This is a genomic window from Streptomyces sp. NPDC005438, from assembly GCF_040606315.1.
Classification (GTDB): Bacteria; Actinomycetota; Actinomycetes; order Streptomycetales; family Streptomycetaceae; genus Streptomyces.
Window position 1 is genome coordinate 411,489 of sequence record NZ_JBEXEP010000003.1, and the last position, 55,006, is coordinate 466,494.

Here is a 55,006-nt window from a genome sequence, read left to right on the forward strand (position 1 = left end):
CGGGGCTCTCGCGGTGGCGGCGGAGTCGTCCGTCGCCACCCGGATGAGTGCCCCGCCCTCCTTCGAGGTGACCGACTTCCCGGTGCCGCACGGCCGCGAGGAGGAGTGGCGGTTCACCCCCCTGGAGCGACTGCGCGGACTGCACGACGGCACCGCCGAGGCCACCAGCGGCGCGGTGAAGCTGGACATCGAGGCGCCGGAGCGGGTCACCGTGGAGACGGTGGACCGCACCGACTCCCGCCTGGGCCGGTCCGGCAAGCCGGTGGACCGCATCGCCGCGCAGGCGTTCAGCTCCTTCGAGCGCGCCACCGTGGTCACGGTGCCCCGCGAGGTCGCCCTCGACGAGCCGATCCGGGTCAACCTGCACGGCCAGGGCGGGGTGTCCTACGGGCACACCGTCTTCGAGCTGGAGGCCTTCGCGGAGGCGGTGGTGGTCATCAACCACACCGGCGACGCGGTGCGTGCCGCCAACGTGGAGTTCGTCCTCGGTGACGGTGCCCGGCTGACCGTGGTGTCGGTGCAGGACTGGGAGAGCGAGGCGGTGTACTGCTCCCAGCACAACGCGCTGGTGGGCCGGGACGCCAGCTTCAAGTCCGTGGTCGTCACCTTCGGCGGCGACGTGGTGCGGTTGCACCCCCGGGTCGAGTACGCGGACCAGGGTGGTGAGGCGGAGCTGTACGGGCTGTTCTTCACCGACAACGGCCAGCACCACGAGCACCGGCTGCTGGTGGACCACAACACCGCCAACTGCCGCAGCAACGTGGCGTACAAGGGCGCCCTCCAGGGCGAGAACGCCCACGCGGTGTGGATCGGTGACGTGGTGATCCGCGCCGCCGCCACCGGTACGGACACCTACGAACTCAACCGCAACCTGGTGCTCACCGACGGGGCCCGGGTGGACTCGGTGCCCAACCTGGAGATCGAGACCGGCGAGATCGTCGGCGCCGGGCACGCCTCGGCCACCGGCCGTTTCGACGACGAGCAGCTGTTCTACCTGATGGCGCGCGGCATCACCGCCGAGGAGGCGCGACGCCTGGTGGTGCGCGGCTTCTTCGCCGAACTGGTGCAGCAGATCGGCCTGCCCGACGTGCAGGAGCGGCTGCTGGCCAAGATCGACGAGGAGCTGGAGGCGTCGGTCGGATGAGCGCGTTCGTGAGGGTCGCCGCCCTGGGGGACCTGGAGGAGGACACCCCCACCCTGGTGGAGGTCGACGGTGTGCCGATCTCCCTGGTCCACACCGAGGGCGAGGTGTTCGCGATCTACGACATCTGCTCGCACGCCAACGTCTCGCTCTCCGAGGGCGAGGTGGAGGACTGCTCCATCGAGTGCTGGCTGCACGGCTCCAGCTTCGACCTGCGCACCGGAAAGCCCTCGGGACTGCCCGCGACACGTCCTGTCCCCGTATACCCCGTAAAGATCGAAGGAGACGGCCCCGGCGCGGCTGTGCTCGTCTCCGTCACCCAGGAGTCCTGAGTCCCATGGCAACGCTTGAGATCCACGACCTGCACGTCTCCGTCGAGGCCGAGGGCGGCCCCCGGGAGATCCTGCGCGGGGTCGACCTGACCGTGAAGCAGGGCGAGACCCACGCCATCATGGGCCCCAACGGCTCTGGCAAGTCGACCCTGGCCTACTCCCTGGCCGGCCACCCCAAGTATCAGGTCACCAGCGGCACGGTGACCCTGGACGGGGAGGACGTGCTGGAGATGTCCGTCGACGAGCGGGCCCGGGCCGGCGTCTTCCTCGCCATGCAGTACCCGGTGGAGGTCCCCGGCGTCTCCGTCTCCAACTTCCTGCGCACCTCGGCCACCGCGATCCGGGGCGAGGCCCCCAAGCTGCGGACCTGGGTGAAGGAGGTCAAGGAGGCCATGGAGCGCCTCAGCATCGACCCCTCCTTCGCCGAGCGGAACGTCAACGAGGGCTTCTCCGGCGGTGAGAAGAAGCGCCACGAGATCCTCCAACTGGAGCTGCTGCGGCCCAAGATCGCGGTCCTCGACGAGACCGACTCCGGTCTGGACGTGGACGCCCTGCGGGTGGTCTCCGAGGGCGTCAACCGGGTGCGGGAGAACGGTGACGTCGGCACCCTGCTGATCACCCACTACACCCGCATCCTGCGGTACATCAAGCCCGACCACGTCCACGTGTTCGCCAAGGGCCGGATCGCCGAGTCCGGCGGCCCGGAGCTGGCGGACAAGCTGGAGGAGGAGGGCTACGAGGCGTATGTGAAGGGTGGCGCTAGCGCGTGACTTCCCCCCTGGCCGACCCGTCCCGGCTGCTGGACACCGAGTCGATCCGCAAGGACTTCCCGGCCCTGGACCGGCTGGTGCACGACGACAAGAAGCTGGTGTACCTGGACAACGCGGCGACCTCGCAGAAGCCGCGCCAGGTCCTGGACGCCCTGAGCGACTACTACGAGCGCCACAACGCCAACGTGCACCGAGGGGTGCACGTACTGGCCGAGGAGGCCACCGCGCTGTACGAGGGGGCCCGTGACAAGGTCGCCGCCTTCGTCAACGCCCCCAGCCGGGACGAGGTGGTGTTCACCAAGAACGCCTCGGAGTCCCTCAACACGGTGGCCAACCTCCTCGGGCTGGCCGACGAGCCGTACCGGGTGGACGCCGGCACCGAGATCGTCATCTCGGAGATGGAGCACCACTCCAACATCGTCCCCTGGCAGCTGCTCGCCCAGCGCAGCGGAGCCACCCTCAAGTGGTTCGGTCTCACCGAGGACGGGCGGCTGGACCTGGAGCGGATCGAGGAGGTCATCACCGAGCGCACCAAGGTGGTCTCCTTCACCCTGGTCTCCAACATCCTGGGCACCGTCAACCCGGTGGAGACCATCGTCCGCCGGGCCCAGGAGGTCGGGGCCCTGGTGGTGATCGACGCCTCCCAGGCGGCGCCGCACATGGCCCTGGACGTACAGGAGTTGCAGGCCGACTTCGTGGCGTTCACCGGGCACAAGATGTGCGGGCCCACCGGCATCGGCGTGCTGTGGGGCCGGCTGGAGCTGCTGGAGGACCTGCCCCCCTTCCTGGGTGGCGGGGAGATGATCGAGACCGTCTCCATGCACTCCTCGACCTACGCCCCGGCGCCGCACAAGTTCGAGGCGGGCACCCCGCCGATCGCCCAGGCGGTCGGACTGGGGGCGGCCGTGGACTACCTGTCCGCGATCGGCATGGACCGGATCCAGGAGCACGAGCACGCCCTGACCGAGTACGCGGTGGCCCGTCTGCGCGACGTGCCCGACCTGCGGTTCATCGGCCCGACCACGGCCGAGGAGCGGGGCGCCACCATCTCGTTCACCCTCGGCGACATCCACCCCCACGACGTGGGGCAGGTGCTGGACGAACAGGGCATCGCGGTACGGGTGGGCCACCACTGCGCCCGCCCGGTGTGCCTGCGGTACGGAATTCCGGCGACCACCCGGGCGTCGTTCTACCTGTACTCCACACCGGCCGAGGTGGACGCCCTGGTGGACGGTCTGGAGCACGTTCGGAACTTCTTCGGCTAGGGGCGGTTGTGAAGCTCGACTCGATGTACCAGGAAGTGATCCTGGACCACTACAAGCACCCCCACGGTCGTGGGCTGCGCCAGGGTGACGCGGAGGTGCATCACGTCAACCCCACCTGCGGTGACGAGATCACCCTGCGGGTGCGCTACGAGGGTGAGAGGGTGGCGGACGTCAGCTACGAGGGGCAGGGCTGTTCCATCAGCCAGGCCAGCGCCTCGGTGCTGAACGAACTGCTGGTGGGCAAGACCCTCCAGGAGGCCCTCCGGGTCCAGGACGCCTTTCTGGAACTGATGCAGTCCAAGGGCAAGTTGGAGCCCGACGACGCCATGGAGGACGTCCTGGAGGACGCGGTCGCCTTCGCCGGGGTATCGAAGTACCCGGCACGGGTGAAGTGCGCGTTGCTCAGCTGGATGGCATGGAAGGACGCCACTGCCCAGGCACTGGGCGAGAGCGCGGTGAAGGAGACGGCATGAGCGAGACCACCACACAGCCCGCGAGTGAGGAAGAGGTCCGCGAGGCCCTCTACGACGTCGTGGACCCGGAGTTGGGCATCGACGTGGTCAACCTGGGCCTGATCTACGGGGTGACCATCGACGAGGACAACGTCGCCACCCTGGACATGACGCTCACCTCGGCGGCCTGCCCGCTGACCGACGTGATCGAGGACCAGGCCAGGACGGCGACCGACGGACTGGTCAACGACCTCAAGATCAACTGGGTCTGGATGCCCCCGTGGGGCCCGGAGAAGATCACCGACGAGGGACGCGAGCAGCTGCGTGCCCTCGGCTTCAACGTCTGACCCGAGCGTCTGGCCGGGGCTTCCGCCCCCGGCGTCCGACCTCCCGGCGCCGCCATCGGCGGCGACCGTCCGGGCCCGTACGGCACCGGGGCGCGAGCCCCGTCGTACGGGCCCTCGGTCTGTGTCGCCGGCCCTTGGGTACGGCCCGTGGACGACCGTTGTGTACGCCCGTACGCATCGGTCATAGGCTGGACGCCATGACCTACGCGACGCTCGCCGGAGCCATCCTGGCCGAGGTGCTCGGCACCTCCTCGATGAAGTACAGCGAGGGCTTCACGCGACTGTGGCCCACCCTCGGCGCGGTCGCCGGGTACCTCGTCGCCTTCGCGCTGCTCGCCCAGACCCTCAAGACCATGTCCGTCGGCACCGCCTACGCGATATGGGCCGGACTGGGCACCGCCGCCATCGCCGCCATCGGCATGGCCTTCATGGGCGAGGCCGCCAACGCGGCGAAGATCACCGGACTGGCACTGGTCATCGCCGGTGTGGTGGTCCTCAACCTGGGCGGCGCGCACTGATGGCCCGCCGCCACGACCCCCGGCGCCGGGAACGCATCATCGACGCCGCGATGCGGCTGATCGCCTCCGAGGGCCTCGCCGGACTCAGCCACCGCACCGTGGCCGCCGAGGCCGACGTCCCCCTCGGCTCCACCACGTACCACTTCGCCAGCCTGGACGAACTGCTGGTCGCCGCACTGCGCAGGGTGGCCGAGGAACAGCGCGGCGACTCCGCCTGGACACGCCACCTGGACCCCGGAGTCCCCCTGGAGGACGGGCTGTTGGCGTTGCTGGAGGAGTGGTGCGAGGACCCCGCGCGGCTGCGCCTGGAGTACGACCTGTACCTGGCCGCCCTGCGCAGGCCGGCGCTGCGCCCCGTCGCCGCGAGCTGGCTGGACGACATGGTGGAGCTGCTCAGCGCCCGTACCGGCGACCCGGCTCTGGCCCGCGCGCTGGTGGCCCTGACGGACGGACTGATGCTCCAACACCTGCTCACCGGACGGCCGTTGGACCGTGAGGTGACCCGCGAGACCCTGGGCCGGCTGGTGGGGGCGCGCACCGTCGGCTGAGACGGGTTCGCCAGTCCCACGCGCCGACGGATACCGTGCTGCCATGAGCGATGCTTCCACCGCAGCCCCCGCCACCGGCGCCGTCGCCGCCGGTCTCGCCACCGTCACCGACGACGGGGTCGTCCTCGACACCTGGTTCCCCGCCCCCGAGCTGACCGACACCCCCGGGCCGGCCGGCACCGAACGGCTGGACGCCGAACGGGCCGCCCAACTGCTGGGAGCACGGGCCCCGAAGGCCCTGCGCCGGGACGACCGACGCGGTGTGGAGACCGTCGCCGTGCGGACGGTGATCGCCTCGCTGGACGACAAGCCCCTGGACACCCACGACGTCTACCTGCGCCTGCACCTGCTCAGCCACCGCCTGGTGCGCCCGCACGGCCAGAACCTGGAGGGCATCTTCGCCCTGCTGGCCAACGTCGCCTGGACCACTCTCGGCCCGGTCCCGGTGGACCGGCTGGCCGACGCCCGGCTCGCCGCCCGCGCGGAGGGCCTGCACCTGGCGGTCACCAGTGTCGACAAGTTCCCGAGGATGACCGACTACGTCGCGCCCACCGGGGTGCGGATCGGGGACGCGGACCGGGTACGCCTGGGCGCCCACCTGGCCGAGGGCACCACGGTGATGCACGAGGGCTTCGTCAACTTCAACGCCGGCACCCTGGGCACCTCCATGGTCGAGGGCCGGATCAGCGCGGGTGTGGTGGTCGGCGACGGCTCCGACGTCGGCGGGGGCGCCTCGATCATGGGCACCCTCTCCGGGGGCGGCAAGCAGACCATCTCCCTGGGCGAGCGCTGCCTGTTGGGCGCCGAGGCGGGGCTGGGCATCTCCCTGGGCGACGACTGCGTGGTGGAGGCCGGCCTCTACGTCACGGCCGGCACCCGGATCACCCTGCCCGACGGCGACGTGGTCAAGGCGTTGGAGCTGTCCGGGGCCACCAACCTGCTGTTCCGCCGCAACTCCACCACCGGCGTTGTCGAGGCCCTGCCGCGCAGCGGCTCCTGGGGCGGGCTCAACGAGGCTCTGCACAGCCACAACTAGGGCACGTCGACCGGGATCCGCTCAGGGGCGCGCGTGCGGTGACACCGCACGCGCCGCACCTCGCCGCGTTGCCCCGTCGTCGCGGGCGGAGGAGTCCGATACGCCGTATCGGACTCCTCCGCCGTGCTCCGTCCCCTCGCGCACCACACCAGAACGCGCTCACCGGTCTCCCGGCACCCGCACGACACACCCAGGGCGGCACCGTCCGGGCCCTGAGGGGGCGGTGACCGCTTCCGCGACGTCACGCCCCGTGCGCCCTCCCATGGTGCGAACGGCGCCGGCCACCGCCCGCCGCGCGGGTCCGGGGCCGTACACCCTCGCGGCGTACCGCCCCGGACCGGGGAGCGGGGGCTGGGGCCAGGGGGCCCACCGCGCCCCGGATAGGCTGCTGACATGCGTGAACTGGCGTCGGGAGTGCGGTACTTGGGGCGGGGCCACCGATGGGTGGCGGAGAACCGCAGATCCTACGGATTCGCCCTGCTGCCCGGGGTGATCTCCCTGGTGCTGTACGGGATGGCGTTGGTGGCCCTGGTGCTCTGGGTGGACGACCTGGCCGTCTGGGCCACCCCCTTCGCCGACGACTGGGGTCCCGGCACCCGGATGGGACTGCGCGGCCTGGTGATCGCGCTGACGGTGGTGCTGGCCCTGACCCTGACCGTCCTCACCTTCACCGCCGTCACCCTGCTGATCGGCGACCCCTTCTACGAGGCGCTCTCGGAACGGGTGGAGGAGTCGGAGGGCGACTGCCCCGAGGGGCCGGACCGCCCCCTGTGGCGGGAGTTGTGGATCTCGCTGCGCGACAGCGTCCACGTACTGCTGCGGGCCCTGGTGTTCACGGTGCCGCTGTTCTTCCTCGGCTTCGTGCCGGTCATCGGCCAGACCGTGGTACCGGTGCTCACCGTCTGCGTCTCCGGCTACTTCCTCACCGTGGAACTGACCTCGGTCGCCATGCAGCGCCGTGACATCCCGGTACGGGAACGGCTCGCCCTGGTGCGCCGGCACCGCAGTGTGGCCGTGTCCTTCGGGGTGCCGCTGGTGCTCGGGTTCCTGGTGCCCCTGCTGGCGGTGTTCCTGATGCCCGGGGCCGTCGCGGGAGCCACCCTGCTGGTGCGGGACCTGACGGCCGAGGAGGAGCCGGAGCCCGAACCGGCCGCGGAGCCGGACCTGTTCCGCAAGCGGTAGCCGCACGGGTCACCGAACGGTTCTGGGGCACCCCCGACGGGGGTGCCCCAGAACCGTGTGTACGCCTCGGCCAGAGGGCCGGCCCGGCGTCCGGGTCAGCGGAGCCGGAGCCGTACGACCTGCGGGTCGTGGTCGCTGATCTGGTCGTGGAACTCGGCGTTGATGTGCACGATGTCGTAGTCCGGGCGGCCGACCCCGGGGCTGGTGAGGATGTGGTCCAGCGCCTGGGAGTTGCCGTTGAAGACGTAGCCGTAGCGCTCGGAGCGGTCCAGGCGCAGCATCGGGTTCTTCAGCGCCTTGTGGGTCAGCGCCTTCAGGGACGGGGAGAACGGGAAGTCGTTGAAGTCACCGGCCGCGATCACCGCCGCGTTCCGGTCGACCTTCCGCAGGTCCTTCACGAAGGAGTTGACCAGCTTCGCCTGCTCCACCCGCTGGGGCTCGGAGTTGCGGGCCGGAGGCTGGAAGACGCCCTCCAGGGGCTGGTCCCCGTCCAGGTCGCCGCCGCCCTTGGAACTGAAGTGGTTGGCGATGACGAACACCGGCTTGCCCCGGAAGGAGAACTCGCCGGCCAGCGGCTTGCGGGCGGCCTCCCAGGCCTCGTCGGTGGGGGAGATCCGGCCGGGCGAGGCGGACAGGGCGGGCTGGCCGTCCTCGTCGACCACCGTGGTCGGGGTGGTGGCGTCGCCGCCCTCGCGGTCGGTGAAGGAGACCCGCTCGGGGTTGTAGAGGAACGCCACCCGGATGTTGCCGCCGGGCTGGCCGCCGTCCGCCTTGTCCTCGGGGTCGATCTGACGCCACTCGTAGGCGGGTCCACCGGCCTTCTTGATGGCGTCGGTCAGCAGCTTGAGCGTCTTGTCGGCGGTCACCACCCCGTCGTCCTCGGGGCCGGTGTCGTCCTGGACCTCCTCCAGGTTGACGATGTCGGGGGAGGCGAGGTTCTTCACCAGGGCCTGGGCCAGTTCCTCGAACTTCTCCGGCTCGCTGGCGGGGGAGAGGTTCTCGACGTTGTAGGTGGCCACCGCCAGTTCGTCGTCCTTCTGCGGACGGGTGTGCTCCCGCTCCAGGCCACCGGAGCGCACCTCGCCCAGCTCGGTGGCCCGCAGGGTGTAGCCGCCGAACTGGTCGTAGTCCAGGGGGCCGACGGTGCGCCCGCGCACCTTGTCACCCACGTTGGCCTTGGGGAAGGGGTTCTCCTTCAACGGCAGCAGCGAGGTCACCTTGATCCGGGCGCCGTTCTGCTGCTCGTAGGAGCCGTAGAGGGTGCCGCCCCGCTCGGTGCGGTTCTGTCGGCGGTCGGCGGTGACCCACAACTCGTCGTACTGGGTGGTGGGGCCGACCACCGGGGCGTCGCTGACCTGGGTGCGCATTCCCTCCAGGGACTCGTAGAGGTCCAGGGCGTAGCGGTGGGGGCGCAGGGTCCGGTCCTCGATGCTCTTGCCGCCGGCGGTCGGGGCGTAGGACCGGGGAACGGTGTGGGAGTTGAGGCGCTTGGCCCGGGGCAGCTTGTTGTCCTGGGAGGTCACCGTCCACTCGGCCTTGGACAGTTGGGTCGCGGACTGGCCGCCGCCCTCCTTCCCGCCGGGGTAGTACTCGCTGACCTCGCCGGACACCCGCAGCGCGTCCCCGACCTTCACCGACGGGGACTCCTTGCCGGTGAAGACGAAGATGCCCTCGCTGGTGGCGGGGTTGTCGTCGGGCTTGGTGTCCTGGAACCAGAAGCCGCGGGCCTCTCCGAAGTCCCGTACGGCGGTGACCACTCCGGGCACCTCGCTGACGGTCTTGCCGGCGTACGGGGAGACCCGGGTCTCGCCCTGGATGTCGTGGATGCGCACCTGGGGGCTGTCACTCGCGAAGGAGGAGGGCAACGCGATCAGCGAGGTGCAGCACAGTGCCGCGGTGGTGAGCGCGCAGCGCCGTATCAGGCGGGCGGACGGGTGTCGTGCGGTCAAGGGGATCTCCTCCAGGGGGTGGCGTGAAGAGGATGGCGAGACGTGTTCGTCGTCTACGCGCGTAAGGTAGCGCAATCCAGCCAGGCTGGCTGCGGCCCGTCCCACTCTCGGAAGGGTGAGTGGTTCTGTCGGGGCGGCGGGGCCCAGCCCGCGCGTCTACGCTGAGGCCCTGACCCGGCACCACCCTTTCCCAAGGAGATGAACAGCGTGATGACTGGCGACGACCGCTTCGTCATGCCCCCGGTACGGTTGCCTGACGCGGCGGTTCTCGCGGAGGAGGCCCGTGCCACGCCGCTGCTCTCCCGTGCGGTACGGCTGACCCGTTGGGCCAAGGCGGGCGTACGGGTGGGCGCCGGCGGGGAGTTGTCGGACTCCCGCCTGGCGGAGGCGGTCACCGAACTGTCCCTGGAGGGGGAACCGCACGCGGAGGCGCTGGTCAGCGACGCCTGGAACTTCGCGGTGGACGTCGGGCTGCTGGAGGTCGAGGAGGACCCCGGCGCCGAGGGGACCGAGGCGGCCGGGGTCGGGGACGACGAGGAGAGCGGCACCGCCACACCCGTGCCGAACCTGGACGAACTGATCGCGTCCCCGGAGGAGTTGCTGGAGGCCTGGGGCCGTGGCACCGAGGCGGTGGTCGCGGAGGCGACCCTGCCCAGCCTGGAGGAACTCATCGGCGACGTGGACCAACTGGTCGCCGAGAACGGGGAGATCGACCCCTCCTCGCTGGACCTGGACCGGTTCGACTGGGACGAGGAGGAGGCGGCCAACACCCTCACCAGCGCGCTGGGCAACCTCTACCTGATGGTCGCCACCGAGGCCGTAGCCACCGACAGCATGGTGCCGCTGCCGGTGGTCGCCGCCAGCCTGGTCATCCCCGAGGACATGGACGAGCCCACCGACGAGGTGCTGGGCGAGGTCTCCGAAACCATGATCATGCTCGATGGCTGGTTCCGGTCCATCGAGCCCACCGGACTCATCGCCTACCGCCCGGTGGACGACGCCCTGACCGAGGACGCCGACGGAGGAGCCGTCCCCCTCGACGAGGAGGAGGACGTCAGCCAGTACGGCATGGTCCGGCTGACCCCGCTGGGCGTCTACCTGGTGCGCGAGCGGCTACGCGAGGAGGGCGCCGACGCCCCGCTGGTCGGGGAGTTGGCCGAGGTGGACGCCCGCCGGCTGCTGGCGACACTGCCCTGGCACGGTGACCTGGCGGCGCGGGAGGAGATCGCGGGCTGGCTGTCCGGGCGGGAGCCGGTGGCCGCCGCCCGGGAGTTGTTGGAGGCGGCCCGGGGCGCGGATCCCGAGGCGCCGGCCCGACGGCTGGCCTGTCAGCAGACCCTGTCGCTGATGGACGCGGAGGCGGAGCCGGCGCTGCGGGCGGTGCTGGACGACCGCGAACTGGGTGGACTGGCCCGGGTGTGGCTGACCGAGGTCGGGGTGGGCCAGGTGCCGCCGCCGGACGAGGAGATGGTGTTCTGGCTGACCGTGGACACCCTGGCCGCCCAGCTGCGGATCAACAGCGACCCCTCCGAACTCCAGGAGCTGGTGGGCGGGTTGCTGGAGCAGCACACCGGGTTCTTCGACGCGGTGTGGCGCACCGGCCACCCGGCCACCGCCGACGTGCTGGAGGGGGTCGCGGAGCTGCTGCCCGACAAGGAGGCGGCCAAGGAGGCCCGGCGGGCCGCCTACCGGGCGCGCTCCCAGTGACCGACCGTTCCGGGCCCGGTCACGGTGACCGGGCCCGGAACGGGGGCCGTGCTCACAGGCTGGCGGACGCCGGCTTGACCATGCCGCGTACGGTGCGGGCGTCGACGTACTCGCCCATGGCGGTCATCTGCCACTCCCCGGCCGGCTGACGCACCAGCCGGCACATCAGCACCCCGGTGCGGGGCTCGGCGTCGGAGAGGTCGAAGCGGACCAGTTCCGCGCCGCTGCCGGCGTCCAGCAGCCGGCAGTACGCCTTGGCCACGTCGGTGAACTTCTGCCCGGAGAAGGAGTTGACGGTGAACACCAGGGCGACCACCTCGGGGGGCACCTGGCCCAGCCGTACGGTGATGCTCTCGTCGTCGCCGGCACCCTCCCCGGTGAGGTTGTCCCCGGAGTGCTCCACGGCGCCGTCGAGCACCTTGAGCCGGCCGAAGTAGCAGTTGACGACCTTCTTGCCGCGACTGTCGAAGGCGATCACCGAGGCGTCCAGGTCGACGCTGCGCCCCCGGTACGCCGGCTCCCAGCCCAGGCCCATCCGTACCGCGCTGAGCAGCGGCTGGCCGCCCTTGACCAGGGACACCGACTGGTTCTTCCGCAGGTCGACCCGTCCCTTGTCCAGGTTGACCGGGCCGGAGCCGGTCGGCGCGGGCGGGGGAGCGGCCGGAGCCTGGGGCGCTGGTGGCGCCGTCGGAGGCGGAGGCGCCTGGGGTGCCGTGGGGGCCGGCCCCGGCGATGGGGTGGGCTGGGGTGCCTGGGCGGCGTCCGGCTCGGAGACGTCCACCCCGAAGTCGGTGGCGATGCCGGCGAGCCCCTGGGCGTACCCCTGCCCGACGGCCCGCAGCTTCCAGTCACCGCCACGGCGGTAGACCTCCATCACCACCAGGGCGGTCTCCGGGCCGAGCCCCGGCGGGGTGAACCGGGCCAGTTCGGTGCCGCTGCCGGCGTCCCGGGCGACCGCGGTTGGCTCCAGCCCCTGGAAGCTGCGCCCACCGTCCAGGCTCGCGGTGACCACCACCCGGTCCACTCCGGCCGGGACCGCCGAGGTGTCCACGGTGATGCTGTCGGCGCCGCCCGGGCCGCCCGCCCGGTGGGCGACCCCCGGGGCGGAGGGCTGGTTGTAGAACACGAAGTCCTGGTCGGACCGCACCTTGCCGTCGGGGCCCAACAGCAGGCCGGACACGTCCAGTTGGGTCGGAGCGGTCACCTCGACGGCGACATGGGTGGCGGCGAGGGGCACGTTGGCGCCCGGGGTCAGTGCGGTCATACCGCTAGGAACGTCCTCCCGGGCTTTGCGGTTCCTTTGCCCCGCCGTCCGGTCGTCCCCGGTCGGTCCGCCGCCACCTCGGGCGCCACTGGGGGCGCCACTCGGGGCGCTGTCCCGGTGCCGGTTCAGCGCTTCCGACGGGAGTGGCCGAACAGGATGCGGTAGATCACCAGCAGGACCAGGGCGCCGGCGACCGCCGCCACCCACAGCTGGGGCGCCGCGAGGTTGTGGCGTACCGGCTTGTCCAGGAAGGTCGACGACAGCCAGGTCCCGATGAAGGCGCCGGCGATGCCGATGAAGGTGGTGCCCACCAGCCCGCCGGGGTCCCTGCCGGGAAGCAGCACCTTGGCGACCACTCCGGCGATCAGCCCCAACAACAGCCAGCTGAGCAGGCCGGAGTCGGCGAGCTGGTGGAGTTCGAGATCTTCGGCGAGGTGGGTCACGGGGCTCACATCCACGATCGGGGGACACGGGTACACCCACTGCTGCCCCCTCCTGACCGGGCCATGCCAGGTAGTAGGGCCAACCCGCCCCGTATGCCCGGAGGTTGGTGTATCGGGTGGGGGGATGTCACATCCACGGCGGCCACCCCGTCACCTTGGTGAGACGCCCCGGGGCACCGGGGCGCGACCGAGGAGGAAGACATGGCCTATCTGTCCCTGGACCCCCCGCGCGGACCGCTTCTCCGGTTCACCGACTGGTACGCGCGCCGCCGGTTCGGCAGGAGCCTCGGGCCGATGCGGGCGACCGGCCACCACACCGGGGTGACCTGGGCGCTGGCCCGGCTGGAGATGTCCGTGGAGCGCTGGAAGGCCCTGGACCCGCAGCTGAAGACCCTGGCGGTGATGGCCAGCGCGGCCCGGACCAACTGCTCCTGGTGCCTGGACTTCGGCCACTGGAAGGCCGAGGGCGACGGGATGCCCATGGAGAAGCTGCGCCTGGTACCGGTCTGGCGCGACCACCCGGAGTCCTTCACCGAACGGGAACGCCGGGTCATGGCGTACGCGGAGGCCATGACCGACACCGAGCCCACCGTCACCGAGGAGGACGCCCGCTGGCTGGTGGAACACCTGGGGGAGAAGGCCTTCGAGGAACTGGTGGTGATCGTCGGGGTGGAGAACCTCCGCTCCCGGGTCAACCTCGGCAACGGCCTGGTCAGCGAGGGCTTCTCGGACCAGTGCGAGGTACGGCCGCTGCCCCGCCCCTGACCGGCCGCCCGGCCGGACCCCCGTTCCGGCCGGGCGACACCCGGGCCCCGCCCCCACCTCACCCGGGGGTGACGAAGCCCTGCTCGTAGGCGGCGATCACCGCCTGGGTACGGTCCCGGGCGCCCAACTTGCCCAGCAGCGCCCCCACATGGGACTTCACGGTGGCCGGCCCCACCGACAGCTCCCGGGCGATCTCCCCGTTGGTCAGCCCCCGGGCCATCAGCCGCAGCACCTCCGCCTCCCGGGCCGTCAGCCGCTCCCGCAACGCCCGCCCCCGGTCACGGCGCGCGTGCCGGGCGGCCAACTCCCGTACCGCGGAGGGGAACAGCAGCGAGTCACCGCGCGCCACCACCCGTACCGCCCGCAGCAGTTCCTCGGGGGTGGCCCGCTTCAGGACGAACCCCTGGGCGCCGGCCCGCAGCGCCTCGTACACGAAGGAGTCGTTCTCGAAGGTGGTGACCACCAGGACCCGGGGCGCCCGCTCACCCATGGTGGCCAGCAGCTGGCGGGTGGCCTGGATGCCGTCCACCCCGGGCATCCGTACGTCCATCAACACCACGTCCGGGCACAGCGACCGCGCCAACCCCAGCGCCTCCGCCCCGGTGGTGGCCTCGCCCACCACCTCCAGGTCCTCCTCGGCCCCCAGCAGCGCCCGCAGCGCGGTACGCACCAGCCGCTCGTCGTCGGCCACCAGCAGCCGCAGCCGCTCCCCGTCCCCGGACTGGTCCCGCTCCCCGTTCACCGGTCGACTCCTCCGCTCGCTCCGTCCCACGGCAACCGCACCCGCAGCCACCAGTCGCCCCCGTCGGGGCCGGCCTCCGCCGTGCCGCCCAGCGCGGCGGCCCGCTCCAGCACACCCCGCACGCCCCGGCCGCCCGAGGTGCCGTGCGGCGGGGGAGCGGCGGCCATCGGGTTGCGTAGCGACAGCCCCAACTCCCGCTGTTCCACGGTCAGTCGGAGCCGTACCGAGGGGGAGGCGGCGTGCCGCAGCACATTGGTCAGCCCCTCCTGGACCATCCGGTACACCTCGGCCGACAGCCGGCCCGGCAGCGCCCCCAGGTCCCCGCTGAACTCGGTCTCCACCCGCAGGCCGGCAGCCTCCACCCGGGAGAGCAGCCCGGGCAGCTCCTCCGCCAGGGTGGGGCCCAGCGGCCGGCCGGCGTCCGGCGTGCCGGTCCCCTCCTCCCGCAACACCCCCAGTACGGCGTCCAGTTCACCCACCGAACGGCGGCTGGTCTCCTCGATGGCCTCCAGCGCCTCCCGTACGAACTCCGGGTCCGCCTCCAGCACCCGCCGGGCCGCCGACGCCTGGAGGGCCACCGCGCTCAGCGCGTGCCCCACCGAGTCGTGCAACTCCCTGGCCAGCCGGTTGCGGGAGGCCAGCACCGCCGCCCGCCGTTCGGCGGCGGCCAGCCGCTCCGCCGGAGTGGGCCCCAGCAGGGCCACCGCCGACCGGGCCAGCAGGGCACCGCAGGCCCACACCAGCACCACCACCAGGGCCAGCAGGCCCAGCCCGAGTACCGGGGCCAGCACCAGCCACGACCCGTCCAGCGCCTGACCCCAGCGAGAGTCGCGCAACGTGGCGGAGAAGGGCGTCAGGACCAGCACCACCCCCAGCGGGGGTACCGCCAGGGTGACGCCGCTGACCACCCCGCCCAGCCCCAGGTGGAGGGTGTACCAGGCGGCCGTACGCCGTCGGGCCGCCCCACCGGCCGCCTCGCCGGACAGCTCCTCGCCCGGTACCCCGCACAGGGCGCGCACCGCCTGCACCTCCAGGCTCCGGGCCAGGGGGAACAGCCCGGTCACGGCCACCACCGGCAGCGCCACCGCGAAGGTCACCAGCTGCCAGCCCAGGTGCTGCAAGGGCTGGGCCTGCCGCCACACCGCCTGCACCGGTACCGAGACCAGCAGGAAGTAGGGCATCAACAGGGCGCCCCCGAGCAGCAGGTGCAGCCACCGCAGCCGGGTCCGCCGCCACCACGGGGCCACTTTCCGTCGCGGGGCCGCCGTCCGCCGCCACGACGCGGCTACCGACGCCCTCATCCGACGGCCACCGGCCCGGTCCCGGCCGAGTCCCGGGAACGTTCCCGCAGTACGGCGGCGAGCAGGGCGCCCACCAGCAGGCCGACGATCATCTGCCCAGCGTAGGTGAGGTCCATCATCGCGGTGTGCCGCTCGGTGACCGGGGAGTCAGGGGCCACCACCGAGGTCAACAGCACCCAGCCGCCCCAGGAGAACGGCACCGCCGACCCCAGCCACCCCAGGGCCAGCGCCCCGGTCGGTGCCAGCCACCGCCAGCCGCCCAGGCCCAGTACGAGCGCGGCCAGCAGGGCGGCCAGACAGTAGCCGGCGAACACCGCCTCGGTGATCCGGCTGTCGACGCTGAGGTGCTCGATCCGCTGCCGGTTCAGCCCGACGGTGGCGCCGGTCGCCCACAGCAGGTGCGCGGTCAGAGGCGGCAGGGCCGCCACCCCGGCGATGACTCCGGCTGTCCCGGCGACCCTTCGCCGGCCCGGTACGCTCCCGCTCCACGGCGCGTCCGACCGGCCCTGCGGCAGGTGCCCCCAGCGGTGGTGGGCGTAGCGGACGAAGAGCCAGCCCAGGGTCACGGCCTGGACCACGAAGCCGCCGTACACCAGGGACCACACCCACGCGTCCAGCATCCCTCCGGCACCGCTGCCGTGGGTGAGTGAACCGCCGCCCCCGGTCAGTACGGAGTGCAGGGTCTGCGCGGGCATCGCCACCACGACCGGCCCCAGCAGTCCGCTGGCGATCCACAGGGGGACCAGCAGCACCCAGCCCGGCAGCCTCCGCCCCCAGGGCTGGGTCAGCAGCAGTGCCAGCACCACCACGGCCAGGTCCATGCACACGGTCAGCAGGTTGAGGGCCATCAGCTGGTTGCCGCTCTCCCGCAGGGGGCTGCCCGGCGGGATGCCGATCCTCCCGCCGGAGAGCCAGACGACCTTCAGGGTGAGGTACGGCAGGCAGGAGGCGATGGCGAGGACACGCAGCGGCTGACTTCTCATGCCGTCCACGGTGTCGTCCCCCGGGAGGCTGCACCTCCTGCCGGAAGACGAACCGTCCCCACCGCGCGGGGGAGAACGCGCCCCGGTTGTCCTCCTCACGGAGCCCACCGCCACGGGACCGTGTGCGGAGCCGGGGGCCGTACCGACCGGGGCGCCGGGACCCCGCCCGGCCGGTACGGCTCTCGCCACGGAACCGTTCCCGTCCGCCGAGGTGACCCGGCACAGGCCCGTGACCTGCGGACATAAGCCCGGGCCGGGGGCGCCAGAAGGAGAACTGTGATGGACAGCGCCCCCGGCCGGGGCCACAGTGGCGACATGGAGACAGCCCAGGACACCCCAACACCCCGCCACAGCCTCGCCGGTGAGGACTTCGCCCCCCGGGACGGGGTCTACCTCAACACCGCCTCGGCCGGCATCGCCCCCCTCGCCTCCGCCTCCGCCGTCAGTCGCGCCGCCGAGGACTACGCCCGGGGGCGACTGGACCTGGACCAGATGTTCGTACGGTTCCAGCAGGTGCGGGAGACCTTCGCCCGCATCGCCCGGGTGCCCTCGGAACGGGTCGCCCTGGGGGCGTCGGTCGCCGTCCACGCCGCGCTGGTCGCCGCCTCGCTGCCCGAGGACACCGAAGTGCTCGTCCCCGAGGGGGACTTCAGCTCCCTGGTCACCCCCTTCGACCTCAGCCCCCGGGTCACCCTGCGCGCCGTCCCCCTGGAGCGGCTGGCCGAGGAGGTGGGGCCGCGCACCTCGATGGTGGTGACCAGCGCCGCCCAGTCCCGCGACGGCCGGGTGGCCGACCTGCCGGCGGTGCGGACGGCCGCCCACGCCCACGGCGCCCGGGTGCTGGTGGACGGCACCCAGGCGGTCGGCTGGATGGACCTCGACCCCGACCACTACGACTACCTGCTGTGCGGCGCCTACAAGTGGCTGATGTGCCCCCACGGGGTGTCGTTCCTGGTGGTGCCGCCCGAGGTGCTGGAGAACCCCGGGTCGCTGGTGCCCTACCGGGCGGGCTGGGTGGCCGGCGCCGTTCCCTGGGACAGCACCTACGGTCCGGTACGGGAGTTCGCCGACACGGCCCGCCGCTACGACGAGCGGCCGGCGTTCCTGTCCTACCTCGGGGCCCTGCCGTCCCTGGAACTGGTCGAACGGCACGGCACCCGGACCATCGGCGCCTGGGACCTGGCGCTGGCCGAACGCTTCCGGGCCGGGGCCCGTGACCTGGGCCTGGAGCCGGTGGACGCGCCCTCACCGATCGTCGCGGTGCCGGGTCTGGGGGAGCGGGCCGAGGCCCTGGGACAGCAGGGGGTCAGGGTGTCGGTACGGGCCGGCAACCTACGGGCCGCCTTCCACCTCTACAACAGCGAGGCGGACGTGGACCGGCTCCTGGAGGTGCTGGCCCCCCGGGGCTGAGCGGGGCCCGCCCGGTGCGGTGGTACGGGCGGTGCCACGGCCGACCGGGACAGCGGGAACGCGACGCGCAGGAGGGGGAGGGCACCAGGCCCTCCCCCTCCCGTACACCGGTGACCGTGCGGTCGGATGCGGTGTGGCGCCGGCTACCTCACCGGGGTGAAGTCACGGGCGCCGATGAACTCCGGCCGGCGGACGGGAGCCGCGAAGGGCTCGACCGCGGCGTTCTCGACACTGTTGAAAACGATGAAGACGTTGCTCCGAGGGTACGGAGTGATGTTGTCTCCCGAACCGTGCATGCAGTTGCAGTCGAACATGGTGGCCGAACCGGGCGCACCCGTGAACAGCTTGATCCCATGCGAGTCCGCGAAGCGCGTGAGTGCCTCGTCGGAGGGCGTACCGGCGTCCTGCATCTGAAGGGACTTCTTGTAGTTGTCCTTCGGAGTCGAGCCCGCGCAGCCCAGGAAGGTCTTGTGCGAGCCCGGCATGATCATCAAGCCGCCGTTGGTGTCGTGGTTCCGCGTCAACGCGATCGAGATCGAGACGGTCCGCATACGGGGCAGACCGTCCTCGGCGTGCCACGTCTCGAAGTCCGAGTGCCAGTAGAACCCCGTGGCGCCGAACCCCGGCTTGACGTTGATCCGGCTCTGGTGGACGTACACGTCCGAGCCGAGTATCTGCCGGGCACGCTCGACCACACGGGGGTCACGCACCAGTTCCGCGAAGACCTTGCTGATCTTGTGCACCTCGAACACGGACCGGACGTCCTGCGACTTCGGCTCGACGATCGAGCGTTCGTCCGCGCGGATCTCCGGGTCCGAGATGAGCCTTTCCAGTTCCTGCGAGTAGACCGACACCTCGTCCGGGGTGATCAGTTGGTCCACCACATGGAACCCGTCCCGCTCGAAGTCCGACAGGTCCGAGGCCGCCAGCGGCCCAGGAGTCCCCGGTTCGGACCACACCACCGGATCGACCCGGGGGGTGGCCACCTCGGTGGTTCCGCGAGTCGGGTACAGGTCGGCGATGGTGCGCTCGGGTGCGGTGGTCATGGTGTTGCCTTCCTCTCCTCTCGTACGGCCCTGTGGGCGGTCAGGCGAGGTTGAACGGAGGAACTCAGCCCTCGTCCGGCTCGGTGAGCAACGGGTAGACGCCGTTCTCGTCGTGGTCCTCCCGGCCGGTGACCGGGGGGTTGAAGACACACACGACGCGGAAGTCGCTCTTCGGTCGAACCGTGTGCTTCTCGTGCCCGTCGAGCAGGTACATCGTTCCCGGCGAGATCCAGTGCTTCTCGCCGGTCTCGTCGTTGGTGAGTTCGGCCTCGCCCTCTACGCAGAGTACGGCTTCGATGTGGTTGGCGTACCACATGGATGTTTCCGTCCCCGCGTAAAGCGTGGTCTCGTGCAGGGAGAAGCCCACTCGCTCCTTCGCCAGCACGATGCGCTTACTACGCCAGGTACCCGAAGCGGACCTGACATCACGGTCGGTTCCCTCGATGTCCTTGAAGGATCGAACGATCACGGTGGTGGCTGCCTTTCTGTATCACTGGCGCGGCCCGCCCCGGTGAGACGGGGCGGGCCGCGCTCAGGCGGAGCTAGGAGGTCTCACGTACGGACCGCGCCAGGATACGCAGCCCTTCGTCCAGTTCGTCCGGGGTGATGGTCAGCGCCGGGAGCAACTTCACGACCTCGCTCTGGGGACCCGAGGTCTCCAGGAGCAGGCCCAGGTCGAAGGCGCGCTTGCAGACGGCGCCGGCCCGGTCCTTGTCCTGGAACTCCAGGCCCCACACCAGACCGCGACCGCGGTACTCGGCGTTGGCCTCGGGGTTCTCCTCCACGATGGCGCGCAGGGACTGCTCGACCTGCTCGCCCCGGGCCAGGGTCTGCTTCTCCATCTGGCCGTCGGTCCAGTAGGTGTCCAGCGCGGCGGCGGCGGTCACGAACGCGGGGTTGTTGCCGCGGAAGGTGCCGTTGTGCTCGCCCGGCTCCCAGATGTCCAGCTCCGGCCGGAACAGGGTGAGCGCCAGGGGCATCCCGTAGCCGCCGATGGACTTGGACAGGGTGATGATGTCCGGGACGATGCCGGCCTCCTCGAAGGAGAAGAAGGCGCCGGTACGGCCGCAGCCCATCTGGATGTCGTCCACGATCAGCAGCATGTCGTGCCGCTTGCACAGCTCGGACAGCTGACGCAGCCACTCGGGACGGGCCACGTTGATGCCGCCCTCGCCCTGGACCGTCTCCACGATCACCGCGGCCGGCTTGTTGAGGCCGGACCCCTGGTCCTCCAGCAGGCGCTCGAACCAGATGAAGTCCTGGACCGAGCCGTCGAGGTAGTCGTCGAACGGCATCGGGGTGCCGTGCACCAGCGGGATACCGGCGCCGGCGCGCTTGAAGGCGTTGCCGGTGACGGCCAGGGAGCCCAGCGACATCCCGTGGAAGGCGTTGGTGAAGGAGACGATGGCCTCCCGCCCCTTCACCTTGCGGGCCAGCTTGAGCGCCGCCTCCACGGAGTTGGTGCCGGTCGGGCCGGGGAACATGACCTTGTGGTCCAGTTCGCGGGGCCGCAGGATGGTGTCGCGGAACGACTCCAGGAAGGCCCGCTTGGCCGTGGTGGACATGTCCAGGCCGTGGGTGACGCCGTCCCGCTCCAGATAGTCGAGCAGGGCGCGTTTGAGTACCGGGTTGTTGTGGCCGTAGTTGAGAGTGCCCGCGCCGGCGAAGAAGTCGAGGTAGGTGTGGCCGTCCTCGTCGTACATGTGGCTGCCCTGGGCGCGGTCGAAGATGGTGGGCCAGCCACGGCAGTAGCTGCGCACCTCCGACTCCAGGGTCTCGAAGACACTCAGGTCGGGTTGGGTGATGGTCACAGCAGTCTCCTGGGGTGAGTCTGGGAAGTCGTCTCGACGTTCTGGGTCTCGCGCCGCGCTGTTCACTCGGACTGACGGGGCCTGGGCTCCGTCCCGGGGCGCACGATCAGGTGCGTCGGCGGTCAGTCCTGCCGTCCGCCGGGAAACGTGATCGGGCCGATCCGGTACAGCACCTCGGGTTCGTGGCCCTCACCGGGGAAGGCCTCCGCCTCGAACAGCACCTCCCGTTCCACCGGGGCGCCGTGTCGTTCGGCGAACGAGGTGAACAGCCGGTTCGAGGGGGTGTTGTCCGGGGTCACCGTCGTCTCGATGCCGTTCACGCCCAACTCCCGGGCGGTGCGGAAGGTGAGGCCGTCCAGCATCGCGGCGGCCAGCCCCCGACCTCGCTGCGAGTCGTCCACGGCCACCTGCCAGATCAGCAGGGTTCCGGGGCTCCGGGGTCGGACGTAGCCGGTGATGAAGCCGACCGCTTCGCCGTCCTGGTCCTTCGCCACCACCGAGGTCTCCGCGAAGTCGCGGCACCACAGCAGGTAGCTGTACGAGGAGTTGAGGTCGAGCGTCTTGGAGTCGCGGGCGATACGCCACAACGCGGCTCCGTCCTCCAGCGTGGGAGTGTCGAGCTTCAGGCCCTCCGGTATTTCACGCAAATCACTGTGGGCACCTGCAAGGTCTGCTTGTGCGGCGGTCATGCGTATTGAATTTACCGAGGAGAATCAGAAATCGCATCGTGGCGAGGGGTTACGTCGGCCTCGTCGATGTGTTATCGCGCGAGTGCGCGCAGGCGTACGAAAGGCCCTCGTTACCGGGGGCTTTGTCCTGGTATTACGGGGCGAAACGGGCACCCTGTGGAGTCGGTCACATTGTGGTCACGAGATGGAGAACCAGAGTGAACGTGTGCCCGATGTTAACGAAGTCTTAGCGTTTGGAGTCCGGGATGCGGGGCAGTAGAAGGCGGGAAGCTGCACTCTCCGATAATTCCCGGGTGAGTCATCTTCGCATTCCATCACGTTGAGTCAAGGTCCCTACCAAGATTCTTTTGGCGAGGAATTTGGCGTCCCGTCAGATCGCCATCCGGGGCGCTCCCGCGCATTCCGCGAATTGCCCCTCGTCACAGGCGGTCCGGCTCCCCGCCCCCACTTCCCGGCGGGGTCGGGACCGTCTCCTCGGAGGCCCTGGGGATCGCCGGGCCGCACTCGTAGAGTGCCGTCATGAGCGATGCCGCAGTGCTCCACGTCAGCGGACGGATCCTGGTCAGCCCCGAGGAGGTGCGCGACCAGTTGTGGGTGGTGGACGGCAGGATCACCTACCAGCCGCCACCGCCGACCACCGAGGTCACCGCCCTGTCCGGCTGGGTGCTGCCCGGGCTGGTGGACGCCCACTGCCATGTCGGTCTGGACGCCCACGGCCCGGTGGACGCCGAGACCAGCGAGAAGCAGGCGCTGACCGAGCGCGAGGCCGGGACCCTGCTGTTGCGGGACGCCGGCTCGCCCTCCGACACCCGCTGGATCGACGAGCGTGAGGACCTGCCGAAGATCATCCGGGCCGGACGCCACATCGCGCGGACCCGGCGCTACATCCGCAACTACGCCCACGAGATCGAACCGGGCGACCTCACCGCCTACGTACGCCGGGAGGCCCGGCGCGGAGACGGCTGGGTGAAGCTGGTCGGCGACTGGATCGACCGCGAGGAGGGCGACCTCGCCGCCTGCTGGCCCCGGAACGCCCTGGACGAGGCGATCGCCGCCGCCCACGAGGAGGGCGCCCGGGTCACCGCCCACTGCTTCGCCGAGTGCTCGCTACGGGACCTGGTGGAGGCCGGCATCGACTGCGTCGAGCACGCCACCGGCCTCACCCAGGAGTTGATCCCGCTGTTCGCCGAACGCGGGGTGGCCATCGTGCCGACCCTGGTCAACATCGCCACCTTCCCCCGGCTCGCCGAGGGCGGGGAGGGGAAGTTCCCCCGCTGGTCCGCCCATATGCGCCGGCTGCACGAGCGGCGCTACGACACCGTGCGGGACGCCTACGACGCGGGCATCCCGGTGTTCGTGGGCACCGACGCGGGCGGTTCGCTGGCCCACGGACTGGTGGCCGAGGAGGTCGGGGAACTGACCCGGGCCGGCATCCCTGCCCTGGACGCGCTGGCCGCGACCACCTGGAGCGCCCGGGACTGGCTGGGCAGGCCCGGACTGTCCGAGGGCGCCCCGGCGGACCTGCTGGTGTACGAGGCCGACCCCCGGCAGGACGTACGGGTGCTGGCCGGCCCCAAGAGGGTGGTGCTCAGGGGCCGGATCGTCGGCTGAGCGGCTGAGCCCCTGAGCCCCCGAGCCCTGGGCTCAGCCCCTGAGTGGCTGAGCCCTGGGCTGGTGGGCCCCCTGAGCCCCGGCCCCCGAGTGCCCGAGCCTCTGGGCCGGTTCCGTTGCCGGTGCCCCGGGCCGGGGCACCGCCGGTGGGGGTTCGGCGAACCCCCACACGTTCCGGGGGCAACCGGGTCGGACCGTCGGCCCCTGGGCCGTCCGTCAGCCGCTGTGCGGGGCCCGCTCCAGGCCACGGCGCTCCGGGCCGGCAACGCTGCTCCGGGGTGGCGTGGTCCCGCCCACGCGACCCTCTTCGGGTGGGCGGCTTGGCCCGGGCGGCCGACGCCCCGCTTCGGTGCGAGTGGTCGGTACCCCGCTGGCCGTGACGTCGTGACGTGGGGAGGGCGGTACGCGGTGCCAGGGAGCGGTGACGCCCCTGGGTGGGGCGGATCAGGGGCACCGCCCGGGTGCCCGAGGGCTTCGGGGGCGGGAGGGCGGTGCGCTCCGGGGGCGCCGACGCTCCCTGAGGTCCGGTGGCCCCGCCTGCGGGGCGACCCCGGGTCCGGTTCCGCGGGCGCCGACGCTCCCGGGTGCCCCTGGCCACCCCGACCCCGCGAGTGCCGGCCCGGGGCCGGGCCCGCGTACACCCCAACTCGCCCGTGGGAGCCGCCACATGGAGCGGCGCGAGACGGCAGGGCCCTCCCCGTTCCCGTCAGGGTCGGCGCACGAGGATCCGGCAGGAGTCAGGCGGAGGGCGGACAGGAAACGGCCCCGGACGCGGGGTGCGTCCGGGGCCGACCTCGGCGGCGGTTCAGGCCGCGATCAGATAGATGCCGTACGCCACCGCCACCGCGCACAGGGTGAAGCAGAGGTAGGCGCCGGTCCGGGACAGCTGGCTGGTGGCGGTGCCGTCGGCCTTCCGCGCGGTGGAGCCGGTGATGCCCAGGGTGAACACACCCACCAGGGCGACCGTCGCCACCATGCTGATGCCGAAGACCTGCCCCAGCGCGGCCCAGTCGATGTCCATCGTGGTCCGAAGTCCTTCCGTACGAGGGGAGTTGGCGTGAGCGGTACCGGACCGACAGCGGTCAGGAAGCCACGCCGGAGGCGGTCGGACGGGCCCCGTTGGCACCGGAGGAGTCCCGTGGCTCGGCGGAACGCGGTTCCGGGATGGTGGGCCTGGCGCCCTGCGCCGAGGTCGGTTCCGTCACCGCGCCGGCGGTCGGCGGGGGAGTGACCGTCCTCAGGGCGGTGGTGACCACCCCGGGCTGCTCCTCGGGGTCGTCGGCCACCGGAGCCACGTCGTTGACGTTGGTGTGGTCGACCCGTTCCCGACGGGACCGGACGTAGATGGCGCCGCACACCAGCAGGGCCAGTACCGCGACGGTGCACACGCCCCAGTCGCCCCGCTCCGCCAGCAGGGCGGAACCGGCGGACACCAGGCCGGCGGCCGGCAGGGTCAGGGCCCAGCCGGCGACCATCCGGCCGGCGGTGGACCACCGTACGATGCCGCCCTTGCGGCCGAGGCCGGCTCCCATCACCGCGCCCGAGCAGACGTGGGTGGTGGACAGCGAGAAGCCGATGTGGGACGAGGCGAGGATGGTGACCGCCGCGCTGGTCTGCGCGGAGAACCCCTGCGGGGGCTGGATGTCGGTCAGCCCCTTGCCCAGGGTGCGGATGATGCGCCAGCCGCCCAGGTAGGTGCCCATGGCGATGGCCAGCCCGGCGGAGGCGATGACCCACAGCGGCGGGTCGGCGTCGGCGCCCAGGGCACCACCGGTGATCAGGGCCAGGGTGATGACGCCCATGGTCTTCTGCGCGTCGTTGGTGCCGTGGGCCAGGGAGACCAGGCCGGCGGAGGTGATCTGTCCGGCGCGGTAGCCCTTGGCGGTCTGGGCCGGGTCGGCGTTGCGGCTGAGCCGGTAGGTCAGCTTGGTCGCGGACACCGAGGCCAGTCCGGCGACCAGCGGGGCGGCCAGCGCGGGGATCAGCACCTTCATGACGACCACGCCGCCGTTGACGGCGTCGAAGCCGACCGAGGCGATGGTGGCGCCCAGCAGACCACCCATCAGGGCGTGGGAGGAGCTGGAGGGCAGGCCCGCCAGCCAGGTCAGCATGTTCCAGATGATGGCGCCGACCAGACCGGCGAAGATCACTTCGGGTCTGATGCCGGCGCCCTCGTCGATGATGCCCGAGGAGATGGTCTTGGCGACCTCCACGGACAGGAAGGCCCCCACGAGGTTGAGGACCGCGGACATGGCCACCGCCGTCTTGGGCTTGAGGGCCCCGGTGGAGATGGTGGTCGCCATCGCGTTGGCGGTGTCGTGGAAGCCGTTGGTGAAGTCGAAGACCAAGGCCGTGATGATCACGATCCCGATGAGAAGCGAGATGTGTTCCATGCACCCAGGCAATCCGTTCGGGGGCCAGTGACTCGGTGAACGTAGAGAGAACGAGTGAACGGAAGGTGAACTCAGTCGGGCGCTGTGGTGTCGCGTCACGGGGAGCGTCGTGTGCTGTCGGGGTAGGACGGGCGAAGCGGGACGTAACGCGCGCACCGTGTCCAACGGGCCGACCCCGGCCCGCCCTTGGGGCACCCCCGGTGGTGGCCGTCTACAGTGCACCCGGAGGTGAGGCTATGCGTGACGCGTGGCGCGAGCTGGTACACACCGCACGGCGTACCGCCGAGGCCGGACTGGTGCACGGCACCTCGGGCAACGTCTCCCTGCGGTGGGGTGACACGGTGCTGATCACCCCCACCGGGGTGCCGTACGAGCGGCTGGACGAGGACGACCCCTGCGCGGTGGACCTGGACGGACAGCGGGTGGCCGGCAGCCTGCGCCCCACCAGCGAACTGCCCCTCCACCTGGCCCTGTACCGGCACACCGAGGCCCGGGCGGTGGTGCACACCCACGCCGTCCACGCCACCGCCGTCTCCACCCTCGTCACCGAACTGCCCGCGCTGCACTACCTGTGCGCCCTGCTCGGCGGACCGGTGCGGGTCGCCCCGTACGCCACCTACGGCAGCCAGGAACTGGCGGACCACATGCTCGACGCCCTACGGGACCGCACCGGCTGCCTGCTCGCCCACCACGGCACCGTGGTCTACGGCGACACCCTCGACCAGGCCTACGACCACACCGCCCAGCTGGAGTGGATGTGCCAGCTGTGGCTGCTGGCCTCCTCGGTGCCCGGACGCGCCCCGGCCGTGCTGCCCGACGAGGAGATCGCACGGGTGGTCGGCAAGCTGCGCCACTACGGGCAGCGGCCCGACGCCTCCGACTGACCCCCGGTCACCCCCGCCGGGGTACGGCCCGCACGGGGGCGCGCCCCGGCCGTCCCCGGGCCGGCGCCACTCCGTGGACCCGGTGGGCTGGCCACCGCCCGGGTGCTGCCCGACACTGAGGGCGATGCGCCCGTGGAACCCGAGAGACCCCAAGTACGCCGCGACCTGGGTCGCCGCCGGACTGCTCGGTGCCGGCGCGGCGGCCCTGGCCGCCGGACGGTACGCGACCCACCGTGCCCTGAACCCGGCCCGCCCGTCCGGCGGCGTACCCCTGCCGGCCGGCTTCACCCGCGCGCCCCTGGTGGTCCACGAGGTGCGGCCGGCCGAGGAGGGCCGGCCCGCCACCGTCGCCCTGTCCCGTTCCCTGTGGTCCCAACTGCCCGGCACCTACGGGCTGGCCGGTTCCGGCAGCCACGCGGTGGTCGGCCCGCCCCTGGCCCCGGGCCCGGGCGGTGCCTCCCCCGAGGTCCCCGCCGACGTGGTGCTACGGCCCCTGGAACGCGTCAGCCACGGGGAGTTGAGGCCCGGCGACCGGGTCTGGCTCACCCCGCAGGTGTACGCCGGCAACCCCCGCGACGCCCTGGACCTGGACCACGCCGACGTCGACGTACCGGGCGAACTCGGGCCGCTGCCGGCCTGGTTCGTCCCCGGCTTCCGGTCCACCTGGGTCCTGGCCATCCACGGACTGGGCGCCACCCGGGAACACCCCATGGTGGTGCTCCCCACCCTCCACGGGCTGCGGCTGCCCGTACTCGACCTCGCCCGGCGCGGCGACCCCGGCGCTCCCGTGGGACCGGACGCCCCGGGGCGTCCCGGGAGCGGCGCGTGGCACGACGTGGACGCCGCCCTGCGGTACGCCGTCGCCCACGGCGCCCAGCGGGTGGTGCTGATGGGCTGGTCCACCGGAGCCGCCATGGCCCTGCACACCGCCGCGAGTTCGCCGCTGAGGAACCTCGTCAGCGGACTGGTCCTGGACTCCCCGGTCCTGGACTGGCCCCACACCGTCCGGGCCCTGGCCGCCCAGCACCACGTCCCCGGGCCCCTGGTGCCCTGGGCGGTACGCGGCGCCCTGAGCCGTACCCGCGACCTGACCGAACGGTGGGAGGCCGCCGCCGACCCCGGGCTCCTGACCGTCCCCACCCTGCTGCTGCACGGCCCCGGCGACGAGGTCGCCGACTGGCACACCAGCCTCCGGTTCGCCGCCGCCCGGCCGGAGTTGGTGTCCCTCCAGGAGATCCCCGACGCCCCCCACGGCGCGATGTGGAACGCCGACCCCGCCGGCTACCAGGAGGCGCTGCGCCGCTTTCTGACCCCCCTGCTGTGAGGGCGCCCCCGTACTTGTCATGAACGCCTTCAACCGAGGCTCGACGGCCGTGCTCGCGGACGCCGCGGCAACGATGACCACTTGCGTTTGGGCTTTTGGGCGTTGAGCGGGAAGACTGCTCCCTGTGACGTCCCGTACTCCGCGAGACAACCGACTACGACTCGTCCCCAAGCGGCCGATCGCCGCCGCCCGGCACACGGTGTCCACACCGCCCGGGCGAGCGTGGCCCTCGGGAGGGCGAGGGGGTGCCACCCCCCGTCCTCCCGAGGGCACACCCTCGCCCGAGGCACTGGCGCGCCAGGCCCGGGCCCAGCTCGGCGACGCGGTACGGGTGGCGCGCTGGGCCGCCGACCTCTCCGCCGAGGAGGGGCTGACCCCGCCCACCCCCGAGCGGGCCCAACAGGCCGCCGAAGCCCTGCGGTTGACGCCCGAACAGGTGCGCCGGCACTGGGACCGGGCCCTGCTGGCCGGCCTGGTGGAGATGCACGGGGACACCGCCCGCCCCGGCTGGCGCCTGCACGCCTGGGAACGGGACCACAACGCGGTGCTCCGAGGCTGGGTCGCCCTGTTCGACGCCTGGTCGCTGGCCCACCCCGCCCCCGACGAGGCCGACCCGATACTGGTCGGCGAGGTCGTCCAGGCCGCCCCGCAGCTGCTGTCGGTGCTCCAGCTGTCCAACGGCCCGGTGACCGTGCCGGTGTTGACCGACCTGCTCACCCAGCGGGTGCACGAACTACGCGCGGAGCGTGGCGCCGACCAGGGGGAGGAGACCGTACAGGCCCCGCCCGAACACCTGGCGGCCCTGCTGGACTGGGCGTTGGACGCGCTGTCCTCGGTGGGCGCCCTCACCCGCTGCCACGACGAGGCGGTGGCCCTGGCCGGTCACCCCTCCGAGGGCGCCACCCGCCCCGGCTCCGCCGTCCTCACCCCGCTGGGGAGCTGGGCGGTGTGGACCAAGCTGGAACAGATCTGTGTGGCCGCCCAGTCCCCGGCCGGCAACATCGAGCAGTCCGCCGAGGACATGCTGCGCGGCTGCGCCCGGCTCACCCCCGGCCCCGCCCGTGCCGAGTACCGCGCCTGGCTGGCCGCCCGCCCCACCGCCCCGGCGGTGACCGAACTGCTCACCGCCGCCCGGGGCGAGGACGCCCTGATCCGGGGACTGGCCTTCGAGGCGCTGCGGGTGGTGGGCGCCCCGGCCGAGCCGGCGGTGCGCGCCGTGGTGGACGAGGCCGCGCTGCGCCCGTACGCGTTGCTGTGGCTGGCCGAACAGGACGGGGTGGACCCCGAGGAGTTGGCCGGCGGGGCACCGGGGGTGCTGACCAGGGAGGAGGCGACCTGGCTGTGGGTGGACACCGCCGCCGCCGTCACCGACCACGGTGAGGGCAAGCTGCTGGTGGACCACCTGGACACGGCCGTGCAGGGCAGCGTTCCCCAACTGCTGTCGGAGATCCGGGCCACCGGCCACCCCCGTACCGTGCAGGTGCTGGTGGCGCTGGCCGCCGCCCACCCCGACCCCGCGCTGGCGAAGGCGGTCCGCAGGGCGGCCTTCCAGGTCCACACCGGCGGCCACTGAGGCGATCACGGTGCCGTCCCGCCCGTGGCCGCACGGGCGGGAAACGCGGTTGCGCGGCGTGGTTAGACTGGGCGGCATGGCATTCCTCCTCGTGCATTAGGCGCGCTGCGCGCCCGAAGGTGACCGCCCCGGGGCCCTGTTGAAGGTCCGGGTCGTGACGTGTCCGCCTTCGGATCCCCGGCCCCCTTCTCACCCCTTTTCTTTCTCGGCAGGAGATGCCCCCATGATCACCGCCTCCGGTCTGGAGTTGCGCGTCGGCGCCCGTGTACTGATCGAGTCCACCACCTTCCGCGTCGCCAAGGGCGACCGCGTCGGCCTGGTCGGCCGCAACGGCGCTGGCAAGACCACCCTCACCAAGTGCCTCGCCGGCGACGGCGTCCCCACCGGTGGCACCATCACCCGCAGCGGCGAGGTCGGCTACCTCCCCCAGGACCCGCGTACCGGTGACCTGGACGTACTGGCCCGCGACCGGGTGCTCTCGGCCCGGGGCCTGGACTCCGTACTGCGCAAGCTCCGCGAGAACGAGGAGCGCATGTCCCATCCCAAGGACGGGATCCGGGAGAAGGCGATGCGCAAGTACGAGCGGCTGGAGACCGAGTTCCTCACCAAGGGCGGCTACGCGGCCGAGGCGGAGGCGGCGACCATCGCGGCCAGCCTGGGGCTGCCGGACCGGGTGCTGGGCCAGCCGCTGCACACGCTCTCCGGCGGTCAGCGCCGCCGGGTGGAGCTGGCGCGGATCCTGTTCTCCGACGCGGACACCCTGCTGCTGGACGAGCCCACCAACCACCTGGACGCCGACTCGGTGCTGTGGCTGCGGGACTTCCTGCGCACCTACCGGGGCGGGCTCGTGGTCATCTCCCACGACGTGAACCTGGTGGAGACGGTGGTGAACCGGGTCTTCTACCTGGACGCCAACCGCGCGCAGATCGACCAGTACAACATGAGCTGGAAGCACTACCTCCAGCAGCGCGAGGCGGACGAGAAGCGCCGTCGCCGTGAGCGGGCCAACGCCGAGAAGAAGGCCGCCGCGCTGAACGCCCAGGCGGACAAGATGCGCGCCAAGGCCAGCAAGGCGGTGGCCGCGCAGAACATGGCCCGCCGTGCCGAACGGCTGCTGTCGGGCCTGGAGGAGCAGCGCCGCAGCGACAAGGTGGCCAAGCTGCGCTTCCCCGACCCGGCGCCCTGCGGCAAGACCCCGCTGACCGCCGAGGGGCTGTCCAAGTCGTACGGCTCCCTGGAGATCTTCACCGACGTCAGCCTGGCCATCGACAAGGGGTCGCGGGTGGTGATCCTGGGCCTCAACGGTGCCGGCAAGACCACCCTGCTGCGGCTGCTGGCCCAGGCGGAGAAGCCCGACACCGGTACGGTCACCCCGGGCCACGGGCTGAAGCTGGGGTACTACGCGCAGGAGCACGAGACCCTGGACCCGGACCGCACGGTGCTGGAGAACATGCGCTCCTCGGCCCCCGGCATGGACCTGGTGGACCTGCGGAAGACCCTCGGCTCCTTCCTGTTCTCCGGGGACGACGTGGACAAGCCGGCGAGGGTGCTCTCCGGTGGGGAGAAGACCCGGCTGGCCCTGGCCACCCTGGTGGTCTCCTCGGCCAACGTGCTGCTGCTGGACGAGCCCACCAACAACCTCGACCCGGCCAGTCGGGAGGAGATCCTCAACGCCCTGCGGGGCTTCACCGGCGCGGTGGTGTTGGTGAGCCACGACGAGGGCGCCGTGGACGCCCTCCAGCCGGAGCGGATCATCCTGCTGCCGGACGGGGTGGAGGACCTGTGGGGCCAGGACTACGCGGATCTGGTGGCGCTGGCCTGACCAGCCGGGTACCTCGAACGCCCTTGGTGATCAAGCCACTTGGATCATTCGGCCGAGCCATGATCCATCATCTGTGTGAGCACGCCTCGTACCGCTCGCGGGTTTAGCGGTTTCCAGCCCCGTTCGGGCCGGCTCGACCCCGGATGCGGTGCTCGCTTCCCGTACGCCGGATGACCTGCCCCTTTGCCGAACAGCGCCGATGACGCGCCGTGGCTGGTGACGCTGGGTGCTGGAGTGTATCCGCAGGGGAACTCCCGGCGCCCCGGCCCGGGATGATCGATCCTTGCGCGATGGGTGGCCAGAAACGGATGGAGGGGTGATCATGAGAGTCCAGAGCGCACTTCCCATGAGGAGGCACGGGTGGCCGAGACTCTGAAGAAGGGCAGCCGGGTGACCGGCGCCGCGCGCGAGAAGCTCGCGGCAGACCTCAAGAAGAAATACGACTCCGGTGCGAGCATCCGGGCGCTGGCCGAGGAAACCGGCCGGTCCTACGGGTTCGTGCACCGGATGCTCAGTGAATCCGGTGTCACCCTCCGCGGACGCGGAGGGGCGACCAGAGGCAAGAAGGCCGCTTCCTAGTCGGCTGTCGCCGACTGTGACGAGGTAGGACTTCCGGGGCGTCGCTTCCGGTGGTTACTGTTCAGTTAACTTAGCTGTGACGTCACCACCGGAGGACGCGATGACCCTGCTCGACAAGGACGGTGTACGGCTCGCCGTCGACGGTGCCACCGCCACCGTCACGCTGGCCGTGCCCGCACGGCGCAACGCCCAGTCGCCCGCCATGTGGCGCGCCCTGGTCGAGGTCGAGCGCGTGCTGCCGGGAGAGGTCCGCGTGGTGGTGCTACGCGGCGAGGGCCCGTCGTTCTCCGCCGGCCTGGACCGGCAGGCGTTCACCCCCGAGGGCTTCGACGGCGAACCCTCGTTCGTCGACATGGCCCGGGGGTCGGACGAGGAACTGGACGCCGTCATCGAGGAGTACCAGCGTGCCTTCACCTGGTGGCGCCGCCCGGACCTGATCACCGTTGCCGCCGTACAGGGCCACGCCATCGGCGCCGGCTTCCAACTCGCGCTCGCCTGTGACCTGAGGGTGTGCGCCCAGGACGCCCAGTTCGCCATGCGCGAGACCAGCCTCGGCCTGGTGCCGGACCTCACCGGCACCCACCCCCTGGTCCGGCTCGTCGGATACGGGCGCGCCCTGGAGATCTGCGCCACCGGACGGTCGGTGGACGCCGAGGAGGCCCAGCAGATCGGCCTGGCCAACGTGGTGGTGCCCGGCGAGGAACTCGGCGCCGCCGTCGGTGATCTGACCGCCGCCCTGCTGGCTCCGCCCCGTAACGCGGTGATCGAGACCAAGGCGCTGCTCCAGGGCGCGGTGGAGCGGTCCCCGGAAGAACAGTACGAGGCCGAGCGGGCCGCCCAGGGGCGGCGTCTGCGTGACCTGATGGGCCTGGGGGACTGACCGACTCCTGGGCGCCTGCCCCTGGGGGTGCGGGGTGTGGATGGTGCCCTTGCCGTTCTCGTACCGGGCGTCCTCGGTGGGGGCTGAGGGCTGAGCCCTGGTGGGTGCCCTGAGGGTTCGGGGGTGTCGAAGCTGTCCCGGCTGTTTTCTTCGGTACGGCCCTGGGGCGGGTCCCTGTGCTTGATGGTCTGGGGTGTGGCGGCGTCTGCGTGACCTGATGGGCCTGGGGGACTGACCGACTCCTGGGCGGGTGCCCTGGGGGTGCGGGGTGTGGATCGTGCGCTTGCCGTTCTCGTACCGGGCGTCCTCGGTGGGGGTCCGGGGGCCGGTTCCCGTGCTTGAGGGCCTGGGCGCCTGCCCCTGGGGGTGCGGGGTGTGGATCGTGCGCTCGCCGGTCTCGTACCGGGCGTCCTCGGTGGGGGTCTCGGAGCTGACCCTCGTGCTTGAGGGCACGGGTGACCCGTGGCGACCGCCCCCGACCGGGCTCCGGGAACCGGACCCCGCCAGCCGCTTTCGGCAGGTGGTCAACGGGACCCGGGGTACGAGTCGCCTTCGCCACCGGGTGGTGGGAGCCGGTCATGGGCGGGGTGCCGGCCCACCCGTGAGGAGGTGCCGCCGCCCGTACTTCCGCTGACCAAGTCGCCGGCGCCCGGCCGTCGTTGGGGGTGCCCGACGGAAGGCCCCGAGACCCGGCGAGGAGGCCGGCGCCCCCGCTCGCAGCCGGTCCCCGGCCCCTGGACGAAGGGGGGCGCGACGCCTGGGCCCGCCGTGTCTCGCCCGTCCCTCGTTCGGCCGTCCGTGCCCGAGCGCCGCAGGCCAGCCCGTGTTTAGGTGGCCAGAGGAGCGGAACGCGCTCCGTCCTCGGAGAGGGGTGAAGGGGCATGTCCGACACCACAAGCGAGAAGAGCGCCGAGAACGCGGGCCGGAGCGGAACCCGGGGCACCGGCAAGGCCCTGGGAACCCAGCGGGAGACCGGTGGCCCCGGACGTACCACCATCGCGGACGGCGTGGTGGAGAAGATCGCCGGCATGGCCGCCCGGGACGTGGTCGGGGTCAGCGCCATGGGGGGCGGGCTCGCCCGCACCTTCGGCGCGGTACGCGACCGGGTGCCCGGCGGCGGCTCGTCGGTGACCCAGGGGGTCAAGGCGGAGGTCGGAGAGTCGCAGACCGCGCTGGACCTGGAGGTGGTGGTGGACTACGGGGTCTCCATCGCCCAGGTGGCCCGCTCGGTACGGGAGAACGTGATCTCCGCGGTGGAGCGGATGACCGGCCTGGAGGTCGTGGAGGTCAACATCGCGGTGAGCGACGTGAAGCTCCCGGACGAGGAGGACGAGGACGACGAGTCGGACCGGCCGCGACTCCAGTAGCGGCTCTCCACGCGAGACGAGGAGTGCGACATGAGCATGTCCACGGTGGGTCTGATCGTCGGGATGGCACTGGCCTTCGCCGGCTACTTCGGCGGCTTCGGCGCCTTCCTGCTGGTGGCCGCCCTGGGGGCCCTGGGCTTCCTGTGCGGGAAGTTCGTCGAGGGCGACCTGGACCCCAGCGAGATCCTGCGAGGCCGTGAGGGCTCGCGTACCGACGGGCGACGCCGGTGACCACGGCCGCTGACACCCCGGTGTCCGGCCCACCCGTGGTGCCGGCCAGCGCGCGCGGGGGAACCACCATCGCCGACCGGGTGGTGGCCAAGGTCGCCTCCCGAGCCGCCCTGGAGGCGCTGCGGGACGCCACGGACACCGGGTCGACCCCCGGCACGGGGACGGCGGCTCCGACCGCCTCGGTCACGGTCCGCCACCTCACCTCGGACGCGGCGTCCGACGAGGGCCTCTACGGCCAGGCCCGGGTGCGGGTGTCGGTGGAACTGGGCTACCCCTGTGACATCGGCGCCCGGTGCGCGGAGGTACGCCGGCAGGTCGCCCTGCGGGTGCGGGAACTGGTCGGCATGGACGTACCCGAGGTCCTGGTACGGGTGGCCCGGCTCCACTCGCCCTACCTCGACACCGACGGCAGCGGGAGGGTGCGGTGAACGACGAACACCCCGTCGGACGGGACGCCCCGGGCCCCGGAGCCCCGCGACCCGAGGGGGAGGCGGCCGACACCGTCACCCTGACCAAGCCCCAGCCCACCGGCCCGCCCGGGGAGCCGCCACCCCCCGAGCCGGCGCCGGGACGTGCCGGCCGCTTCTGGGCGACCCGCCGGGGGCCGGCTCTGGTGGTGGCCGCGCTGGTGCTGCTCGCCACGGGGGCGTTGCTGTACGACGTGGTCGCCGTGCGTCTCGGTAACGACGCCCGGAGTTGGCGTGCCGACCTCGCCGACGAACTGGCCACCCGCACCGTGGACGACCCCTGGGTGATCGCCGGCGCCGTGGTGGCCGTACTGCTCGGACTCTGGCTGCTGCTCCTGGCGGTCACCCCCGGACGCCGGAGCCTGCTGCCGATGCGCCGGATCGGTCCGGTACGGGCCGGGCTGGACCGCCGGGCCGCCGCCCAGTCCCTGCGGGACCTGGCCATGGCCGTCCCCGGGGTGCGGCTGGCGCACGTACGGGTGGGGCGCGGTCGGGTACGGGTGGGCGCGCTGGCCCACTTCCGCGAACTGCCCCAGGTGCGGGAGGAGTTGGAGGCCACGCTCCAACAGGGCGTGGAACGGCTGGACTTGGCCCGCGTACCCCGGCTCCAGGTCCGGGTGCGCCGACCGGTGAAGGGGTAGACGCGGCATGTTGCGCACCATGAACCGACTGCTGCTCGGCCTGGTGGGGCTGGCGCTGCTGGCCCTGGGGCTGGGCGCCCTGCTGGGCGGGCTGGACCTGGATACGCGCTGGAACCTGGGCCTGCCGAACGGATGGCCCTGGTCCCGGCCGGACGACGTGCTGCTCGGCGCGGGGGACCGCACCCGCTGGCGGGACCAGGACTGGTGGTGGCCCACCGTGATCGCCGTTCTCAGCGTGCTGGTGCTGGTGCTGCTGTGGTGGCTGCTGGCCCAGTTGAGGAACCGACGGCTGACGGACGTACTGGTGGACAGCGGTGACGGCGGTGGGGCCTGGGTGCGGTCGCGAGCCCTGGAGGGGGCCATCGCCGCCGAGGCCACCCAGGTCGAGGGGGTCTCCCGGGCCAGGGTCGCCCTGTCCGGTTCCGGGGTGGCGCCCCGTGCCCGGGTACGACTGTCGCTGGACCCGCACGCCCGGCCCGACGAGGCGATGCGCCGACTGCGGCAGGAGGCCCTGGAGCACGCCCGCACCTCGGCCGGCCTGCCGGAGCTACCGGCCGAGGTACGGCTGCGGGCGGTACGTCACCGACCGGAACGCGTCAGCTGATCCGGGGGCGTCGCCCCGACCGGCGGGGCGGGCTCGCACAGGCCTGACGTGGGGGTGCGCCCGGGATGTCTCCCCGAGAGCCGCGCACTCCTGCGGTGCCCACGCGCCCTCTGGTGGTGACGCCCGATGGGCGGCTTCCGACGCGGCCGGGCCTCGACGACCGAGCGTCGTCGAGGGAGTCGTCGACGCCCTCGGGAACCTCGCGCCCTCGACGCCGCACCCGCATCTGGACGTGGCCCCGGAGGGCCGGACATCCGGTGGCCAGCCCCAGGGGGCTCCGGGGATCAGAACCCGTGCTCGGCGCCTCCGTCCACGGGGACCATCAGTCCGGTCAGGTAGGAGGCGGCGGGGGAGAGCAGGAAGGCGGCGGTGCGGCCGAACTCCTCCGGGGTGCCGTAGCGGCGCAGGGGGATGGCCGCGCTGTGGCGTTCCCGGGCGGCCTCGGCGTCGCCGCTGAGGGCGTCCAGTTCCCGTACCCGGTCGGTGTCGATACGGCTGGGCAGCAGGCCCACCACCCGGACGCCCCGGGGCCCCAGCTCGTTGGCCAGGGTCTTGGCGTAGCCGGCGAGTCCGGGACGCAGACCGTTGGAGATGGTCAGCCCCGGCAGGGGCTCGTGCACCGAGGCGGAGAGCACGAACCCGATGACCCCGCCCTCCTCCAGGGCGTCGGCGGCGCCCCGGGCGAGCCGTACCGCCCCGAGGAACACCGACTCGAAGGCGTCCCGCCACTGCTGTTCGTCCACCCGGTCGCTGGGGCCGGCCGCCGGTCCGCCCACACTGATCAGTACGCCGTCGAAGCGGCCGAACCGGGTACGGGCGGTGTCGATCAGTCGGGCCGGTGCCTGGGGGTCGGAGTTGTCCACCCCCACGCCCACCGCCCGTTCCCCGTCCAGCAGCGAGGCCGCCTGGTCGGCCGCCTCCTGGGTGCGGCCACTGACGACGACCCGGGCGCCGTCGTTCACCAACTCCCGCGCGGCGGCGAAGCCCAGGCCCCGGGTGGCGCCGGTGATCACATAACTGCGGTTGCTCAAGCCGAGATCCATGGGCCCAGTGTGCCGGTGGCCGCCCCGGCTGCCCAGCCGGGTCCCGCATGGTGGCGGCGCCGTGCCGCACCATATCCCGGGGGCTTCCGGGGCCGGTGCGGATCAGGCGCCGGGGCCCGCGCACCGCCCCGTGGCCGTACGTGTCGCGCGGTCGTACCTTCGGTCACCGGTTGGTGGGGAACCCTACGGAGCCGGTGAGGCGGAGGAGCCCGATACGGCGCGTCGGCGACCGACGACCGCCACAGCGACGAGGCAGCGACCCCACAGCACCAACCCGGCGCCCACCCGGGCGACGGCACGGTCTCCACCCCGACGAGGTACGGCGCCGGAGCACGCGGACCCCTCAACGGCCCGAGAAAGCACGCCGCCAGGGTCGGTCGTTCGGACCTCGGGAGATCAGCGAAAGCGCGTTCTGGTGTCGTGGATCGCCAGGGGAGGAGGAGCCCGACGCGGCGCATCGGCGACCGCGATCTACGACGGCACCCCGACGAGGTACGGCGCCAGAACCGCGAGCCCCCCGGTGGCCCGCACGACGGCCCCTAGGAGTGGGCGCCCAGTTCGCTGTCCGTGGGGGTTTCCCCGGCCGGGGCCCCGTCGGCGTCCTTGTCGACGTCCTCGGGGGCGTCCCCGGGCGTGCCGCCCTCCTCGTGGGGGCCGGTGGTGGTGCCGGACCCGGCGTCGGTGGAGCCCCCGGGGGAACCGCCCTTGGCCGGGCCGGGGTCGCCCTCCGGGCCGGCGCCCGGTCCCGTACCCGGGCCGGTGGCGGTACCGGACGTGCTGCTGGTGCCGTCGCTGGTACCGGTCACCCGGCCCTCGGCGCGGTCACGACGTTCCCGCCGCACCAGGACGACCCAGCCGACCGGCACCCCGGCGGCGAACAGCCACCACTGGACGGCGTAGGCCATGTGGGGACCGATGCTGTCGTGGTCGGGGCTGGGCACCAACTCGGGCTGCCGGCCCGAGGGCTTGGGGGAGAGGTCGGTGAGCTGGACGTATCCGCCGAGCACCGGGCCGGAGACCTCCCGGGCCAGCTGGCGGCTGTTCATCAGCATCACCTGGCGGGAGGGCAGCCCCTCGCGGTCCTTGATGCCGCTGCTCGCGGTGGTCTCGTCGGGCATCAGCCGCCCGGTGACGGTGACCTCGCCCCGAGGCGCGGCCGGTACGTCGGGGAACCGGGTGAGGTCGTCGCCCGCCGGGATCCAGCCCCGGTTGACCAGCAGCCGGCTGCCGTCGGACTGGCGGAGGGGCGTGAGGACGAAGTACCCGATGGAACTCTCGTCGGCCGCCGTACGCTGCCGCACCACCACCTCGTGGGCGGTGTCGAAGGTGCCGCTGGCCCGCACCGAGCGGTAGCGGTCCCGCCCCGGGACCTCCCGGCCCACACCGGTCAACCGGTCGACCGGGACGGTGGCCCGGTCCAGGGCGGCGGCGATCTGGTCGTTGTGCGCCACCCGGGCCTCGTGGCGGTGCAGCTGCCAGAACCCGAGCCTGACCATGGCCGGGATCAGCGCCAGGCCGACCAGGGTGAGGATCACCCACTGCCGGGTCAACAGGAAGCGGTACACGCGTCGACCGTACCCGGTGGGAGGTCAGCGCCCGGGCGCGGGTGCCACGTCCCTCAGGAGCTGGGTGAACGCCGCCTCGTCCAGGATCGGCGTGCCCACCTCCCGGGCCTTGGCCACCTTGCTGGTGTGGGACCCCGGGTCGTTGGTCACCAGCAGACTGGTGAGCCGGGAGACGCTGGTCGCGATGTGCAGGCCCGCCTCGATCGCCCGGTCCTCCAGCAGGTCACGGTCCACCGAGGTGTCCCCGGAGATGGCGACCCGCATCCCCTGCACCAGGGGCCCGCCCGGCTCGTACCGGCCGGGGTTCGGGTACGGACAGGCCGGCCGGCGCCGGGAGGGGCGCCAACTGCCGGCGTACCTCGGGGTGTGAGCGCTCGCTCCGGTGCCCACCGGGTCGTGCCACTCCCGCAGGGGGGTGCAGGCCAGCAGGGGGAGGCGGAGCCCCCGGGAGGCGGCGCGGTGCAGGCTGGGCCGGAACGCCTCGGCCAGCACCCGGGCGTCGTCCAGGGCGTGGTGCGCCTGGCGCTGGCGTACCCCGAAGTGGGCGGCCAGTGTCTCCAACTTGTGGTTGGGCAGGGGCAGTTGGAGTTCCTTGGCCAGCGAGATGGTGCACAGCCGCTGGTCCACCGGGGCGGTGAGCCCGGCCCGGGCGAACTCCCGGGCGATCATGGACCAGTCGAATATGGCGTTGTGCGCCACCAGCACCCGGTCGCTGAGGCGGCGGGCGAACTCCTCGGCCACGCTCGGGAACAGCGGCGCCCGGGAGAGCACCTCGGTGGTCAGCCCGTGGATCCAGGTGGGCCCGGGATCGCGCTGGGGGTTGATCGGGGTGTACCAGCAGTCCTCGGTCTCCCCCCGGGCGTCCAGTTGGTAGACGGCGGCGGAGACGATCCGGTCGTGCCGGGCCAGGCCGGTGGTCTCGACGTCCACCACGGCGTACCCGCCCGGGTACTCACCCGGCCAGTCGGAGTCCCGCGCGTCAGCGGGATCCGTGGGCCGCGAGCCGTCCGGGGCGCCCGGCTGGGCGGGCACGGAGCGGCGGACGGCGGTCTGGTCGGGGTGCGCCGTGGGGTCTTCGAGCATGGTCACAGAGAATACGGCGCCACTCTGACAGTGGCGGAACCCGCCGCCGCCCTCCGTCCAACAAGCCGCCGAGCGGGGCGGGTTGAGTCGCTGGTCGAGCGACCGGTGGTACGGCCGACACGGCCGGTACGGCGACGGCGCGGACGCCGGCGTGCGCGGGGTGGGCAGCGGGCGCCCCAACACGGCGGAGGGGCCGGACCCTTGGGTCCGGCCCCTCCCACGGATCGACGTCCCGTCAGGCCGTCGGTCCGTCAACGGTCACTTCTGCACGGCCTTGAGGGCGTTGGTCAGGCCGTGGCCGTAGAAGTTGTTGTACTTCTTCGAGCCGGTGCACTCGGCGTCGACCTCACCGTCCCCGTCGGGGTCGTACGGGTCGCTCGGGCAGGCCAGGTCGTCGGCCTGCGACAGCAGCTTCCACTTCAGGTCGTGGCCCGACAGCTTCGGGTTGGCGCTCTTGAGCAGGGCGGCCACACCGGCCACGTGGGGGCCGGCCATGGACGTGCCCTGGAGGTAGGCGTAGTCCCCGTTCGGCATGGTGGACAGGATGCCGCCGCTCTTGGCGTCACCGTCCGGCACCTGGTACTTGTCGCCGCCGGGGGCCGCGACGTGGACCTGGGTGGAGCCGTAGTTGGAGTAGTACGACTTCAGGTTCTGCGAGCCGGTCGCCGAGACGCTCAGCGAGCCGGGCAGCTGGGTCGGGACGTCCTTGCAGACGAGCGGGTCGATCTTGCGCTCGGTCGGCTCGCTGTCGTTGGGGCTGGTGTCGTCCAGCAGCTCCTTGGCGGCCAGGTCGAAGTTCGAGTTGCCGGCGGAGGTGACGTTGACGGCACCCTTCTTCTCGGCGAACTTCGCGGCGCGGCCCACGGCCTCCAGGATCGCGGCCTGGTCAGCCTGGTCGGGGCAGTTGAACTGCCACGGGTCCACGTAGTAGCTGTTGTTGGTGACGTCGGCGCCGTGCTCACCGGCGAAGACGAAGGCGCAGACCACGGCCTCGGCGAAGAACAGGCTGCTGGTCTCCTCGCTCACCTTGATGGACGAGACGCTCACGTTGGGAGCGACACCGGCCACACCGCTGTTGTTGCGGGCGGCGGCGATGGTGCCCGCGACGTGGGTGCCGTGGTAGTCCTCGTCCGGGTCGAAGGGACGCCAGGCGCCCTTCGTGGTGTCGGCCTTGCCGCCCACGCAGCTGGCGGAGGTCTTGCGGCTGAAGTTGGGCTTCAGGTCGGGGTGGGTGTCGTCCACACCGGTGTCGATGACGGCGACGTTGACCTTCTTGCTGCCCGGGTTCACCTTGGCGGCCTTGTCGGCCTTGATGGCCGGGATGTCCCACTGGAGGGACTCCAGGGGCTCCTTGCCGTTCTTGGCGGTGGCGGACCGGTTGGCCTCGGCGACCTTGGCCTTGCCCAGGTACTCGGGCTTGCCGGTGTCGGTGGTGGCCGCGCTGGTGAGCGGCGCGGTGCGGGTCGCGCCCGCCGAGTCCACTCCCTCGACCTTGCGGATCTTGGCCCCGAAGTCCTTGTTGGCCGAGTGGGCGACGACCACACCGATCTTCGGGTACTTGGCGACGACCTTGCCGTCGTTCTTCTTGACCTCCTTGGCTATTCGCTTCACCGCGCCGGACTTGGCTTCGGTGTTCACGACGTAGCTGAGCGTCTCGCCGTCGGCGGCCTTGGCCGAGTCGGAGGCGAGGGCCGAGGTGGCCACCGGCAGTAGGCCGATCGAGGCGGTCAGCGCCAGGCCGACGGGCACGGCAATCGCGAGCCGTCGTCTGGAACGTCTGTGTTCCATTGGATCTCCGTATGTGTGAAGTTATTGCTGCGATCGGGAAGTTATCGTCAATTCACGCAGGCCAGCAAGGCTTGTCGGGGGGAACTTCAAAGATCGGGGCAACTGATTGCCTCTTTCAACTTCCGACCACTGTTGTAACGCTGACCAGGGATCTACGATGCGCGAACTGTACGTGGCGGTGTGACCTATCGCACCCCGCCCCCGCCCGTCAGGAGCCGCCGTGGATCAAGGAAAAGCTCAGCCGCCCGAGTCACCGGGAGGGGTCGACTACCCCGCGGTGCAGCACAGCCAGGAGTTCGCCGAACTCCGTCGGGCACACCGCTCCTTCGCGTTCCCGCTGACCGTCGCCTTCGTCATCTGGTACCTGCTGTACGTGATGCTCTCCAACTACGCCGGCGGGTTCATGGGCACCAAGGTCGTCGGTGAGATCAACGTGGCCTTCGTCTTCGGCCTGGCCCAGTTCCTGACCACCTTCCTCATCGCCTGGTGGTACTCGCGGCACGCCGAGAGCAAGATCGACCCCAAGGCCAACGCCATCAAGTCACGTCTGGAGGGCGAGGCATGAGCCTGACACAGCACCTCGCGGTCTCCGACGCGAGCGAACACCGCACCCTGATCGTCACCCTCTTCTCCCTGTTCGTGGCCGCCACCCTGGCCATCACGATCTGGGCCGGACGGCGCACCAAGGACGCCACCGACTTCTACGCCGGCGGGCGGCAGTTCACCGGTTTCCAGAACGGTCTGGCCATCTCGGGCGACTACATGTCGGCCGCGTCCTTCCTGGGCATCGCCGGCGCCATCTCGCTGTCCGGCTACGACGGCTTCCTGTACTCCATCGGCTTCCTGGTCGCCTGGCTGGTCGCCCTGCTGCTGGTCGCCGAACCGCTGCGCAACTCCGGCCGGTACACCATGGGTGACGTGCTGGCGTACCGGATGCGCCAGCGGCCGGTGCGTACCGCCGCCGGCATCTCCACCATCGTGGTCTCGATCTTCTACCTGCTCGCCCAGATGGTCGGCGCCGGCGCCCTGGTGGCGCTGCTGCTGGGCATCACCGGCGAGGCCGGCAAGAACCTGATCGTGTGCGGCGTGGGCATCCTGATGATCCTCTACGTCACCATCGGTGGCATGAAGGGCACCACCTGGGTGCAGATGGTCAAGGCGGTCCTGCTGATCTGCGGCACCCTGGTGATCACGGTGCTGGTGTTCCAGAAGTTCAACTGGAACCTCTCCACCCTGCTGGGCGCCGCCTCCGAGAACAGCGGCAAGGGAGCGGCGTTCCTGGAACCGGGGCTGAAGTACGGCATCACCACCACCTCGAAGATCGACTTCATCTCCCTGGGGCTGGCCCTGGTGCTCGGCACCGCCGGACTGCCGCACATCCTGATCCGCTTCTACACGGTGCCCACCGCCAACGCCGCCCGGAAGTCGGTGAACTGGGCTATCGGCATCATCGGGGCCTTCTACCTGATGACCATCGCCCTCGGCTTCGGCGCCGCCGCCCTGCTCAGCCCGGAAGAGATCACCAAGAACGACAAGGCGGGCAACACCGCCGCGCCCCTGCTGGCCGAGGCGGTCGGCGGCGGCAGCGGCTCCACCGGAGGGGCGATCCTTCTCGCGATGATCTCCGCGGTGGCCTTCGCGACCATCCTCGCGGTGGTCGCCGGACTCACCCTCGCCTCGTCCTCGTCCTTCGCCCACGACATCTACGCCAACGTCATCCGCAGGGGGAAGGCCAAGGACAAGGAGGAGGTCGTCGCCGCCCGGTACGCGGCCGTGGCCATCGGCGCGGTGGCGATCGGACTGGGCGTCTTCGCCAGCAACCTCAACGTCGCCGGACTGGTGGCGCTGGCCTTCGCGGTCGCCGCCTCCGCCAACCTGCCGACCATCCTCTACAGCCTGTTCTGGAAACGCTTCACCACCCAGGGCGCGCTGATGTCGGTCTACGGCGGCCTGATCTCCTCGGTGCTGCTGGTGTTCTTCTCCCCGGTGGTCTCCGGCAAGGAGACCTCGATGTTCCCCGACTGGAACTTCGACATCTTCCCGCTGGAGAACCCGGGCCTGGTCTCCATCCCGCTGGGCTTCCTGCTGGGCTGGATCGGCTCGCTGCTCACCAAGGACGAGGACGCCAACGGCAAGAAGTACGCCGAACTGGAGGTGCGCTCCCTCACCGGATACGGCGCTCACTGAGCGCCCGGCGAGCGCCCACCAGCACCTGTCGGGGCGCCGTCCAGACACCGGGAGACCGGAGGGCTGGACGGCGGGCCCGGCTCCACGGCAGGAGGCGCGTCCACGGCCCTGGCACCCGACCCCGGTCGGGTGCCAGGGCCGTCCCGTAGGCTGGAACGCGACAGCGCGTCCCGGTGCCCGTCGTCCTGGACGGCCGCCGACATCCGGGGCGGGGCCACCCGCGCACCACGGGAGGGAGGCAGCCGCACATGTTGCGCGACAGCTACGGCCGGGTCGCCACGGATCTCAGGGTCTCCCTCACCGACCGATGCAACCTGCGCTGTACGTACTGTATGCCCGAGGAGGGGCTTGACTGGCTGGGCAAACCCCAGTTGCTGAGCGACGACGAGATCGTCCGGCTGGTCGACATCGCGGTGCGCGAACTCGGCGTCACCGAACTGCGGTTCACCGGTGGTGAGCCGCTGCTGAGGCCGGGCCTGGTGGACATCGTGCGGCGCTGCGCGGCCCTGCGCCCCCGCCCCCGGATGTCCGTGACCACCAACGGCGTGGGACTGGAGCGCACCGCCGAGGCACTGCGGGACGCCGGCCTGGACCGGGTGAACGTCTCCCTGGACACCCTGGACCCGGAGGTCTTCCGCCGGCTCACCCGCCGTAAGCGGCACGCCGACGTGCTGCGTGGACTTGAGGCAGCGCACTCCGTCGGCCTCACCCCGGTCAAGATCAACACGGTGCTGATGCCCGGCCTCAACGAGGACGAGGCGCCCCGGCTGCTGGAGTGGGCCCTGGAGCGGGGGTACGAGCTGCGGTTCATCGAGCAGATGCCCCTGGACGCCCAGCACGGCTGGACCCGGGAGGGCATGATCACCGCTGAGGACATCCTGGAGTCCCTGGGCCGGCGCTTCCGACTGACCCCGGAGGGGGAGCGGGAGCGTGGTTCGGCGCCGGCCGAACGTTGGCTGGTGGACGGCGGCCCGGCACGGGTCGGGGTGATCGCCTCGGTGACCCGCCCCTTCTGCCGGGCCTGTGACCGTACCCGGCTGACCGCCGACGGGCAGGTGCGCAACTGCCTGTTCGCGCGGGAGGAGTCCGACCTGCGGGGGGCGCTGCGGTCCGGGGCGGGGGACGAGGAGATCGCCGAGCTGTGGCGGGCCGCCATGTGGGGCAAGAAGGCCGGTTCCGGTCTCGACGACCCCGGCTTCCTCCAGCCCCAGCGGCCGATGTCGGCCATCGGGGGCTGACCCCCCGGACCCCCGGGGCCTGCCCCGACTTCCCGCGAGGGGCGCTCAGTTGGGCGTTCGGCCCGGTCCGCCCTCGTCCGGTGCGGTCCACTCGGACAGGGCCACCACGTCCTTGAGGAAGCCCCGCACCCCGAGGAACTGCGACAGGTGTTCCCGGTGTTCCTCGCAGGCCAGCCAGGTCTTGCGGCGTTCGGGGGTGTGCAGCTTGGGGTTGTTCCAGGCCAGCACCCACTGTGCCGGGGCGCGGCAGGCCTTGGCCGAGCAGATGGGGGAGCCGGGGTTCGAGGGGGGAGTGAGCATCACGTACCCCATCCAACACCGACGCGTGCCACGGGAGATGACCAGCCCGGACCGGAGGGGCTCAGGGGCCGGAACGCGGCGACGCCGGGCAGCCACGGGGGGAGCCGCCCGGCGTCGATCTCTCGCTCCGACGGGGGATGCGGAGCGCGTTTGAAGTATGGCACGGGGACCCCTCACTAGTGCACCAGAACCACATGATTGATCTGACCTTTATCGAGGTTTGCCGAACGGCCCGATCAACCGCGCTGGTTGGAGGGGGCACCCGGTGGTGGCGCTCCGTGCTCGACGGGTTCTCCCCCGGAGCCTCCGCCGGGTTCCACATGCCCCACGATCACCTCGGTACGGGGTGCGTCCTTCGAGGTCAGAGCCGTGGGTGTGGTCGGTGGGGGACCGCCGGGACCGACCGAAGTGGCGTTCTCCCGGCCGGCGTTGGCGATCACCACGGCCACATAGGGCAGCAACATGCCGAGCACCAGGGCCACCACGGCGAGCGGACGTTGTACGTTCCACAGCCCCGCCGCCAGCAGCACCGAGACCGTGCGCACCAGCATCGAGATGACGTACCGCCGCTGTCTGCCGCGCACGTCCTCGTCCAGCCCCTGACGGGCTCCGGTGATTCGGAAGACCTCCGTCTGGTCCCGCTTGCGCATCACCCTCCACACCCTCCCGCACCCGGCCCCGGTTCGGGGACCGGTCCATGGGCGGCGTACCTCGCGCCGCCACCACACGGCCCACGGTACGCCCGCGCCCGCCGGTACCACGAGGGCGGGCCCCACCCCGGTGGGACGCGCTCGCCGTGCGACCCGGGGCCACCGGAACGACACTGGCCACTGTGTGCGTCAGGCACTCGACACGTACCGGTGCGGGCGGGTCACAGGCCCCGTTCCGGCGCCGGTTAAGGAGGGCGACATGAGTTGGTTGTGGGCGATCGTCGTGGGTCTGGTACTGGGCGTGATCGCCCGTGCCATCCTCCCCGGCCGACAGAACATCCCGCTGTGGCTGACCGCCATCTTCGGCATCATCGGAAGCATCATCGGCAACGCGGTGGCGGCCGGTTTCGGTGTGGACGAGACCAAGGGCATCGACTGGTTGCGGCACCTGTTCCAGCTGGCCGGTGCCGTGGTGGTGGTCGCCGTCGGTTCCCCGCTCTGGGCGAAGATCAGAGGTGGCTCGGCCGAGCGCGGATAACGCCGCCCGGCCCGGGTCGTACGGTCGCGAGGCCCGGGCCGGGCCACTCCCGGCCACCACGGTGGTCCAAGGCACCCACCGCCCCGGGCCACCCGGGGCGGTCCGAGCTCACAGTCCGGTGATCCGGGCGACCTTCCGGCCGGCCTTGAGGTACAGGGCGTCCGATCCGCCCAGCGCGGTGTGCTGTTCGGCCACCACCTCGGCCAGCGGACGCAGCGCGTCCTGCTCGGACAGCACCGCCGACTGCTGCCCCTGGTCCCCCTCGGCCACCAGCCGCAGACCGTTCTGCTTGGCGATCCGACGGGCGGCTGAGGCGCTCGGCGTGAACTCCAGGACGGTGGCCAGCACCGCCGTGACACCGGTCTGGCCGTGTTCGGCCAGGTCCACCGTGGGCAGCGACTCCACGTCCTGGAAGGACTTGCGGGAGAACTGCGCGGTGAAGCCGTCCCGGGCCCGCATCGCGGTCTCCACGTCGAACAGCGCGGCCACCACCTCGCCGGCCAGGACCTTCTTGAGGTCCATCGGGTGCAGCGAACCGTCGGCGATCCCGCGCTCGACCAGTTCCAGTTCCCGGTCCGTCCACTCGGTCCAGGCCCGCAGGTAGGGGGCGGTCAGCCGGTCCGGGATCGACATCACCCTGCCGTAGACCTCCTCGAAGGTCGCGGTCAGCGGGATGTAGTTGCCCTTGGACTTGGACATCTTGGCGCCCGAGCCGTCGGTGCCCTCGATCAGCGGGTTGGTGGCGATCAGCTGGGGGCGCTGCCCGTAGACCTCCATCACCCGGCGGCCCATCTGCATGTTCAGCAGCTGGTCCACCCCGCCCAGCTCGATGTCGGCGTCGATCTCCGCCGAGTCGATGGCCATGGCCACCGGGTAGATCAGCTCGGACATGGTCAGCCCGTGGCCGGCGGCCAACCGGTTGCGGAAGTCCTCGCGCTGGAGCAGCGCGGAGGCCGGCACCTGGGACAGCACCCCGATCAGCCCCGGCAGGGTCAGGGAGCCCAGCCACTCGCTGTTGTGCCGGAAGCTGACCTGGTCGAAGTCGAAGAAGGGGCGCACCTGGTCCTGGTAGCCGGCCAGGTTGCGGGCGATGTCCTCGTCGGTCAGCGGGGGACGCTCCGAGGACCGCCCCGAGGGGTCGCCGATCTTGGCGGTGGTGTCCCCGATGATCAGGGTCACCCGGTGCCCCATCCGCTGGAACCGGCTCAGCAGGATCATCGGCACGGTGTGGCCGAGGTGCACGTCGGCGGCGGTGGGGTCGATGCCCAGCTTGACGTGCAGGCCCCGCCCCTCGGCGCGCAACTCCTCGATCCGCGCGGCCAGGTCCGCCACCCCGGGGAGTACGTCCACCGCGCGGGAGGCGACCAGTTCGGCCTGCTCGGTGGGGGAGAGGTCGGACAGGTCCGCGGACCGCCGCTCGTAGGTCTCCGTCAGCAGTCGCTCGACGGTCTTGTCGGAGGAGAGGTCCTGTTCCAGCAGCTCGCTGGCCCGCTGCACGGAATCGCCCAGGCGTGTCACGTCGAAAGTCCTGTGCTCGTGGTGGATGAACCCGGTGCCGAGGGCGACGCCGGGGAGGTTCGGTGCCCAAGAGTGTAGGCGGCGCCGGTGGCGTACCGGGCGGGTGCCGGTGGCGTATCGGGCAGCGCCGTGGTGGGTGGCCGTGGCGGGTGGGGGTGGCAGGGGGACGGTGGCGATATGTAGGGACCGCACAGTCGGGGTGGGGGGTCCCTGTGGGGGACGAGCTGTGGGGGCCGGGTGATCTCCCGATAGTTTTGCGGTGCAGTGTGGCCAACTCACGTGACCTCAGGGGACTGGGGCCCAAGTCGACCGAAAGTAGGGGTGATCCCAGTGAGCCGCTCGGTACTGGTGACCGGAGGCAGCCGGGGGATCGGTCTGTCCATCGCTCGGGCGTTCGCGGAGGCCGGCGACGAGGTGGCCGTGACGTACCGCTCGGGGGAGCCGCCGGAGGGGTTCCTCGGGGTCCGCTGTGACATCAACGATCCCGAACAGGTGGAGAGGGCCTACAAGGAGATCGAGGAGAAGCAGGGCCCGGTCCAGGTACTGGTGGCCAACGCCGGTGTGACCCGGGACCAGTTGCTGCTGCGGATGTCCGAGGAGGACTTCACCTCCGTACTGGAGACCAACCTGGTGGGTACCTTCCGGGTCACCAAGCGCGCCTGCCGCGGCATGTTGCGCAACAAGGGCGGCCGGATCGTGCTGATCTCGTCCGTGGTGGGCCTGTTGGGCTCGGCGGGCCAGACCAACTACGCCGCCTCCAAGGCCGGCCTGGTGGGCTTCGCCCGTTCGCTGGCCCGGGAGTTGGGCTCCCGCAACATCACCTGCAACGTGGTGGCGCCCGGCTTCGTCGACACCGACATGACGAAGGCGCTCACCGAGGAACAGCGCGCGGACATCGTGGGGAGGGTTCCGCTGGGCCGCTACGCCGACCCGGGCGAGGTCGCCCACGCGGTGCGCTTCCTGGCCTCCGAGGAGGCCGCGTACATCACCGGAGCCGTCCTCCCCGTGGACGGCGGATTGGGCATGGGGCACTGAGACGATGAGTGGAATTCTGGCGGGCAAGCGCATCCTGGTCACCGGCGTCATCACCCAGGGGTCGATCGCCTTTCACGCCGCGCGGGTGGCCCAGGAGGAGGGCGCCGAGGTGATCCTCACCGGCTTCGGCCGGGTCACCCTGGTGGAGCGGATCGCCAAGCGGCTGCCGAAGCCGGCTCCGGTGATCGAACTCGACGTCACCGACCAGGAGCAGCTGGACTCGCTGGCCGACCGGGTACGCGAGCACCTGGGCGAGGGCGTCGACCTGGACGGGGTGGTGCACTCCATCGCCTTCGGTCCCGAGGGGGTCTTCACCTTCCTCGACGCCTCCTGGGAGGAGGTGTCCACCGCCGTCGAGGTCTCGGCGTACTCACTGAAGTCGCTGACCACCGCCTGCCTGCCGCTGATGCCGCGCGGCGGCTCGGTGGTGGGGCTGACCTTCGACGCCCAGCTGGCCTGGCCGAAGTACGACTGGATGGGGGTGGCCAAGGCCGCCCTGGAGTCCACCAGCCGCTACCTGGCCCGCGACCTGGGCGAGCGGAACATCCGCTGCAACCTGGTGTCCGCCGGCCCGATCAAGTCCATGGCCGCCCGCAGCATCCCCGGCTTCGAGGAGCTGGCGGACGTGTGGAACCACCGGGCCCCCATCGGCTGGCAGCTGGACGACCCGGAGCCGGCGGGGCGGGGCGTGGTGGCCCTGCTGTCGGACTTCTTCCCCAAGACCACGGGGGAGATCGTCCACGTCGACGGCGGCGTGCACATGATGGGCGCCTGAACGAACCGACCGGTCAGGTGGCCCCGGGGACGTCCCCGGGGCCACCGGCCGTGTTCGGCCCGCCCCGGACCGAACCGCGCCGGGAGTGGGCGATCCTCGGATACGAGCCGGCCACCCGCGCCGCCTCCTCGGCGTCGCCCTCGCGGATCGAGGCGACCAGCCGGGCGTGGTCCAGGTGTTCCGCCGCGTCGAGCTGGTCCCCCACATCGCCGCGCAGCGCGGCCCGGAGGACGTCCCCGAGGTCGGCGTACAACGCGGTCAGCACCTCGTTGTGGGAGGCGGACACCACCGCCAGGTGGAAGGTGGCGTCGGCCTCCACGAACCGCTCCACCTCGCCGGAGTCCCAGGCCTCCTCCCGCCGCGCCAACAGGGCGTCCAACTGGGCCAGTTCCTCCTCCGTACGGCGCTGGGCGGCCAGCCGGGACCCCTCGGACTCCAGGACCGTACGCAGTTCGGCCACGTGCGCCGGGTCGGCGTCGGCGAACCGTCGGTGCATCACCCCGGCCAGCTCGCTGGTGGCGAGCACGTAGGTGCCGGAGCCCTGGCGGATGTCCAGCAGCCCGTTGTGGGCGAGCGCCCGCACCGCCTCCCGCACCGTGTTGCGGGCCACCCCCAGCTGCTCGACCAGCTCGGACTCGGTGGGGATACGCGAGCCCACCGGCCACTCGCCCGAGGTGATCTGGCCCCGCAGCGCGGAGATGACCTGGTCGGCGAGGGCTGAGCGACTGGGCGAGGGCAGTGGCATGGGTGGTGGTCCCGACGGTCGGGGTGCGCGTGGCACCGGCGTCACAGGGTGGAGCGGGGAGCCATTATCAACTTGGAGCTATTCATCCCATGATTCTATGATGGCGCCCATGGTCGCCAAGGAAGCTCAGGCCCCCCACGGGGGCGGAGAGGTCAGCAGTCCCCCACGTCGGACGTCCGGCGCCGACTCCACCTCCAACCCCCCTTTCCTCAGGTCCCGTTGGTTCCCGTGGTGGGCGGCCCTCGGGCTGCTGCTCGCCGGTCTCAACCTCCGTCCGGCCATCTCCGGCCTCGGCCCGATCCTCGCCGAGGTGCGCCAGGGCCTGGGGATGAGCGGAGCCGTGGCCGGCCTCCTCACCTCGGTGCCCCCGCTGTCCTTCGCCGTGTTCGGCGGCCTCGCGCCCCGGCTGGCCCGCCGTTGGGGAGCGGCCACCGTGATCGGCGGCGGCATGGGGGTCCTCACCCTCGGTCTGGCGCTGCGCTCGCTGGCCCCCGGCACCGTGGTGTTCCTGGTGGCCAGTGTGCTGGCCCTGGCCGGGATCGCGGTGAGCAACGTGCTGATGCCGGTGGCCGTCAAGCAGTGGTTCCCCCACCGGGTGGGCACCATGACCGGCCTGTACTCGATGGCCCTGTCCCTGGGCACCGCCGGGGCCGCCGCCGTGACCGTCCCCATGACCCAGGCCCTGGGCGGTAGTTGGCGCCTGGGCCTGGGGATGTGGCTGGTCCTGAGCGTGTCGGCGCTGCTGCCCTGGGTCACCCTGGCCCGTACCGGCCGGCGCGCCGCCCCCACCTCCGCCGTGACCCCCGCCGAACGTCCGGGGAGCGTGGCCACCGACCCAGCCACCGACCCAGCCGCCGACCCGGCCAGGGCCTCCGCCGCCGCGTCCACCACCGACACCGGCCACCAGGGTCCGCCCGGTTCCCTGCTGCGCTCGCCCACCGCCTGGGCGCTGTGCGTCTTCTTCGGGCTCCAGGCCACCGGCGCCTACGTGATCATGGGCTGGCTGCCCCAGATCTTCCGGGACGCCGGGGTGTCCGCCTCCACGGCGGGCCTGCTGCTGGCCCTGACCATGGGCCTGGGCGTGCCGCTGTCCTTCGTGCTGCCGAGGCTGGCCTCCACCGTGAGCCGTCAGGGCCCCCTGGTACTGGCTCTGGGGGCCTGCGGACTGGCCGGCTACACCGGTCTGTGGTGGGCTCCGGCCGGCGGCGCCTGGGTCTGGGCGCTGCTGCTGGGTGTCTCCAACTGCGCCTTCCCCCTGGCGCTGACCATGATCGGGATGCGGGCCCGCACCTCGGCCGGGGTGGTACGGCTGTCGGCCTTCGCCCAGAGCGGCGGCTACCTGCTGTCGATGCCCGGCCCCCTGCTGGTCGGCGTACTGCGGGAGAGCAGCGGAGGCTGGCACCTGCCGCTGGGCTTCCTCGTGGTGCTGCTGTGTGCCCAGATGCTCGCCGGACTGGTGGCCGGACGGGACCGGTGCGTGGAGGACGGGGACTGAGTGCGACACTCGACCCATGCCCGTACTCGAACCGAACCCGCCGGACGGACAGCGGAAGTTCCTGTGGATCCTCGGCCTGATGCTCGGCATCACCGTGGTGATCGGGGTGTTGGCCAGCTTCCTCGCCTCCTGAGGCGCCTTCGAGGTGCTGCCTTCCGAGGCGTTTCCGAAGCGCTCCCGAGACGGGGGTGTACCCAGCACCCCTTCCCCCTAGGGGGCCAGGTTCAGGGGTAACTGGGTGGCTTACCGGATGGGAGCGCGGGAAGCCGGCTCCTAGGCTCGTGGACACACACAGCACAGGACCCCCGCCCGGAGGCGAGAGCGATGAAGAAGGCAGAGCCCGCCGGTTCCTCCGCCCGGTCCGCCGCCCGCCCCGGCCACGGGGAACAGTCGTGGGGGATGGGTCTGCCCTGGTGGTCGCTGGTGTTGCCGGCCGTCGCCTTCGCCGTACTGCTGGTGTTCGTCACCGCCGGACCGGGCCTCGCCTCCGACGCCGCCCGCCCCACCGAGTCGCTCACCCACTGGCTGCTGACCGCGATCTACGCCGTGCTCGGCTGAGCCCCCGGCGGGGGCCACTGAGCCGCCCACCGCGTCCCGGGCCGTGCGTTTTCCCAGATCAGTTGGTCAACACCCCGCGCCCAGCGCGGGGTTTCGTGCGAAGCTGGGGACATGAGCGTCGATGTGCCTCGCAGGATCGTCATTCTCCGACACGCCAAGGCCGACTGGCCCGAAGTATCTGACCATGAACGACCGCTCGCGGACCGTGGACGCAAGGACGCCCCGGTCGCCGGCGCCTGGCTCGCCTCCCAGGACATCGTCCCGGAGCTGACCCTGTGCTCCACGGCCACCCGGGCCCGCGAGACCTGGAAGCTGGTGGCGCCCGAACTCCCGCGCCGCCCACGGACCGTGTACGAGGACCGGCTGTACGACGCCTCCCTCGGCCAGCTGATCGAGGTGGTCAACGAGGCGCCCGAGGAGGTCAACACCCTCATGGTGGTGGGCCACAACCCCGGGGTGCACGCCCTCGCCGACGCCCTGGCCGGCTCCGCCGACCCGGACGTGGCCGCCCGGATGAACCGGGGCGGCTTCCCCACCTCCGCCATGGCCGTGCTGACCCTGCCCGGAAGCTGGAAGTCCGTGGAGCACGGGGCGGGCACCCTGGTCGACTACTGGACGCCCCACCGCTGACCACCCGCGCCCCGTGTCACGTACGCCCCGGGCCGGCCAACTCGCGGTCCACACGGACGAGTTGGCCGGCCCGGGGCGCGTGTCGTGACCGGTGGCGGATGACGGTCGGCCGGTCAGCGGCCGACGGTGCCCCGCCGCTGTCACGGAGGGTCGTCGGCGGCGTACCGGCCCGACGTACCGACCCCGGAGGCGCGGACCCTGTGGGGTTCGGCCCGCCCCCGGCGTCCAGGTCCGGCGCGCCAACCTCCCCGCGGGTGGGGCCGGTTGGCAACGCGCCGGGACGCTGGCCGCTCCGGGGTGCCGGCAGGAGTAGCGTGACCTCGGCCGGGCCCTAAGGGCCCGGGCCGTCCCGTCACAACCGAGAGTGGGTGCCCCCATGGCCAAGATCGCGGTCGAACTGGGCGAGGTGCAGGAGACCCTGCTCATCCCGCTCTACGGGAGAGCGCGGGACGCCCGCTCCCGGCGCCCCGTCCTGGGGGACTCCCGCGCGGTCGAACTGGTCGACACCATCGACTACGACTTCACCGGCTTCGGTGGCCCCTCGCTCTCCGGCTCGGTGCTGCGCACCTCGATCATCGACGGCTGGGTACGGGACCACCTGCGGGAGCACCCCGACAGCACCGTGGTGGAGATCGGCGCGGGACTCAACACCCGCTTCGACCGGGTGGACAACGGGCGGGTGCACTGGATCGACCTGGACCTGCCGGACACCATCGACCTGCGCCGGCGCTTCTTCACCGACAGCGCGCGCTGCCGGATGATCCCCGGGTCGGTGCTGGAGACCGACTGGTTCGAGGCGGTGGACACCTCGCACGGCCCGGCGCTGTTCGTGATCGAGGCGGTGCTGCTCTACCTGTCCGACGAGGAGGTACGGACCGCCCTGACCCAGCTCGCCGAGCGGTTCCCCGGCTCCCGCGTCGTCTTCGACACCGGCGGCACCGCCATGATCCGCTCCCAGGAGCGCAACGGTTCGATGAAGGCCGTGACCGCCAGGATGCGGTGGGTCTGCGACGACCCCGGCACACTCGAACCCTGGGGTCTGCGCCTGGAGGACAGCCGTACCTTCGCCCGCCCCCAGCCCGAGGTCGCCCGCACCTGGCCCAGGCGTTACCGCCACCTGCTGCGGCTGCTGTCCCGGGTGGTGCCCAGGGTCACCGAGAGCTACCGGCTCAACCTCTTCACGCTCACCGGCCCGGACACCCGCCCGCCCTCCTGAGCCCCCGGGCACTCAGTCCAGCAGTCCGGCCGCCTCGACCTCCTCGCGGCTGATGCCCAGCAGGTACAGCACGGTGTCCAGGAAGGGGACGTTCACCGAGGTGTGGGCGGCCTCGCGCACCACCGGCTTGGCGTTGAAGGCGACGCCCAGCCCGGCGGCGTTGAGCATGTCCAGGTCGTTGGCGCCGTCCCCGATGGCGACGGTCTGCGACAGCGGCACCCCGGCCTGCTCGGCGAACCGGCGCAGCAGCCGGGCCTTCCCCGCCCGGTCCACCATCTCGCCCACCACCCTGCCGGTCAGCCGACCGTCGACCACCTCCAGGGTGTTGGCCGCCGCGAAGTCGAGGTTCAGCTCCTCCCGCAGCCCGTCGGTGACCTGGGTGAAGCCACCGGAGACCACGCCGACCTGGAAGCCCAGCCGCTTCAGGGTGCGCACCAGGGTGCGGGCACCGGGGGTCAGGCGCACCTGGGCGCGGACCTTGTCCACCACCGAGGCGTCCAGCCCCTTCAGCAGCTCCACCCTGGCATGCAGCGACTGGGCGAAGTCCAGCTCCCCCCGCATCGCC

At 71.8% G+C, this 55,006-nt stretch carries 57 protein-coding genes (2 of these 57 only partly in view); 36 read left to right on the forward strand and 21 right to left on the reverse strand.

All coding sequences use genetic code 11. The features are described 5' to 3' along the window. The 10 genes from sufD to ABZT14_RS10020 all read left to right on the forward strand — a co-directional run. A protein-coding gene (gene sufD, locus ABZT14_RS09975; RefSeq protein ID WP_356299171.1) for a Fe-S cluster assembly protein SufD crosses the window boundary here: on the forward strand, nt 1–1,144 show its 3' portion. Its footprint begins 83 nt before the window's first position; only the last 1,144 of its 1,227 coding nucleotides appear in the window; the start codon falls outside the window, past its left edge; it ends in the stop codon at nt 1,142–1,144. Further along, the gene (locus tag ABZT14_RS09980) at nt 1,141–1,473 is read left to right on the forward strand and encodes a non-heme iron oxygenase ferredoxin subunit (protein WP_356299173.1); all 333 of its coding nucleotides are present in this window, start codon (nt 1,141–1,143) and stop codon (nt 1,471–1,473) included. The genes sufD and ABZT14_RS09980 overlap by 4 nt, the downstream gene beginning before the upstream one ends. Nucleotides 1,474–1,478: 5 nt before the next feature. Further along, nucleotides 1,479–2,243, forward strand: coding sequence for a Fe-S cluster assembly ATPase SufC (gene sufC, locus ABZT14_RS09985; RefSeq protein WP_356299175.1), 765 nt, complete (start codon nt 1,479–1,481; stop codon nt 2,241–2,243). Nucleotides 2,244–2,251: 8 nt separating this feature from the next. Beyond that, entirely contained in the window at nt 2,252–3,508 is a 1,257-nt protein-coding gene (locus ABZT14_RS09990; protein ID WP_356299359.1) for a cysteine desulfurase, read from the forward strand. A gap of 8 nt (nt 3,509–3,516) precedes the next feature. After that, nucleotides 3,517–3,981, forward strand: a complete 465-nt coding sequence (gene sufU, locus ABZT14_RS09995) for a Fe-S cluster assembly sulfur transfer protein SufU (protein WP_356299177.1) — start codon at nt 3,517–3,519, stop codon at nt 3,979–3,981. Beyond that, nucleotides 3,978–4,307 (forward strand): metal-sulfur cluster assembly factor, encoded by a 330-nt coding sequence (locus tag ABZT14_RS10000; RefSeq protein ID WP_356299179.1) that lies wholly within the window; start codon nt 3,978–3,980, stop codon nt 4,305–4,307. Before sufU ends, ABZT14_RS10000 begins: the two co-directional genes overlap by 4 nt. A gap of 197 nt (nt 4,308–4,504) precedes the next feature. Next, the gene (locus ABZT14_RS10005; RefSeq protein ID WP_356299181.1) at nt 4,505–4,825 is read left to right on the forward strand and encodes a multidrug efflux SMR transporter; all 321 of its coding nucleotides are present in this window, start codon (nt 4,505–4,507) and stop codon (nt 4,823–4,825) included. Next, nucleotides 4,825–5,373, forward strand: a complete 549-nt coding sequence (locus ABZT14_RS10010; RefSeq protein WP_356299183.1) for a TetR family transcriptional regulator — start codon at nt 4,825–4,827, stop codon at nt 5,371–5,373. The genes ABZT14_RS10005 and ABZT14_RS10010 overlap by 1 nt, the downstream gene beginning before the upstream one ends. A gap of 43 nt (nt 5,374–5,416) precedes the next feature. Beyond that, nucleotides 5,417–6,409: a 2,3,4,5-tetrahydropyridine-2,6-dicarboxylate N-succinyltransferase gene (dapD, locus tag ABZT14_RS10015; protein ID WP_356299185.1), complete on the forward strand. Its 993-nt coding sequence runs from the start codon at nt 5,417–5,419 to the stop codon at nt 6,407–6,409. A gap of 393 nt (nt 6,410–6,802) precedes the next feature. Beyond that, nucleotides 6,803–7,591, forward strand: a complete 789-nt coding sequence (locus ABZT14_RS10020; RefSeq protein WP_356299187.1) for an EI24 domain-containing protein — start codon at nt 6,803–6,805, stop codon at nt 7,589–7,591. A 95-nt stretch (nt 7,592–7,686) separates the two neighbouring features. Here ABZT14_RS10020 and ABZT14_RS10025 read toward each other — a convergent pair whose 3' ends face one another. After that, entirely contained in the window at nt 7,687–9,480 is a 1,794-nt protein-coding gene (locus ABZT14_RS10025) for an endonuclease/exonuclease/phosphatase family protein (protein ID WP_356299361.1), read from the reverse strand. Nucleotides 9,481–9,750: 270 nt separating this feature from the next. On the opposite strand from ABZT14_RS10025, the gene ABZT14_RS10030 reads away from it, so the two are divergent. Next, nucleotides 9,751–11,247 carry a hypothetical protein gene (locus tag ABZT14_RS10030; RefSeq protein WP_356299189.1) on the forward strand — a complete coding sequence of 499 codons (1,497 nt, stop codon included), beginning with the start codon at nt 9,751–9,753 and terminating at the stop codon, nt 11,245–11,247. A gap of 52 nt (nt 11,248–11,299) precedes the next feature. On the opposite strand, the gene ABZT14_RS10035 is transcribed toward ABZT14_RS10030, so the two are convergent. After that, nucleotides 11,300–12,511 carry a TerD family protein gene (locus ABZT14_RS10035; RefSeq protein ID WP_356299191.1) on the reverse strand — a complete coding sequence of 404 codons (1,212 nt, stop codon included), beginning with the start codon at nt 12,509–12,511 and terminating at the stop codon, nt 11,300–11,302. A 125-nt stretch (nt 12,512–12,636) separates the two neighbouring features. Continuing rightward, the gene (locus ABZT14_RS10040; RefSeq protein WP_356299193.1) at nt 12,637–12,963 is read right to left on the reverse strand and encodes a GlsB/YeaQ/YmgE family stress response membrane protein; all 327 of its coding nucleotides are present in this window, start codon (nt 12,961–12,963) and stop codon (nt 12,637–12,639) included. 192 nt (nt 12,964–13,155) lie between these two features. On the opposite strand from ABZT14_RS10040, the gene ABZT14_RS10045 reads away from it, so the two are divergent. Beyond that, nucleotides 13,156–13,719, forward strand: coding sequence for a carboxymuconolactone decarboxylase family protein (locus ABZT14_RS10045; RefSeq protein WP_356299195.1), 564 nt, complete (start codon nt 13,156–13,158; stop codon nt 13,717–13,719). A gap of 58 nt (nt 13,720–13,777) precedes the next feature. Here ABZT14_RS10045 and ABZT14_RS10050 read toward each other — a convergent pair whose 3' ends face one another. From ABZT14_RS10050 to ABZT14_RS10060, 3 genes are all read right to left on the reverse strand, one after another. Then, nucleotides 13,778–14,461: a response regulator transcription factor gene (locus ABZT14_RS10050; RefSeq protein WP_356299197.1), complete on the reverse strand. Its 684-nt coding sequence runs from the start codon at nt 14,459–14,461 to the stop codon at nt 13,778–13,780. Continuing rightward, nucleotides 14,458–15,642 (reverse strand): histidine kinase, encoded by a 1,185-nt coding sequence (locus ABZT14_RS10055; RefSeq protein ID WP_356299363.1) that lies wholly within the window; start codon nt 15,640–15,642, stop codon nt 14,458–14,460. The genes ABZT14_RS10050 and ABZT14_RS10055 overlap by 4 nt, the downstream gene beginning before the upstream one ends. A gap of 116 nt (nt 15,643–15,758) precedes the next feature. Further along, nucleotides 15,759–16,745 (reverse strand): hypothetical protein, encoded by a 987-nt coding sequence (locus tag ABZT14_RS10060; protein WP_356299199.1) that lies wholly within the window; start codon nt 16,743–16,745, stop codon nt 15,759–15,761. A gap of 279 nt (nt 16,746–17,024) precedes the next feature. On the opposite strand from ABZT14_RS10060, the gene ABZT14_RS10065 reads away from it, so the two are divergent. Continuing rightward, the gene (locus ABZT14_RS10065) at nt 17,025–18,155 is read left to right on the forward strand and encodes an aminotransferase class V-fold PLP-dependent enzyme (protein ID WP_356299201.1); all 1,131 of its coding nucleotides are present in this window, start codon (nt 17,025–17,027) and stop codon (nt 18,153–18,155) included. Nucleotides 18,156–18,298: 143 nt separating this feature from the next. On the opposite strand, the gene thpD is transcribed toward ABZT14_RS10065, so the two are convergent. The 4 genes from thpD to ectA all read right to left on the reverse strand — a co-directional run bounded on the left by thpD (nt 18,299) and on the right by ectA (nt 21,701). Continuing rightward, nucleotides 18,299–19,201: an ectoine hydroxylase gene (thpD, locus tag ABZT14_RS10070; RefSeq protein ID WP_356299203.1), complete on the reverse strand. Its 903-nt coding sequence runs from the start codon at nt 19,199–19,201 to the stop codon at nt 18,299–18,301. Between the two features lie 64 nt (nt 19,202–19,265). After that, nucleotides 19,266–19,670, reverse strand: coding sequence for an ectoine synthase (locus ABZT14_RS10075; RefSeq protein WP_356299205.1), 405 nt, complete (start codon nt 19,668–19,670; stop codon nt 19,266–19,268). 73 nt (nt 19,671–19,743) lie between these two features. Further along, nucleotides 19,744–21,012 carry a diaminobutyrate--2-oxoglutarate transaminase gene (gene ectB / locus ABZT14_RS10080; protein WP_356299207.1) on the reverse strand — a complete coding sequence of 423 codons (1,269 nt, stop codon included), beginning with the start codon at nt 21,010–21,012 and terminating at the stop codon, nt 19,744–19,746. 122 nt (nt 21,013–21,134) lie between these two features. Beyond that, nucleotides 21,135–21,701, reverse strand: coding sequence for a diaminobutyrate acetyltransferase (gene ectA, locus ABZT14_RS10085; protein ID WP_356299209.1), 567 nt, complete (start codon nt 21,699–21,701; stop codon nt 21,135–21,137). Nucleotides 21,702–22,220: 519 nt separating this feature from the next. On the opposite strand from ectA, the gene ABZT14_RS10090 reads away from it, so the two are divergent. Next, entirely contained in the window at nt 22,221–23,312 is a 1,092-nt protein-coding gene (locus tag ABZT14_RS10090; protein ID WP_356299212.1) for an amidohydrolase family protein, read from the forward strand. Between the two features lie 805 nt (nt 23,313–24,117). Here ABZT14_RS10090 and ABZT14_RS10095 read toward each other — a convergent pair. Both ABZT14_RS10095 and ABZT14_RS10100 read right to left on the reverse strand, forming a co-directional pair. Then, nucleotides 24,118–24,333: a hypothetical protein gene (locus tag ABZT14_RS10095; RefSeq protein WP_356299214.1), complete on the reverse strand. Its 216-nt coding sequence runs from the start codon at nt 24,331–24,333 to the stop codon at nt 24,118–24,120. A 61-nt stretch (nt 24,334–24,394) separates the two neighbouring features. Continuing rightward, nucleotides 24,395–25,705, reverse strand: coding sequence for an inorganic phosphate transporter (locus ABZT14_RS10100; RefSeq protein WP_356299216.1), 1,311 nt, complete (start codon nt 25,703–25,705; stop codon nt 24,395–24,397). 236 nt (nt 25,706–25,941) lie between these two features. Here ABZT14_RS10100 and ABZT14_RS10105 point away from each other — a divergent pair, with 236 nt between their 5' ends. From ABZT14_RS10105 to amaP, 11 genes are all read left to right on the forward strand, one after another. Continuing rightward, nucleotides 25,942–26,589 carry a class II aldolase/adducin family protein gene (locus tag ABZT14_RS10105; protein ID WP_356299218.1) on the forward strand — a complete coding sequence of 216 codons (648 nt, stop codon included), beginning with the start codon at nt 25,942–25,944 and terminating at the stop codon, nt 26,587–26,589. Nucleotides 26,590–26,713: 124 nt separating this feature from the next. Continuing rightward, nucleotides 26,714–27,913 (forward strand): prolyl oligopeptidase family serine peptidase, encoded by a 1,200-nt coding sequence (locus ABZT14_RS10110; RefSeq protein WP_356299220.1) that lies wholly within the window; start codon nt 26,714–26,716, stop codon nt 27,911–27,913. A gap of 124 nt (nt 27,914–28,037) precedes the next feature. Next, entirely contained in the window at nt 28,038–29,486 is a 1,449-nt protein-coding gene (locus tag ABZT14_RS10115) for a hypothetical protein (protein ID WP_356299223.1), read from the forward strand. A 223-nt stretch (nt 29,487–29,709) separates the two neighbouring features. Further along, the gene (locus ABZT14_RS10120) at nt 29,710–31,308 is read left to right on the forward strand and encodes an ABC-F family ATP-binding cassette domain-containing protein (protein WP_356299225.1); all 1,599 of its coding nucleotides are present in this window, start codon (nt 29,710–29,712) and stop codon (nt 31,306–31,308) included. A gap of 360 nt (nt 31,309–31,668) precedes the next feature. Continuing rightward, on the forward strand, nt 31,669–31,887 hold the full coding sequence (locus tag ABZT14_RS10125; protein WP_281619096.1) for a helix-turn-helix domain-containing protein: 219 nt from the start codon (nt 31,669–31,671) through the stop codon (nt 31,885–31,887). Nucleotides 31,888–31,987: 100 nt separating this feature from the next. Continuing rightward, entirely contained in the window at nt 31,988–32,767 is a 780-nt protein-coding gene (locus ABZT14_RS10130) for an enoyl-CoA hydratase/isomerase family protein (RefSeq protein ID WP_356299365.1), read from the forward strand. An 881-nt stretch (nt 32,768–33,648) separates the two neighbouring features. After that, the gene (locus tag ABZT14_RS10135; RefSeq protein WP_356299227.1) at nt 33,649–34,134 is read left to right on the forward strand and encodes an Asp23/Gls24 family envelope stress response protein; all 486 of its coding nucleotides are present in this window, start codon (nt 33,649–33,651) and stop codon (nt 34,132–34,134) included. Nucleotides 34,135–34,164: 30 nt separating this feature from the next. Further along, nucleotides 34,165–34,365 (forward strand): hypothetical protein, encoded by a 201-nt coding sequence (locus ABZT14_RS10140; RefSeq protein WP_356299229.1) that lies wholly within the window; start codon nt 34,165–34,167, stop codon nt 34,363–34,365. After that, entirely contained in the window at nt 34,362–34,793 is a 432-nt protein-coding gene (locus tag ABZT14_RS10145) for a hypothetical protein (RefSeq protein WP_356299231.1), read from the forward strand. Before ABZT14_RS10140 ends, ABZT14_RS10145 begins: the two co-directional genes overlap by 4 nt. A gap of 80 nt (nt 34,794–34,873) precedes the next feature. Next, nucleotides 34,874–35,473: a DUF6286 domain-containing protein gene (locus ABZT14_RS10150; protein WP_356299366.1), complete on the forward strand. Its 600-nt coding sequence runs from the start codon at nt 34,874–34,876 to the stop codon at nt 35,471–35,473. Nucleotides 35,474–35,492: 19 nt separating this feature from the next. After that, nucleotides 35,493–36,077 carry an alkaline shock response membrane anchor protein AmaP gene (gene amaP / locus ABZT14_RS10155; protein WP_356299233.1) on the forward strand — a complete coding sequence of 195 codons (585 nt, stop codon included), beginning with the start codon at nt 35,493–35,495 and terminating at the stop codon, nt 36,075–36,077. A 284-nt stretch (nt 36,078–36,361) separates the two neighbouring features. Here the strand turns inward: amaP and ABZT14_RS10160 are convergent, their stop codons facing one another. The 4 genes from ABZT14_RS10160 to ABZT14_RS10175 all read right to left on the reverse strand — a co-directional run bounded on the left by ABZT14_RS10160 (nt 36,362) and on the right by ABZT14_RS10175 (nt 41,556). Further along, nucleotides 36,362–37,120 carry an SDR family oxidoreductase gene (locus tag ABZT14_RS10160; protein WP_356299235.1) on the reverse strand — a complete coding sequence of 253 codons (759 nt, stop codon included), beginning with the start codon at nt 37,118–37,120 and terminating at the stop codon, nt 36,362–36,364. A gap of 539 nt (nt 37,121–37,659) precedes the next feature. Then, entirely contained in the window at nt 37,660–38,685 is a 1,026-nt protein-coding gene (locus tag ABZT14_RS10165) for an SURF1 family cytochrome oxidase biogenesis protein (protein WP_356299237.1), read from the reverse strand. 24 nt (nt 38,686–38,709) lie between these two features. After that, nucleotides 38,710–39,768, reverse strand: a complete 1,059-nt coding sequence (locus tag ABZT14_RS10170) for a DEDDh family exonuclease (protein WP_356299239.1) — start codon at nt 39,766–39,768, stop codon at nt 38,710–38,712. 258 nt (nt 39,769–40,026) lie between these two features. Continuing rightward, a complete protein-coding gene (locus tag ABZT14_RS10175) occupies nt 40,027–41,556 on the reverse strand; it encodes a S8 family serine peptidase (RefSeq protein WP_356299241.1) in 1,530 nt (509 codons plus the stop codon). Nucleotides 41,557–41,776: 220 nt separating this feature from the next. Between ABZT14_RS10175 and ABZT14_RS10180 the strand changes: the two genes are divergently transcribed. From ABZT14_RS10180 to moaA, 3 genes are all read left to right on the forward strand, one after another. Continuing rightward, nucleotides 41,777–42,121, forward strand: a complete 345-nt coding sequence (locus ABZT14_RS10180) for a DUF485 domain-containing protein (protein WP_356299243.1) — start codon at nt 41,777–41,779, stop codon at nt 42,119–42,121. Next, entirely contained in the window at nt 42,118–43,743 is a 1,626-nt protein-coding gene (locus ABZT14_RS10185) for a cation acetate symporter (protein WP_356299244.1), read from the forward strand. Before ABZT14_RS10180 ends, ABZT14_RS10185 begins: the two co-directional genes overlap by 4 nt. 248 nt (nt 43,744–43,991) lie before the next feature. Beyond that, the gene (gene moaA / locus ABZT14_RS10190) at nt 43,992–44,981 is read left to right on the forward strand and encodes a GTP 3',8-cyclase MoaA (protein WP_356299246.1); all 990 of its coding nucleotides are present in this window, start codon (nt 43,992–43,994) and stop codon (nt 44,979–44,981) included. A 45-nt stretch (nt 44,982–45,026) separates the two neighbouring features. Here the strand turns inward: moaA and ABZT14_RS10195 are convergent, their stop codons facing one another. Together ABZT14_RS10195 and ABZT14_RS10200 are read right to left on the reverse strand one after the other, a co-directional pair. Then, on the reverse strand, nt 45,027–45,281 hold the full coding sequence (locus tag ABZT14_RS10195; RefSeq protein WP_356299248.1) for a hypothetical protein: 255 nt from the start codon (nt 45,279–45,281) through the stop codon (nt 45,027–45,029). A gap of 236 nt (nt 45,282–45,517) precedes the next feature. Beyond that, nucleotides 45,518–45,934, reverse strand: a complete 417-nt coding sequence (locus tag ABZT14_RS10200; protein WP_356299250.1) for a DUF3099 domain-containing protein — start codon at nt 45,932–45,934, stop codon at nt 45,518–45,520. Between the two features lie 256 nt (nt 45,935–46,190). Between ABZT14_RS10200 and ABZT14_RS10205 the strand changes: the two genes are divergently transcribed. After that, nucleotides 46,191–46,469 (forward strand): GlsB/YeaQ/YmgE family stress response membrane protein, encoded by a 279-nt coding sequence (locus ABZT14_RS10205; RefSeq protein WP_356299252.1) that lies wholly within the window; start codon nt 46,191–46,193, stop codon nt 46,467–46,469. 108 nt (nt 46,470–46,577) lie between these two features. On the opposite strand, the gene tyrS is transcribed toward ABZT14_RS10205, so the two are convergent. Then, entirely contained in the window at nt 46,578–47,987 is a 1,410-nt protein-coding gene (tyrS, locus tag ABZT14_RS10210; protein WP_356299254.1) for a tyrosine--tRNA ligase, read from the reverse strand. A 330-nt stretch (nt 47,988–48,317) separates the two neighbouring features. On the opposite strand from tyrS, the gene fabG reads away from it, so the two are divergent. Continuing rightward, entirely contained in the window at nt 48,318–49,022 is a 705-nt protein-coding gene (fabG, locus tag ABZT14_RS10215; RefSeq protein ID WP_356299256.1) for a 3-oxoacyl-[acyl-carrier-protein] reductase, read from the forward strand. 4 nt (nt 49,023–49,026) lie between these two features. Further along, entirely contained in the window at nt 49,027–49,797 is a 771-nt protein-coding gene (gene fabI / locus ABZT14_RS10220) for an enoyl-ACP reductase FabI (RefSeq protein WP_356299258.1), read from the forward strand. 13 nt (nt 49,798–49,810) lie between these two features. Here the strand turns inward: fabI and ABZT14_RS10225 are convergent, their stop codons facing one another. Next, nucleotides 49,811–50,542: a FadR/GntR family transcriptional regulator gene (locus ABZT14_RS10225; protein WP_356299260.1), complete on the reverse strand. Its 732-nt coding sequence runs from the start codon at nt 50,540–50,542 to the stop codon at nt 49,811–49,813. A 109-nt stretch (nt 50,543–50,651) separates the two neighbouring features. Between ABZT14_RS10225 and ABZT14_RS10230 the strand changes: the two genes are divergently transcribed. The 5 genes from ABZT14_RS10230 to ABZT14_RS10250 all read left to right on the forward strand — a co-directional run bounded on the left by ABZT14_RS10230 (nt 50,652) and on the right by ABZT14_RS10250 (nt 54,441). Beyond that, nucleotides 50,652–52,037 carry an MFS transporter gene (locus tag ABZT14_RS10230; RefSeq protein ID WP_356299261.1) on the forward strand — a complete coding sequence of 462 codons (1,386 nt, stop codon included), beginning with the start codon at nt 50,652–50,654 and terminating at the stop codon, nt 52,035–52,037. 16 nt (nt 52,038–52,053) lie between these two features. After that, entirely contained in the window at nt 52,054–52,170 is a 117-nt protein-coding gene (locus ABZT14_RS10235) for an SGM_5486 family transporter-associated protein (RefSeq protein WP_356299263.1), read from the forward strand. A gap of 191 nt (nt 52,171–52,361) precedes the next feature. Beyond that, entirely contained in the window at nt 52,362–52,595 is a 234-nt protein-coding gene (locus tag ABZT14_RS10240) for a hypothetical protein (protein WP_356299265.1), read from the forward strand. Nucleotides 52,596–52,706: 111 nt separating this feature from the next. Then, nucleotides 52,707–53,225, forward strand: a complete 519-nt coding sequence (locus ABZT14_RS10245; RefSeq protein ID WP_356299267.1) for a histidine phosphatase family protein — start codon at nt 52,707–52,709, stop codon at nt 53,223–53,225. A 376-nt stretch (nt 53,226–53,601) separates the two neighbouring features. Further along, nucleotides 53,602–54,441 carry a class I SAM-dependent methyltransferase gene (locus tag ABZT14_RS10250; protein WP_356299268.1) on the forward strand — a complete coding sequence of 280 codons (840 nt, stop codon included), beginning with the start codon at nt 53,602–53,604 and terminating at the stop codon, nt 54,439–54,441. Between the two features lie 12 nt (nt 54,442–54,453). Here the strand turns inward: ABZT14_RS10250 and serB are convergent, their stop codons facing one another. After that, nucleotides 54,454–55,006 carry the 3' portion of a phosphoserine phosphatase SerB gene (serB, locus tag ABZT14_RS10255; protein ID WP_356299270.1) on the reverse strand. Its footprint extends 668 nt past the window's final position, so only the last 553 of its 1,221 coding nucleotides appear in the window; the start codon falls outside the window, past its right edge — the gene reads right to left on this strand; its stop codon occupies nt 54,454–54,456.

What these genes read in the sequence shown, in the direction of transcription:
- ABZT14_RS09980 (WP_356299173.1), top strand. Translation starts at nt 1,141, where the DNA reads ATGAGCGCGTTCGTGAGGGTCGCCGCCCTGGGGGACCTGGAGGAGGAC.
- sufC (WP_356299175.1), top strand. Translation starts at nt 1,479, where the DNA reads ATGGCAACGCTTGAGATCCACGACCTGCACGTCTCCGTCGAGGCCGAG.
- ABZT14_RS10000 (WP_356299179.1), top strand. Translation starts at nt 3,978, where the DNA reads ATGAGCGAGACCACCACACAGCCCGCGAGTGAGGAAGAGGTCCGCGAG.
- ABZT14_RS10005 (WP_356299181.1), top strand. Translation starts at nt 4,505, where the DNA reads ATGACCTACGCGACGCTCGCCGGAGCCATCCTGGCCGAGGTGCTCGGC.
- ABZT14_RS10010 (WP_356299183.1), top strand. Translation starts at nt 4,825, where the DNA reads ATGGCCCGCCGCCACGACCCCCGGCGCCGGGAACGCATCATCGACGCC.
- dapD (WP_356299185.1), top strand. Translation starts at nt 5,417, where the DNA reads ATGAGCGATGCTTCCACCGCAGCCCCCGCCACCGGCGCCGTCGCCGCC.
- ABZT14_RS10020 (WP_356299187.1), top strand. Translation starts at nt 6,803, where the DNA reads ATGCGTGAACTGGCGTCGGGAGTGCGGTACTTGGGGCGGGGCCACCGA.
- ABZT14_RS10030 (WP_356299189.1), top strand. Translation starts at nt 9,751, where the DNA reads ATGACTGGCGACGACCGCTTCGTCATGCCCCCGGTACGGTTGCCTGAC.
- ABZT14_RS10035 (WP_356299191.1), bottom strand. Translation starts at nt 12,511, where the DNA reads ATGACCGCACTGACCCCGGGCGCCAACGTGCCCCTCGCCGCCACCCAT.
- ABZT14_RS10045 (WP_356299195.1), top strand. Translation starts at nt 13,156, where the DNA reads ATGGCCTATCTGTCCCTGGACCCCCCGCGCGGACCGCTTCTCCGGTTC.
- ABZT14_RS10055 (WP_356299363.1), bottom strand. Translation starts at nt 15,642, where the DNA reads ATGCCCTACTTCCTGCTGGTCTCGGTACCGGTGCAGGCGGTGTGGCGG.
- ABZT14_RS10060 (WP_356299199.1), bottom strand. Translation starts at nt 16,745, where the DNA reads ATGAGAAGTCAGCCGCTGCGTGTCCTCGCCATCGCCTCCTGCCTGCCG.
- ABZT14_RS10065 (WP_356299201.1), top strand. Translation starts at nt 17,025, where the DNA reads ATGGACAGCGCCCCCGGCCGGGGCCACAGTGGCGACATGGAGACAGCC.
- thpD (WP_356299203.1), bottom strand. Translation starts at nt 19,201, where the DNA reads ATGACCACCGCACCCGAGCGCACCATCGCCGACCTGTACCCGACTCGC.
- ectA (WP_356299209.1), bottom strand. Translation starts at nt 21,701, where the DNA reads ATGACCGCCGCACAAGCAGACCTTGCAGGTGCCCACAGTGATTTGCGT.
- ABZT14_RS10090 (WP_356299212.1), top strand. Translation starts at nt 22,221, where the DNA reads ATGAGCGATGCCGCAGTGCTCCACGTCAGCGGACGGATCCTGGTCAGC.
- ABZT14_RS10095 (WP_356299214.1), bottom strand. Translation starts at nt 24,333, where the DNA reads ATGGACATCGACTGGGCCGCGCTGGGGCAGGTCTTCGGCATCAGCATG.
- ABZT14_RS10100 (WP_356299216.1), bottom strand. Translation starts at nt 25,705, where the DNA reads ATGGAACACATCTCGCTTCTCATCGGGATCGTGATCATCACGGCCTTG.
- ABZT14_RS10105 (WP_356299218.1), top strand. Translation starts at nt 25,942, where the DNA reads ATGCGTGACGCGTGGCGCGAGCTGGTACACACCGCACGGCGTACCGCC.
- ABZT14_RS10110 (WP_356299220.1), top strand. Translation starts at nt 26,714, where the DNA reads ATGCGCCCGTGGAACCCGAGAGACCCCAAGTACGCCGCGACCTGGGTC.
- ABZT14_RS10120 (WP_356299225.1), top strand. Translation starts at nt 29,710, where the DNA reads ATGATCACCGCCTCCGGTCTGGAGTTGCGCGTCGGCGCCCGTGTACTG.
- ABZT14_RS10130 (WP_356299365.1), top strand. Translation starts at nt 31,988, where the DNA reads ATGACCCTGCTCGACAAGGACGGTGTACGGCTCGCCGTCGACGGTGCC.
- ABZT14_RS10135 (WP_356299227.1), top strand. Translation starts at nt 33,649, where the DNA reads ATGTCCGACACCACAAGCGAGAAGAGCGCCGAGAACGCGGGCCGGAGC.
- ABZT14_RS10140 (WP_356299229.1), top strand. Translation starts at nt 34,165, where the DNA reads ATGAGCATGTCCACGGTGGGTCTGATCGTCGGGATGGCACTGGCCTTC.
- amaP (WP_356299233.1), top strand. Translation starts at nt 35,493, where the DNA reads ATGAACCGACTGCTGCTCGGCCTGGTGGGGCTGGCGCTGCTGGCCCTG.
- ABZT14_RS10160 (WP_356299235.1), bottom strand. Translation starts at nt 37,120, where the DNA reads ATGGATCTCGGCTTGAGCAACCGCAGTTATGTGATCACCGGCGCCACC.
- ABZT14_RS10170 (WP_356299239.1), bottom strand. Translation starts at nt 39,768, where the DNA reads ATGCTCGAAGACCCCACGGCGCACCCCGACCAGACCGCCGTCCGCCGC.
- ABZT14_RS10175 (WP_356299241.1), bottom strand. Translation starts at nt 41,556, where the DNA reads ATGGAACACAGACGTTCCAGACGACGGCTCGCGATTGCCGTGCCCGTC.
- ABZT14_RS10185 (WP_356299244.1), top strand. Translation starts at nt 42,118, where the DNA reads ATGAGCCTGACACAGCACCTCGCGGTCTCCGACGCGAGCGAACACCGC.
- moaA (WP_356299246.1), top strand. Translation starts at nt 43,992, where the DNA reads ATGTTGCGCGACAGCTACGGCCGGGTCGCCACGGATCTCAGGGTCTCC.
- ABZT14_RS10195 (WP_356299248.1), bottom strand. Translation starts at nt 45,281, where the DNA reads ATGCTCACTCCCCCCTCGAACCCCGGCTCCCCCATCTGCTCGGCCAAG.
- ABZT14_RS10205 (WP_356299252.1), top strand. Translation starts at nt 46,191, where the DNA reads ATGAGTTGGTTGTGGGCGATCGTCGTGGGTCTGGTACTGGGCGTGATC.
- fabI (WP_356299258.1), top strand. Translation starts at nt 49,027, where the DNA reads ATGAGTGGAATTCTGGCGGGCAAGCGCATCCTGGTCACCGGCGTCATC.
- ABZT14_RS10225 (WP_356299260.1), bottom strand. Translation starts at nt 50,542, where the DNA reads ATGCCACTGCCCTCGCCCAGTCGCTCAGCCCTCGCCGACCAGGTCATC.
- ABZT14_RS10230 (WP_356299261.1), top strand. Translation starts at nt 50,652, where the DNA reads ATGGTCGCCAAGGAAGCTCAGGCCCCCCACGGGGGCGGAGAGGTCAGC.
- ABZT14_RS10235 (WP_356299263.1), top strand. Translation starts at nt 52,054, where the DNA reads ATGCCCGTACTCGAACCGAACCCGCCGGACGGACAGCGGAAGTTCCTG.
- ABZT14_RS10240 (WP_356299265.1), top strand. Translation starts at nt 52,362, where the DNA reads ATGAAGAAGGCAGAGCCCGCCGGTTCCTCCGCCCGGTCCGCCGCCCGC.
- ABZT14_RS10245 (WP_356299267.1), top strand. Translation starts at nt 52,707, where the DNA reads ATGAGCGTCGATGTGCCTCGCAGGATCGTCATTCTCCGACACGCCAAG.
- ABZT14_RS10250 (WP_356299268.1), top strand. Translation starts at nt 53,602, where the DNA reads ATGGCCAAGATCGCGGTCGAACTGGGCGAGGTGCAGGAGACCCTGCTC.